The sequence below is a fragment of the Verrucomicrobiia bacterium genome, assembly GCA_035765895.1.
Taxonomy (GTDB): Bacteria; Verrucomicrobiota; Verrucomicrobiia; order Limisphaerales; family DSYF01; genus DSYF01.
The window spans coordinates 1-57,671 of sequence record DASTWL010000028.1; the positions used below are offsets into that span (position 1 = coordinate 1).

General features: G+C 61.0%; 43 protein-coding genes, 1 tRNA gene and 1 pseudogene (1 of these 45 running past the window's edge). 14 read left to right on the forward strand and 31 right to left on the reverse strand.

The features are described 5' to 3' along the window. Positions 1–533 precede the first annotated feature (533 nt). The 5 genes from VFV96_05800 to VFV96_05820 form a co-directional block, all read right to left on the reverse strand. Positions 534–743 (reverse strand): hypothetical protein, encoded by a 210-nt coding sequence (locus VFV96_05800; protein ID HEU5069909.1) that lies wholly within the window; start codon positions 741–743, stop codon positions 534–536. 839 nt (positions 744–1,582) lie between these two features. Beyond that, positions 1,583–2,356: an outer membrane lipoprotein-sorting protein gene (locus VFV96_05805; GenBank protein HEU5069910.1), complete on the reverse strand. Its 774-nt coding sequence runs from the start codon at positions 2,354–2,356 to the stop codon at positions 1,583–1,585. Then, a complete protein-coding gene (gene lon, locus VFV96_05810) occupies positions 2,353–4,740 on the reverse strand; it encodes an endopeptidase La (protein ID HEU5069911.1) in 2,388 nt (795 codons plus the stop codon). Before lon ends, VFV96_05805 begins: the two co-directional genes overlap by 4 nt. Positions 4,741–4,794: 54 nt before the next feature. Continuing rightward, complete coding sequence (locus VFV96_05815; protein ID HEU5069912.1) at positions 4,795–5,214, reverse strand: Hsp20/alpha crystallin family protein; 420 nt, start codon at positions 5,212–5,214, stop codon at positions 4,795–4,797. A gap of 46 nt (positions 5,215–5,260) precedes the next feature. Then, positions 5,261–5,470 carry a hypothetical protein gene (locus VFV96_05820; protein HEU5069913.1) on the reverse strand — a complete coding sequence of 70 codons (210 nt, stop codon included), beginning with the start codon at positions 5,468–5,470 and terminating at the stop codon, positions 5,261–5,263. 87 nt (positions 5,471–5,557) lie between these two features. Between VFV96_05820 and VFV96_05825 the strand changes: the two genes are divergently transcribed. Then, on the forward strand, positions 5,558–5,971 hold the full coding sequence (locus tag VFV96_05825) for a thioesterase family protein (GenBank protein ID HEU5069914.1): 414 nt from the start codon (positions 5,558–5,560) through the stop codon (positions 5,969–5,971). Positions 5,972–5,974: 3 nt separating this feature from the next. Here VFV96_05825 and VFV96_05830 read toward each other — a convergent pair whose 3' ends face one another. Beyond that, positions 5,975–6,592: a TIGR02466 family protein gene (locus tag VFV96_05830; protein ID HEU5069915.1), complete on the reverse strand. Its 618-nt coding sequence runs from the start codon at positions 6,590–6,592 to the stop codon at positions 5,975–5,977. A gap of 78 nt (positions 6,593–6,670) precedes the next feature. On the opposite strand from VFV96_05830, the gene VFV96_05835 reads away from it, so the two are divergent. Together VFV96_05835 and VFV96_05840 are read left to right on the forward strand one after the other, a co-directional pair. Further along, positions 6,671–7,402 (forward strand): uracil-DNA glycosylase family protein, encoded by a 732-nt coding sequence (locus tag VFV96_05835; GenBank protein ID HEU5069916.1) that lies wholly within the window; start codon positions 6,671–6,673, stop codon positions 7,400–7,402. 101 nt (positions 7,403–7,503) lie between these two features. Continuing rightward, positions 7,504–7,577: transfer RNA gene (locus tag VFV96_05840), tRNA-Gly, on the forward strand. Positions 7,578–7,849: 272 nt separating this feature from the next. On the opposite strand, the gene rnk is transcribed toward VFV96_05840, so the two are convergent. The 9 genes and pseudogenes from rnk to VFV96_05885 all read right to left on the reverse strand — a co-directional run bounded on the left by rnk (position 7,850) and on the right by VFV96_05885 (position 16,773). After that, a complete protein-coding gene (gene rnk, locus VFV96_05845; protein HEU5069917.1) occupies positions 7,850–8,266 on the reverse strand; it encodes a nucleoside diphosphate kinase regulator in 417 nt (138 codons plus the stop codon). Between the two features lie 50 nt (positions 8,267–8,316). Continuing rightward, positions 8,317–10,611 (reverse strand): cation:proton antiporter, encoded by a 2,295-nt coding sequence (locus VFV96_05850; protein ID HEU5069918.1) that lies wholly within the window; start codon positions 10,609–10,611, stop codon positions 8,317–8,319. A gap of 6 nt (positions 10,612–10,617) precedes the next feature. Beyond that, on the reverse strand, positions 10,618–11,655 hold the full coding sequence (locus VFV96_05855; GenBank protein ID HEU5069919.1) for a universal stress protein: 1,038 nt from the start codon (positions 11,653–11,655) through the stop codon (positions 10,618–10,620). A gap of 404 nt (positions 11,656–12,059) precedes the next feature. Continuing rightward, positions 12,060–13,679, reverse strand: coding sequence for a Na/Pi symporter (locus tag VFV96_05860; GenBank protein HEU5069920.1), 1,620 nt, complete (start codon positions 13,677–13,679; stop codon positions 12,060–12,062). A 19-nt stretch (positions 13,680–13,698) separates the two neighbouring features. Beyond that, the gene (locus VFV96_05865) at positions 13,699–14,427 is read right to left on the reverse strand and encodes a nucleoside monophosphate kinase (protein HEU5069921.1); all 729 of its coding nucleotides are present in this window, start codon (positions 14,425–14,427) and stop codon (positions 13,699–13,701) included. A gap of 32 nt (positions 14,428–14,459) precedes the next feature. After that, positions 14,460–14,624, reverse strand: a pseudogene (locus VFV96_05870) (magnesium transporter). Positions 14,625–14,711: 87 nt separating this feature from the next. Continuing rightward, the gene (dps, locus tag VFV96_05875) at positions 14,712–15,362 is read right to left on the reverse strand and encodes a DNA starvation/stationary phase protection protein Dps (GenBank protein ID HEU5069922.1); all 651 of its coding nucleotides are present in this window, start codon (positions 15,360–15,362) and stop codon (positions 14,712–14,714) included. Then, a complete protein-coding gene (locus tag VFV96_05880) occupies positions 15,359–16,195 on the reverse strand; it encodes a DUF2238 domain-containing protein (protein ID HEU5069923.1) in 837 nt (278 codons plus the stop codon). The genes dps and VFV96_05880 overlap by 4 nt, the downstream gene beginning before the upstream one ends. Next, positions 16,192–16,773, reverse strand: coding sequence for a universal stress protein (locus tag VFV96_05885; GenBank protein HEU5069924.1), 582 nt, complete (start codon positions 16,771–16,773; stop codon positions 16,192–16,194). The genes VFV96_05880 and VFV96_05885 overlap by 4 nt, the downstream gene beginning before the upstream one ends. A 43-nt stretch (positions 16,774–16,816) precedes the next feature. Between VFV96_05885 and VFV96_05890 the strand changes: the two genes are divergently transcribed. Beyond that, on the forward strand, positions 16,817–17,203 hold the full coding sequence (locus VFV96_05890; GenBank protein ID HEU5069925.1) for a hypothetical protein: 387 nt from the start codon (positions 16,817–16,819) through the stop codon (positions 17,201–17,203). On the opposite strand, the gene VFV96_05895 is transcribed toward VFV96_05890, so the two are convergent. The 10 genes from VFV96_05895 to raiA form a co-directional block, all read right to left on the reverse strand. Further along, positions 17,144–18,484: a universal stress protein gene (locus tag VFV96_05895; protein ID HEU5069926.1), complete on the reverse strand. Its 1,341-nt coding sequence runs from the start codon at positions 18,482–18,484 to the stop codon at positions 17,144–17,146. The two genes, VFV96_05890 and VFV96_05895, sit on opposite strands and share 60 nt — an antisense overlap. A 1-nt stretch (position 18,485) precedes the next feature. Next, positions 18,486–19,871: a universal stress protein gene (locus tag VFV96_05900; GenBank protein HEU5069927.1), complete on the reverse strand. Its 1,386-nt coding sequence runs from the start codon at positions 19,869–19,871 to the stop codon at positions 18,486–18,488. A 336-nt stretch (positions 19,872–20,207) separates the two neighbouring features. Next, the gene (locus VFV96_05905; GenBank protein HEU5069928.1) at positions 20,208–20,867 is read right to left on the reverse strand and encodes a response regulator; all 660 of its coding nucleotides are present in this window, start codon (positions 20,865–20,867) and stop codon (positions 20,208–20,210) included. Then, positions 20,842–21,918 carry a universal stress protein gene (locus tag VFV96_05910; GenBank protein ID HEU5069929.1) on the reverse strand — a complete coding sequence of 359 codons (1,077 nt, stop codon included), beginning with the start codon at positions 21,916–21,918 and terminating at the stop codon, positions 20,842–20,844. Before VFV96_05910 ends, VFV96_05905 begins: the two co-directional genes overlap by 26 nt. A 24-nt stretch (positions 21,919–21,942) precedes the next feature. Next, the gene (locus VFV96_05915; GenBank protein HEU5069930.1) at positions 21,943–22,383 is read right to left on the reverse strand and encodes a response regulator; all 441 of its coding nucleotides are present in this window, start codon (positions 22,381–22,383) and stop codon (positions 21,943–21,945) included. Positions 22,384–22,957: 574 nt separating this feature from the next. After that, complete coding sequence (gene gdhA / locus VFV96_05920) at positions 22,958–24,301, reverse strand: NADP-specific glutamate dehydrogenase (protein HEU5069931.1); 1,344 nt, start codon at positions 24,299–24,301, stop codon at positions 22,958–22,960. A 19-nt stretch (positions 24,302–24,320) separates the two neighbouring features. Next, positions 24,321–25,724: a hypothetical protein gene (locus VFV96_05925; protein HEU5069932.1), complete on the reverse strand. Its 1,404-nt coding sequence runs from the start codon at positions 25,722–25,724 to the stop codon at positions 24,321–24,323. 31 nt (positions 25,725–25,755) lie between these two features. Then, positions 25,756–26,337 (reverse strand): nucleotide exchange factor GrpE, encoded by a 582-nt coding sequence (locus VFV96_05930; protein ID HEU5069933.1) that lies wholly within the window; start codon positions 26,335–26,337, stop codon positions 25,756–25,758. Next, positions 26,330–27,499 (reverse strand): saccharopine dehydrogenase NADP-binding domain-containing protein, encoded by a 1,170-nt coding sequence (locus VFV96_05935; GenBank protein HEU5069934.1) that lies wholly within the window; start codon positions 27,497–27,499, stop codon positions 26,330–26,332. Before VFV96_05935 ends, VFV96_05930 begins: the two co-directional genes overlap by 8 nt. Before the next feature lie 26 nt (positions 27,500–27,525). Further along, positions 27,526–27,966 carry a ribosome-associated translation inhibitor RaiA gene (gene raiA / locus VFV96_05940; GenBank protein HEU5069935.1) on the reverse strand — a complete coding sequence of 147 codons (441 nt, stop codon included), beginning with the start codon at positions 27,964–27,966 and terminating at the stop codon, positions 27,526–27,528. A gap of 359 nt (positions 27,967–28,325) precedes the next feature. On the opposite strand from raiA, the gene VFV96_05945 reads away from it, so the two are divergent. From VFV96_05945 to VFV96_05980, 8 genes are all read left to right on the forward strand, one after another. Beyond that, positions 28,326–28,835, forward strand: a complete 510-nt coding sequence (locus tag VFV96_05945; protein ID HEU5069936.1) for a hypothetical protein — start codon at positions 28,326–28,328, stop codon at positions 28,833–28,835. A gap of 35 nt (positions 28,836–28,870) precedes the next feature. Continuing rightward, a complete protein-coding gene (locus VFV96_05950; GenBank protein HEU5069937.1) occupies positions 28,871–29,914 on the forward strand; it encodes an ATP-binding protein in 1,044 nt (347 codons plus the stop codon). Beyond that, positions 29,898–31,328: a sigma-54 dependent transcriptional regulator gene (locus VFV96_05955; GenBank protein ID HEU5069938.1), complete on the forward strand. Its 1,431-nt coding sequence runs from the start codon at positions 29,898–29,900 to the stop codon at positions 31,326–31,328. The genes VFV96_05950 and VFV96_05955 overlap by 17 nt, the downstream gene beginning before the upstream one ends. A 562-nt stretch (positions 31,329–31,890) precedes the next feature. Beyond that, a complete protein-coding gene (locus tag VFV96_05960) occupies positions 31,891–35,061 on the forward strand; it encodes an ATP-binding protein (GenBank protein HEU5069939.1) in 3,171 nt (1,056 codons plus the stop codon). An 87-nt stretch (positions 35,062–35,148) separates the two neighbouring features. Then, positions 35,149–35,850, forward strand: a complete 702-nt coding sequence (locus VFV96_05965; GenBank protein ID HEU5069940.1) for a response regulator transcription factor — start codon at positions 35,149–35,151, stop codon at positions 35,848–35,850. Between the two features lie 147 nt (positions 35,851–35,997). Further along, the gene (locus VFV96_05970; GenBank protein HEU5069941.1) at positions 35,998–37,359 is read left to right on the forward strand and encodes a glycoside hydrolase family 43 protein; all 1,362 of its coding nucleotides are present in this window, start codon (positions 35,998–36,000) and stop codon (positions 37,357–37,359) included. A gap of 40 nt (positions 37,360–37,399) precedes the next feature. After that, positions 37,400–38,626 carry an SGNH/GDSL hydrolase family protein gene (locus VFV96_05975; GenBank protein ID HEU5069942.1) on the forward strand — a complete coding sequence of 409 codons (1,227 nt, stop codon included), beginning with the start codon at positions 37,400–37,402 and terminating at the stop codon, positions 38,624–38,626. A gap of 118 nt (positions 38,627–38,744) precedes the next feature. Next, the gene (locus VFV96_05980; protein HEU5069943.1) at positions 38,745–39,176 is read left to right on the forward strand and encodes a hypothetical protein; all 432 of its coding nucleotides are present in this window, start codon (positions 38,745–38,747) and stop codon (positions 39,174–39,176) included. On the opposite strand, the gene VFV96_05985 is transcribed toward VFV96_05980, so the two are convergent. Beyond that, positions 39,119–39,919 (reverse strand): prepilin-type N-terminal cleavage/methylation domain-containing protein, encoded by an 801-nt coding sequence (locus VFV96_05985; protein HEU5069944.1) that lies wholly within the window; start codon positions 39,917–39,919, stop codon positions 39,119–39,121. The genes VFV96_05980 and VFV96_05985 overlap by 58 nt on opposite strands. A gap of 76 nt (positions 39,920–39,995) precedes the next feature. Continuing rightward, positions 39,996–45,731 carry an autotransporter-associated beta strand repeat-containing protein gene (locus VFV96_05990; protein HEU5069945.1) on the reverse strand — a complete coding sequence of 1,912 codons (5,736 nt, stop codon included), beginning with the start codon at positions 45,729–45,731 and terminating at the stop codon, positions 39,996–39,998. 557 nt (positions 45,732–46,288) lie between these two features. On the opposite strand from VFV96_05990, the gene VFV96_05995 reads away from it, so the two are divergent. Then, positions 46,289–49,258: a glycosyl hydrolase 115 family protein gene (locus tag VFV96_05995; protein ID HEU5069946.1), complete on the forward strand. Its 2,970-nt coding sequence runs from the start codon at positions 46,289–46,291 to the stop codon at positions 49,256–49,258. Between the two features lie 34 nt (positions 49,259–49,292). On the opposite strand, the gene VFV96_06000 is transcribed toward VFV96_05995, so the two are convergent. From VFV96_06000 to VFV96_06015, 4 genes are all read right to left on the reverse strand, one after another. After that, complete coding sequence (locus VFV96_06000) at positions 49,293–50,147, reverse strand: sialate O-acetylesterase (GenBank protein HEU5069947.1); 855 nt, start codon at positions 50,145–50,147, stop codon at positions 49,293–49,295. Between the two features lie 16 nt (positions 50,148–50,163). After that, the gene (locus tag VFV96_06005) at positions 50,164–51,444 is read right to left on the reverse strand and encodes an endo-1,4-beta-xylanase (GenBank protein ID HEU5069948.1); all 1,281 of its coding nucleotides are present in this window, start codon (positions 51,442–51,444) and stop codon (positions 50,164–50,166) included. A 43-nt stretch (positions 51,445–51,487) separates the two neighbouring features. Then, positions 51,488–52,522: a glycoside hydrolase family 43 protein gene (locus VFV96_06010; protein HEU5069949.1), complete on the reverse strand. Its 1,035-nt coding sequence runs from the start codon at positions 52,520–52,522 to the stop codon at positions 51,488–51,490. 81 nt (positions 52,523–52,603) lie between these two features. Beyond that, positions 52,604–55,168: an alpha/beta hydrolase-fold protein gene (locus VFV96_06015; protein HEU5069950.1), complete on the reverse strand. Its 2,565-nt coding sequence runs from the start codon at positions 55,166–55,168 to the stop codon at positions 52,604–52,606. Between the two features lie 226 nt (positions 55,169–55,394). Here VFV96_06015 and VFV96_06020 point away from each other — a divergent pair, with 226 nt between their 5' ends. Beyond that, a protein-coding gene (locus VFV96_06020) for a glycoside hydrolase family 95 protein (protein ID HEU5069951.1) crosses the window boundary here: on the forward strand, positions 55,395–57,671 show its 5' portion. Its footprint extends 75 nt past the window's final position; only the first 2,277 of its 2,352 coding nucleotides appear in the window; its start codon is at positions 55,395–55,397; the stop codon falls past the right edge of the window.

A 57,671-nucleotide genomic window follows, 5' to 3' on the forward strand; every position in this document is an offset into this window, starting at 1 on the left:
AAAGGGCACCAGTGGCAGGCCGGTTTACTTGCCGCCGCCCGCCGGACTATTTTGAAGCTATCGAATGCAACGGAGCCCAAGCCAGTTTCTTGAGTCATTGCCCCAACCGAAGGGTGGTTGGTGTGCTAACCATGCGCTGCACCGCGACGCCGCCCCGCCCCTTCGTTCGTGAGATTTAGATTTCATTTTGGCCTTCCTTTCGTTGTTGCGGCGCCGCCGGCGTCGCGGGTGAGCTTGATTCGTTAGGCCGTGCGGCCACACCACTGATGAAACGAGGACCGATATTGAGCGGAGTTTGTGTGGTGGTGATGTTTCTCGCCATCGTGCTACCGTTCGGTCTTGGCCCTGAGCGCGGCGGTTCACTCGACGTTCAGCTTCGGTATTGGCTACCGTTTGTCGGAGCAGCTTTGGTCGTAGCTGCTTTCGTTCGGCGAGAGCGAGTGCTCTGGCCGATTCTCGGACTGTTACTCACTAGCATTTATGTTGGACTGCATCTCATCGCAACGGCCTCGTAAGAAACTAGGCGTGTAAGTTCAGGTGGTGGTGATGAGTTTAAAGCCGAGGGCGGTGGCGGATTGGTGGAGGCGTTGAATCTTCTTGAGCTTCAGTTTTTCTTCCGCGTGTTGCCACACGGTCGGGTCGTAAGGGGTGCGGTGTTTGATCAGGTGCCAGAGGATGCGGGCGAGGTGGACTCGCTCGCCGTCGCTCGCTCGGCCCGGCGGGCCTGCTCCCTCCGGTCGCATTCCTTTCGCGGGTCGTCCGCTCAAGTGTGCGCCATCGCTGTGATGGCTTTGGGACTGCCCAGCCGGGCGCGCCAGCGGTAGGATCAGGGCGGGATTGGCGGCTGGACGGGCGGGGCTTGACGGAGTAGATAGGTCTTCATGGTGGCTGCTTTTCGTTCCTGCGTTGTTTGGGGCGTGAGTCCCACAACGGGTGGCTCGGCGCCGCGCGCGCGGCGTAACCACGTTTGCACCGGAGAGCAGACACCCCTTCCACCTGCAGCGAAAGCCATACTGTCTAGGTGTCATTCCACGCCACATGACAAAACGACGAGCATTTAGGTTTGCGTTGGTGTTCCTGCTTCTCGTTGCTGGTTACTTTGGCTCAGCGGCTCTTATTCTCGATTTTTCGCAGACCGCCTACCCGAACGATGAGGAATATTTTGAGGGCAGGCAGGTAGCGTTCGGCCCGCAGCCTCGCATCCGCCTTTGCAGTCCAGCCTACTATGACATTCCAAGTGGCGCGTCATACGATGGCAGCGAGTGGGCGCTTGTTGTTTATCGCCCCGTTTGCCAGTTTTGGGCTGCTCGCAGAGGCTTTGCGCCTCCACACAGATGGAGATGACGACGATGACACCTCGTAAGAAACAAGGATGAGACCCGAAGCCTGTTCTCATTGGAGATTCCGCAACCGCATTTTGAGGGCGTCAACTTCGCCAGCCCAAAAAAGCCGAAGATAAGTTCACGGAAAAATCCCAAGCGGCCAAGACGGCAGACCAAGTTGTGGAACCGGAGCGGTCCTGAGGCCGGGTCGAGGATTGTCGATCCACGGTTGAAAGGAATGCCGCCGGCGTTGTTCCGGCTCAGGGAGGGGCGAATTGAAAATGCAGCGTCGTGCGCGAGCCGGTGCGGAAATTGGACATCTCCATCTCCTGCACCTGCCACTGGCCGTTGACCTTTTTGAAATCGTTCGGCTTGAATTCCTTCACGTTCCGTCCCGCGGCATCGTAGGCCTCCACCAGCACCGGCCCGCCCGTGTCGATGTCAAACCACGCCACCACGCGCACGTAGCCGTTGGTCCAGCCCGCGGGCGCAACACTCTCCAGCTTGTCACAGGACTGGCCGCGGCAAAGCTCCTTCTGCAACAGGCGTTGGGTGGGCCAGTGCAGGAATTCCAACCCCAGGTCGGCCAGCAGATAATCGGAGTCCGCAAACGGAACAAACGCCTGCGCACCGGTGACGATTTGGAATTCGTTCGTGTCGCCCGGCGGACGGGAGAAAACCGCCACGCGATATTCGTTCGGCCGATTCGGGAAATGCGTGACCGTGAGAGCGGCAGCATGTTCCTTGTTCGTCCCTTCGGTGCGGTAAGTCGTGCTCCAGGAGTTATCGCCGGCTTGAACTTCGATCCGCACCGGAATCTCAAAGCGCAGGTTGCGTCCGGTATAAACCCGCAGCACCGCCTGGTTCGTGGCACTGGCCTCCGGCCGGATGGCCAGCAGCCGCGCCACCAATTCGCGGCCGGCGGCCGCCGGATCGGCCGGCACCACGGGCGGGGTTGACAGTTGCGGCCCGGCGGCCAAGCCGGTCAGCGTCACCAACAGGAGCGCGGTGAGGATGCGGAAACCGTTCTTCATTTCTGGCGCAAGGCAAGCGGCAGCGCGTCGGCAATGTGGCGCACGAAGTGAACCTTGAGTTTGTGGCGAACTTCAGCGGGCACTTCGGTCCAGTCATTCCGGTTGCCGTCGGGCAGAATGACCTCCTTGATGCCAAAGCGGGCCGCGGCGAGCACCTTTTCCTTGATGCCGCCCACGCGCATCACCCGGCCGCGCAGGCTGATTTCGCCCGTCATGGCCACCTCGGACCGGACGCGCCGCCGCGTGAGCAGTGACGCCAGGGCCACGGCAATGGTGACTCCCGCACTGGGACCGTCCTTCGGCGTCGCTCCGGCCGGCACGTGGATGTGCAAATCGTGCTTCGCGTAATCGTCCAGATCAATGTGCAGCGCCGCCGACTGGCTGCGCAGGTAGCTGAGCGCGGTCTGGGCGCTTTCCTTCATCACGTCACCGAGCGAGCCCGTGAGCATGAGCCCGCCGCGGCCTTTCATGCGGGTGGCTTCAATCATCAACACCTCGCCGCCCACCGGTGTCCACGCGAGGCCGGTCGCCACGCCCACTTCCTTGATGGTTTCGGCGGAGTCGGAAATGAATTTGGGCAGCCCGAGATAGTTCTTCAGGTCCTCGGGCCGGACCTGGAGCGGCTTGGGCGCGTGTCCGTTGGCCATAATCCGTCGCGTGGCCTTGCGCGCGAGGGCGGCCACTTCGCGCTCGAGCTGGCGCACGCCCGCTTCCCGTGTGTAGTCATGAATCACGCGACGCAGCGTGGTGTCCGGCAGCTTCAGTTCCCTGGCGGTCAGGCCGTGCTCGGACAACTGCCGCGGCACCAGGTAACGGCGCGCGATTTGCAGCTTCTCCGAGTCGGTGTAACTCGGCAGTTCGATGACTTCGAGGCGGTCGCGCAACGCCGCGTGCACGGGCTCGAGCCAGTTGGCGGTCGTCAGGAACAGCACGCGCGACAAATCAAACGGCAGATCAAGGTAATGATCGGTGAACGTGGCGTTCTGCGCCGGGTCAAGCACTTCGAGCAGCGCGGCCGCCGGGTCGCCGCGGAAGTCCGCGCCCACCTTGTCCAGTTCATCGAGCAGGATGACGGGATTGCGGCTCTCCACGCGCCGCAGCGTCTGGATGATGCGGCCGGGCAGCGCGCCCACGTAGGTCCGGCGATGGCCGCGAATCTCGGCCTCGTCCCGCATGCCGCCCAGGGCGATGCGGGCAAACTTCCGCCCCATGGCGTCGGCGACGCTGCGGCCCAGCGACGTCTTGCCCACGCCGGGCGGACCGACGAGGCAGAGGATGGGCCCCTTCAGATTTTTGCGGCGTTTGATGACCGCCAGGAACTCCAGCAGCCGGTCCTTCACCTTTTCGAGGCCGTAATGCTGTTCGTTCAAAATCCGCTCCGCCGCCGCGAGGTCGATCTTGTCCTCGGTTTCCTTCTGCCACGGCAGCCCGAGGATCCAGTCGAGGTAATTGCGGGCCACGGAATACTCCGCCGCCGCGGGGGGAATTTGCACGAGACGCTCCACCTCCTGCAGGGCGATTTTTTTGGGCTCGGACGGAAGCGAGGCGCTTTCGATGCGTTCGCGGAGCGCCTTGATTTCGCCGGCATTCGGATCGGCTTCGCCCAGTTCCCGTTGAATGGCCCGCATCTGCTCGCGCAGGAAAAAGTCCCGTTGCGACTTGGAAATGGAGGTGGCCACGTCGCTCTGGATTTTGGAGCTGAGCGAGAGGACTTCGATTTCGCGATTGAGCAGCGGGAGGAGCTTGCGCAGGCGTTCGCGAATGGAGGACGTTTCCAGCAGCTTCTGCCGCTCGGCCAGTTCCAGGTTGAGGTTGGCCGCGATCAAGTCGCTGAAGTGGCTGGGGTCCTCCGTGTTGAGGGCGGCCACCTTCACCTGTTCGGAAAGCGCCGGCGACAGGCGGAGGATTTCCTGGAATTGCGTTTGCGCGTTCCGCAGCAGCGCGCTGACTTCAACGGTGCTTTCGGTCTCGTCCGGCATCACTTCACACCGGGCGCACAAATACGGCGTGGTCGTGGTGAATTCCGCGATGCGAATGCGCCAGAGCCCCTCGACGAGAACCCGCACGGTATTGTCCGGGAACTTGAGCATCTTCAACACACGTGCTGCGCAGCCGACGGAGAACAATTCATCGGGCTTGGGGTTGTCGGCATCCGGATTGCGCTGAAGCACCACGCCGATGAGGCGGTCGCCGCCCACCACATCGTCGATGAGCTTGGTGCTGGGGCCGTTATCCACGAGCAGTGGCGCGACCATGGCGGGAAAGATGACGAGATCGGAAAGGCCAAGGATGGGCAGCACCTTGGGCAAAGCGGGCGTTTCGCCCCGTGGCTTGGCCTCGGCGCCTCCGAGAATGTTTACAAATTCCGTTTCCGGCGAAGTCATGGTGCGTCAGTCATCCTGTTTGACGCGGCCACCGGGAAGAAAGTTCAGGCGAAATCAATTCCCCTCTTTGATCGCCACCTTGGTGATCTTGGTTTGTGGCTGCGTGGCCAGCGGCACATCAATGCGGAGGAACCCGTTCAGGTAGGCGGCGCGCGCCTGGCTGAGATCGTAACCGGCAGGCAACTCCAGCACCGTTTCAAACGGTCCGTAGTTGATTTCCATGACGAGGAAGCTGCACTTGGCGGCGCGGCATCCGTCCGGCCGGTTTCCACTGATGCGCAGCCGGTTGTCCTCCACCGTGATCTCGAGGTTCTCACTGCGCATCCCGGCCAACTCCACCTTGATGACGAGGCCGGCATCGGTCGCATAGACGTCAGTGTTCGGCACCCAATGCGCTTTGGACGCAACCTCCCTTCCACCCGCGGGCGATCGCATGACAAAATGCACGGACGAACTGACTTTGCTAATGGCCATTTTCAGCGACGGAAACTATCTCACCCACCGCACGGACGCAAGCGACCTAGCGCATCTTTACGATGATTTCTGGCCGCCCGCCTTTGCGGGCGTGGTAAATGATGGATTGTCCGGCCGCCTGCCCCGGCGACCGGTTCGCAAACGTGCAATACGTGCCGCAGGGCAGCTTCGCCTTGCGCCGCCGCCAACGGGCGCGCACAAACAACGCGGCCGTGAGCCCCACGATGCTCAGAGTCACGATCTGCTGCCAATCCATGACCCCAACATAACCGCATTCCGGGGTGCCGCCAAATGGGATTTGAACCGCGCTTGAACACGTCCGCGCCCGGCCTAGTATGGGCGCGTGCCCGCATTTCGTCACCACCATCGCGTCACTTACGCCAGCTGCACCGTCGGCAATCACGTCTATCACAGCCGCTTTCTGGATTTGCTGGAGGCGGCGCGCGGCGAATTTTTCCGCTCCTTGGGAACAACCTTCCTCGACTGGCAAAACCAGGGATTCATCTTTCCGGTGATCGCGTGCCAGTTGTCCTTCAAGGCGCCCGCGCGTTACGACAAGGTTCTGCACATCGATCTCTGGGTCACCCACGCGGAAGGCGTCCGGCTGAATTTTGCCTACCGCATCACCACGGCGGAGGGCGTCTTGGTGCTGGAAGGGACGACCGATCACGTTTGCACCCATCTGAACGACAAGCCCCGCCGGCTGCCGCCCGAACTCGTCACGTCGCTTCAAGCCGTCGTTGCAACGCCGCCCTGACCCTCAAAACCAGCTGTAGTTGAAACTGATGCTGACCCGCTCGGCTACGAGCGGATTCGCCGCCACTTCGTGACGCAGCCAGCTTTCAAACAACACCACCTTGCCAGCCTCTGCGGGAAGGGTCTGCCAGAGCCGATGGCTGGAATCACAGCCAGCCCGACGTGGAGGCGCAGCCATGAAGCGGTCCAGCCGCGGATCCTCAAACTTGATGCCGGCACAGCCCTTGGGGGTTTTGACGTAGTAGGTGCCGCTGATGGTGGACAGCGGGTGGATGTGCAGTCCATGCGCCACCTGGTGCGGCATGATGTTGACCCAGCAATCCGTCATGGCGAGCGCACGCCCCTCCAAATCCAGTTCCAGCGCCTTCGCAAACGCCCGCACATGCCGGTTCAACACCCGCTCCAGTTGCATGAACGTGGACGACAGCTTGTGCAGCCGGCACAGCGAACCGTAGGAGGTGTATCCGCCCGCGTAATTCCTGGCCGACCATTTCCGCCCCTCCGCATCGTGGTCGCGAATCTGATGACATTCGCGCAACAATTCGTTGTTGAAAGCCCGCCAACGTTTGTGCTGCAACTGCGCCTGATAAATTTCCGTGGCAAAGAAGGAATGAATCGCCATGCGCCCAACCTACCGGCCGACGGCCGGCGTTGAAAGAACACAAGTGCATCCGTCCCGGTTCTCCGCTAAACCTCGCCTGTGCCTGACGTCTCTCAGCAACTGATCCGCGTCGCGCAAAAGCTGGCGCGGGATCTGGACACTTTGCGGTTTCCCGCCCCGGTGGCCTACGTTTACAACCCGCTGCGGTATGCCTGGCGCCCGCATGCCGAATACCTGAAGCGTTACGGTGCCCGGCCGCGGCGCGTGCTGTTCCTCGGGATGAATCCCGGGCCGTTCGGCATGGCTCAAACCGGCATTCCCTTTGGCGAAGTTACAGCCGTGCGGGACTGGTTGGGCATCACCGGGCCCGTTGGCCGACCGCCGCGCGAGCACCCGCGCAAACCCGTGCACGGCTTCCACTGCCCGCGCTCGGAAGTCAGCGGCCGCCGCCTCTGGGGATTGTTCGCGGCGCGCTTCAAAACACCCGCCGACTTTTTTGCGGAGCACTTCGTTTACAACTATTGCCCGCTCCTGTTTCTTGAAGCCGGCGCCGGCGGGAAGAATCTGACGCCGGACCGGCTCCCCGGCCGTTCCGCGGAACGTCTGTTCATGCAGTGCGACGAACACTTGCGTCGCGTGGTGGACATTCTGAACATTGAAGTGGCCATCGGCGTCGGCGGCTTCGCCGAGCAGCGCCTTCGCGCAACCTTCCCGGAGGCGCGCCTCAAGATCGGGCGCATCCTGCATCCCAGTCCGGCCAGCCCCGCCGCCAACCGTGACTGGGCGGGCACGGCAACCCGCGAATTGCGGACTCTGGGCGTCTGGCGCTGACGGCGGGCAGGAACCGGCCCCCCGGCCGGCCAAATCAGCTTTGGCCACGGCGCAGTTGCCACCGGAAAAGAAGTCTGATACAACCCGCAGCGACATCGGTTGCGGGTGTGGTTCAATGGTAGAATGCGGGCTTCCCAAGCCTGAGACGAGGGTTCGATTCCCTTCACCCGCTCCATCTTCACTTAAGCACAATAGAATCAAGGCGATGCCGCTTCTTCGCTTTTTCAAAAAGTCCAAAGTGAGAATAAAAGTGAGAATAAGGTGTTGCGCACTTGCGCTTACTCCCCAGTAAAACCACTCGTTTGCGGCACGATTTGCACAACCGAAGAGTCGCCATAGTGAGAATGCGTCCTTCGGCTGCACGCAATATCCAAATAATCTGATCCCCGCTGAATTTGATCTTTCGATGCGCTCCGCCACTGGCCGCAAACGATGGTTTCGCCCGGTTCATAAATGGTAATGACCGGCGGCTTCCGGCTGGTAGAGCACCTCTTCGACGCGTAAGCGCACTGGGCCAGCCGGCACTTCCCACTCAAATTCATCTCCAACCCGATGGCCCAGCATGGCGGTGCCGACCGGAGCGACGACAGAGATCCTGCCTTGCTCGATGTTCGCCTGGTCGGGAAACACGAGCGTGTAGGTGACATCCTCACCGCTTTCCAAATCCCGCAGGCGGGCTTTGGAGTTCATGGTAACGACATCGGGAGGCACTTCCTTCGGTGCAACCACGCGCGCCTGCAACAATTCCGACTGCAACCCCCGCAAATCGTCGCGTGAGGTTTTCATGGATTCGATCAATGGTTTGAGCCGCCGCATGTCGGCCTCGGTGATGTAGATGACTCGTGGATTCATAATGGTGTTCATGTAATTTACCTTTCTTGGGTTGATGCTTGTGGTCGTGGTTCCGGCCTCGGTCAGGTCGAGAGCCAGAAGGCCATTTCGTTGACTTGCTCAGGGGTGCCGAGCACCAGTAGTCGGTCGCCAGACCGCAAAGACTCCGTGCGCCCCGGACCGAGCACTGGACGATGGTCGCGTTCAATGCCAACGACCTGGATGCCGAACAACGAGTTCAGCGCGAGTTCGCCCAGCGCTTTCCCGACGTGACGCGAAGTGGCCGGCACGCTCAGGTGTTCGAGCCTCACCTCTGCAAGCTTGGGGACTTCGCTCTGTTCCGCCGCGGACTCGGCCTCTGCATGAAGCCAGCGCCCCGCGCGCCGCAAATTCTCGTCCTCTCCCAACAGCAGGATTCTGTCGTTCGGAAATAGCACGGTATCGGCCGCCGGATTGGGGATGGTCACGCCCTGACGGTCGATGCTTACAATCGTGCAAGAGAACAATTCGCGCAGCGGCAATGCAGCAATCGGTTGCGCCACCGCTCGTGAGTTCTCGGCAATGGTGTATTCCGCCAGGTTGAATTCCCAGCGGCGATTGGATTGCCTCAAGCCGGCTAACGCTGGTCTTCCCTCCGTAAACGGGGAATCGGCCAGGTGCGTTCGCAGTTCGAGCTCGAACCGGCTGTGCCACCGGACCAGCTTGCGCCAAAAGACCAGCGCCAGCGTAACGCAAGCGGCCACCAACCCGAGCACGCCCCACCACGGAAAGGCGGCAAATGGCACCAAGACGGCCAACCACAGAATAATGCCAATCGAAGCCACGCCCTTGAGCAACTTCTCAAAAAGCGGTTGCAGCACCGCCTGCTTCGCACGGCCTTGCGCAGCAGACTCGGCGCAAATCATGGCAAGAGCTTCAACGTTGCGCCACAGCGCGATCAAGGGCGCCAGTAGCAACACACCAAACCCGAACCAGAACACCAGTGGCAATCCACTGGCCACCGGCCAGTCCGCGCCCAGCCATTTCTCCGCCAACGCGTAGAGCGGTCGCGCGAAGAACAGCAGACCGGAAATGAAGAACCCGAGCGACGCGATCTGGACCATCCGTGGCGCGGTGAACTTCCACAACAAACTGCCGGTCCGACGATGCTTCAGTCGTTCAATCCACTCGTGATAGAACCCGATCCATTGCGCCAGGAAACCCGGTTGCTTGCGCTCCATCCAACCACCAAATCCACTGGACTTGCGAATCAGCAGCGGCGTCGTCAGCGAGGTCAGCAGGCAAACGCCGATGCCCACCGCGTAAAACGATTCCGGCACCAGCCCGCCTTGCACGCCGGTCAGCGCGATGATCAGCGAGAATTCACCGATCGGCGTCAGGCACAACGCCGCCCGCGCGGCGTCGCGCATGGGATGGCCCACCAGCAGCAGCGCGCTCGTGGCGGCGAAGGTGCGCCACACGATCGCAATCAAGAAGACGCCCAGCACCAGTGGCCACACGTCCGCCACCAGCCGGAAGTCGAACAGCATGCCAATCGCGACAAAGAACACCGGCGCGAACACGTCACACAATCCGCCCAGCACACGATCCATCTGTTTGCCGCGTCCCGTTGTGGAAACAATCGCGCCCAACAGAAACGCGCCCAGCGCCGCCGAGAATCCCGCCTTGGCCGACAGCAGCGCCATGGCAAGCAGCAATCCAACGATCACCAACGAACGCACCTCTGACGTGACACTGCTCCCCAAACGGTTGAGCAACGGTGGCACCAGCAACAGCGCGCCAATGACCAGCGTAACGATGACCGCTTTCAAGCGAATCACGGTGCCGAACACAACCAGCGAATCCGTCTGGCCCAATTGAATGAGCGAGGTCAACACCGTGAGCGTGACCACAGCCACCATGTCGTCCAACGCCGTCACCGTAAGCGCTGTCTGCCCAAACCGGCTGTGCGTGGCGTTGGCTTCGCGCAAACTCTTCCCGAGCACGGCTGTGCTCGAGACCATGAGCATTCCTGCGAGGACCAGACTGTAGGTGCCCGGCCAACCCAGCGCGGTTCCCAACAAGCGGCAGCCTACGAGCACCAGCGCGGCAATGCCCAACGTGGCCAATACCAGCGGCAATCCCACCTGGCGCAGTCGCTGCAACTTGATGCCTTGCCCGATGCTGAAGATCAAGAACACCAGCCCAATTTGCGCCAACGACTGGATTCGCTCCGGGCTGGAGATCAACGCGAACGAATGCGTATGCGGTCCGATCAGGATGCCGGCAGTGATGTAGCCAATGACCACGGGCAGGCCGAGGCGCTGGCAAAGCCACGCCGCTGCGGCGGCGACCAGCATCACCAAACCCAAATCTTGGATGAAATCAATGCCCGACATGACGCCTTAATCGTTGCTGGATGGTTTCTCACCCCCAGCAGTTGCCGTGACGGTCCCTTGGTTGACGCTCAGGACCGGACAGGGTGCATGGCGCAGAATTCCGTCGGTGATACTCCACAGGCGATGCCGCCGGAACCGGTCGCAATCGCGCGCGGGCAGAACAATCAGGTCAATTTCGGAACGCTCGATCTCGTGCAAAATCGCGTTGAGCAACGGCACGTTGTTCCAAAGCACGGCTTCATATTGCACCGGCCAGCGAAGTTCCGCCTCAAGCCAGTCCGCCAGCCGCGCCTCTACGCTGAGATGGGTTTCGCCCGAGCCCACGGTGTCTCCATTGATGCCGTGGAGGATGTGCAGTCGGGCGCCGTTTTCCCGGGCAATCGCCGCCGCATACGCCAACGCTTCGCCAACGCCGCTGGAAAAATCCACCGGCAACAAGATGCGTTTCCACGTCCGCAGTGGAAACGCGTCTGGTTCGTTCAGGAATTCCGGAACGAGATCGCGCGCCACGACCAGAACCGGGCACGGAGACTGGCGCACCACCCGTTCGGTCGTCGTGCGCAACAAAATGTTCTTCCTGCCGCTGCCCGAATGGGCGCTCATGACAATCAGGTCGGCGGACAGCGCGTGGGCTTGCGCTACAATTTCGTCCGCCGCCCGCCCCACGCGCACCGTGGTGGTGATGGCGACCGGGGTGGAAAAGGCTTGTGCGACCCATTGCTTGATCTGCGTGCGGGCGGCTGCGGCCCGCGCTCCGGGATAGATTGGGGTTCCCTCGTTGGCAACCGATCCACCCGACGGTTCGACGACGTGAAGCACATGCACCGTCGCATTGGACTTCTCGGCCAGCGGGATCAAACGGCGCAGCAGCTCGGCGGAAACGTCCGAGAAATCAAATGGCGCCAGAATCGTGCGCAGGCGCAGACTCGACAATTCGGGCAAACCCGCCGCTGCATCCGTTGCGCCGATCTTGTCCGTAGATGATAAACGGATCGGAAGCGTCTCCGATTCCAAACGGTCTGCTGCCAAACTCAATATATTCATGATATTTCGACTGGTGAATGGTTCATCGCACTTGCCGGTTAATTCCGGAGGCAACAGATCATCATCCTGCTGGACTCTGACTGTTAGTGCGCAAGCGGACCAACCATTGCCGCCCGGAAATTGAAGCTGAAGTTCCAATACTGGCCGGCTCAGCTCTCCTTAAGCTGGCGCCATGCCATCGGTGAAAAGGTGCGGGAAAACGCGCTTTTGCTGGGATTTTCTGAGTTGCGGATGAAAGCCTCAGCGCATTGCCGAAACGATTTGTTCCGCTACCGGTTCGGAATACGCCGATTCTCAGCGTATTGAATCAGGCGACGGCGGTTTACCGATCAATGAATCTCGCAAAGGCCTTTGGGAAATCGTTATCGCGGTTGTTGCATCGACCGGCCGAAGCGCGCACGTTTTCAATCACTGCTGAACTCTGCTGCCGGGCGCGGGTCGCCAAAACTGTCTTCGGCATCGCGGGCTTCCGCACTCAGGTGATGCGCCGCACGCCATGTGTGATAGCCAACCGCATCCAGCCAACGAAGTCCGTTGAGCGTATGCAGTGCCTGCTCTGCTTCCACCGTTCCATGCGCACTGTCTTTCAGCAAGGCGGCGCGGCCAGTGCGTCGGTGCTCTGCCAAGGCGAGGGACATCCGCTGCAATTGCTCGCGCGCCAAGGTCGGAGTTTTCCGGCGCATGGCTGCCGTGACGGTTTCAAGCATCTCCATCATCATCCGCTTAGGCATCTCCAATCGCGATTCATCGGCGAGTAGTCCCGGCTCGAAATCGTCCTGCACCACGACTGCCAACTGGTGCAGATGGTCCAGCGCGTGAATGATCGACACGCGCGCGTAATATTGGTCAGGGCGTGACGCCGGAAACGCCACAGTGCCAAGAAAGCGTTGGGTCTCCCGCAAGGCTGCGAGCACTGTGTCCAACCGCTCCGGCTTTGCGAGAATGCCGCCGCGAATGTCCCTTTCAATCGCCTGGAGGGTTTCTCCATATACCTCCAGCAAGGTGCGGCGCACCGCCTCAATCGCGATTTCTGGCACCTCAATCAGCGAAGCATCAAGATGCTGTGTCAGTCTGGGACCGCGTTCCGGGATCAGGCGTTCCACGAATCCACTGAAAACCTTCACGCTCGGAAAGAGCATCAGCGCGGCAAGCAATGTAAACCCCGAGTGAAACGCCGCGAGGATTACCGCGCCGAATGGCTGCGCCAGCCATTGTTCGCTCTCCCGCACGGCGAAAACAAACAACGGGACCAGCAGAAACGCCAGCACGCCGGCGGCGAGGCTAAACAAAATGTGAGCCAGCGCCGTGCGTTTCGCCGGGGTCGTTGCCCCGATGGCAGCCATTGCCGACGTAGAGGTGGTCCCGATGCTCGCGCCGATGATCAGCGAAGTGCCCTGTTCCAAATCAACCATCCCCGAGTGGAATGCTGTTAAAGTCATCGCCACCGCCGCCGCAGAGGATTGGGTCAAGACGGTCAGCAGAATGCCAATGCCGACCAGAAGCGCACGACCGAGGACTGTCCCGTGAGGAAAACTTTCCGGGGAAAACGATGTCGAAAAGTCCACCAAGCCTGTCTGTAAGATGTCAATGCCCACGAACATTAGTCCAAAACCTGCCACGGCCAACGCCACAGCCGCGTTGCGACCGTGCGAGATCAACCGAGCCAGTGCTCCCAATCCGACCAGTGGGAAAGCCAGTTTGCCGATTCCGAACTTCAAACCTACCAGTGATACGAGCCAGCTGGTGCTTGTTGTCCCCAGGCTCGCGCCCATGACGATCCCAATCGCTTGCGAAAAAGTGAGAATGCCGGCACTCACGAAGCCAATCGTGGCCAGAGTGGTCGCACTCGATGACTGCGCCAGCGCGGTGATACCCGCTCCAGATACAAAGGCGGCGATCGGCCGGCCCGTGAACCGGACCAGAATGCGCCGCAACGCATCGCCTGCTGCCGTTTTCAGCCCGTCGGTCAGGAGAAAAACACCGAGGAGAAACAGACCCATGCCGCCGAGTAATTGAGTGACCATGACCAACTATGCGTTGAACTCACGGTTTCTGCCTGGAAGATTCAACCGCATGTGGTTCGCGTTGCCCTTGAATAGCTTTGCGTTCAACGCATCTCTCCAGCTGCTTGCTCAAGCGGCTACCAACCTCGCTGATGGGGGCCGCAGCCGATGCTTCCCAATAAAGACCCGCGTGCTTGCGCTTGAAGAACTCGATTACCGGAACGGTTTCCCGCCGATACGTGCCAAACCGACGGCGGACGATTTCCGGCCGGTCATCCGGTCGCCGGAGGAGTTGTCGTTTGCATGAATCACACTTCCTGGCGACCTTTGGGGGATTCGTGTGCAGATTGTAAAGAGCGCCGCACCCCGAACAAAAACGACGCCCCGCAATCCGCTGCGCGGCTGTCTTGAGGTCCAAAGTCAAAACCAGCACGGAGCAGAGTTTCAGGCGGTGCCTTTTCAATAATTGAAAGAAGACTTCCACTTGCTCCAGATGGCGGGGAAACCCGTCGAACAGGACAACCTCACCCTGAACTTCCTTTAATTCCGCCACAACAATGTCAATGACCACGTCCGTTGACACCAAGTTTCCGGCGGCTTTGTCCAGCTTGATCTGCTGGCCAGCCGAAGTTCCAAGTCGAACCTCCCGCTCCAACAGATTTCCCGTTTCGATGATGGAAACGCGGCGATTGATGGTGAGTGACCTCACCACGGAGGTCTTCCCGCTGCCGGGTGGTCCAAACAGTATGACGGCGTTTTTCTTTTTCATTTCTGCTCCCAAGAGTTCAATTCTCCGCGTGTTCACAAGGCAAACGTCCCGATTGCGAGCGTCGCCAATCCGAGAAAGAGGAAGAAGCCGATGACATCGGTGATTGTCGTCACGAAGATGCTGGAGGCCAACGCCGGATCAACTCCCAGGCGGCGCAAGCCGAAGGGAATCGCCGCGCCCGATAACGCCCCAACGATCTTTGCATGCATCAGGTGGTTTGCATTGTTCTTGCATAGAGCGATTGCCGCACGTAGTAACCACGCCGGCTGTCTCGGGTGGAATTATCACTGGTGGGCGTGTGCTTCGACGAACCAAAGCAATTTGTCGATGCCCCGCGAAACTTCGGTGAATAGATCGGCGGTATCGGCGTCGCCTGCATTGGTCGCCGTTTCAATGGCTTTACGAACGGACTTGCCAAACCCGGCCAATGGGCTGGATAGGGCTTCAACGTGTGCACGGCCCGCGCTGATATCGAGCGGATACTCACTCAACAATGAGTTGCTCGCCGCGACTCGCACGGTCCCGAACGCGACTCCGCCAAGCGCTACCGCGCGCTCCGCGATTTCGTCAGCGACCCCATCCAGTTCCTCGGCCACCTTGTCGAAGAGCTCGTGAAGCGAGAAGAAAATTGGTCCCTTCACGTTCCAATGCGCCTGCTTGGCCTGAGAATGGAGATCAAGCGCGGCGGCCAGATGTTGATTCAAGACTTCGATCATCTTACAGCGCGTTTGCTCCGCGAGATCGTTTTTGGTTTGGTTGAGTTTGTTCTTCATAGTCATTTCCTTTAGTTGCTCGGCGTCAATGCCGAGTGTCCACGACGGCGGGTCGCTCGCCGGGAATGATTCCGCCAAAGTCTCGTCGATCTCCGTTTCGGTCATTCTTACTCCGCGCACGGCAGTCCGCGACGGCTGGGACGTGTCTGTTTTTTGACTCATTCAAAAACTCCTTCACCGCCGGCGCAGGCCCGCTCAGGTTGGACACGGATGCCGCGACAAAGGCTTTTCCGCCCAAATGCGGCATCATTCGCATCGTCCACCGGAGGACGACTGCCGAGCCCCCAGCCCCGCTTGAACAGTTGTGGGTTGCCTGCAATGAACCGTTGAATCCAGGGCACAATGAAAGATGTCATGCCCCGCTTCATGTATAGGTAGCCAGCCAGTGCGACCGCGAGCGCGCCGAGTGCATCCACGATCATGTCCCACATCGTATCGGTGAGGCCGGAAGGGTCGCCCAGAAACGGTTTTTGCATGTTCGTGCCCGCAAGCTTGTCCATCGTAAACTCAAACACTTCCCACAGCGCGCCGACCGTGAGCGCAAAGCAGAACGCGAAGAACGCAATAAACCCAGGCCGCATGTGCATGTCCAGTCGTGGAGTCTCGTTAAGAACATAAACAAGCAGGAATCCGAGTATGCCCAAAAGCACGCCGGAAGTCGTGTGCAGCGCGAGATCCCACCACCAAAACCGTCCGTAAAAGCCCTGTGTTTCACCGAGGAAGAGGGCTGCAAAGATAAAACTGATCGTGAGGAGTTCAAATTCCAGTGGGATATAGATCTCCAGCCGACGCAAAATCACCATTGGCAGCGCGGTCAACAACAGAATCCCACTGATCGCCGCTGAGTTCAACCACTGCTGTTCATAGATTGAGACTCCCAGCCCGGCGAGCATGACCAACTGGAGTGCAAGTGTGAGACTGCGATGAATTCGGCGCCCGGCCGCTTTGACGGGAGAGAGGTTGGCATTGTCTGGCGTTGTGGCGACGGCATTCATGGCCTGCTCTCCGGCTCACGGTGAAACCTGTCTCGCACGACAAGGACAGGACAGTGCGCGTCGCGAATGACTCTTTCAGCCATACTCCCAATCAAGAATCGTTTCACCCCGATGCGACCTTCGCTGCCCATCACGATCAGGTCAGCGCCGGTTTTCAGGGACATTTCGACAATTTTCGCGCCGGGCAATCCGCTGAGCAACCGGTGTTGGACCGGAACATGTGGTCGGACACGGCACTTGGCCAATGCCGCCAGGAGGCGTTTGGATTCTTCATGCGCTTCCGCGCGAAGTGAGCGCAAGCGCCGCGAACCGAAGCGTCCTGAAACATAAATTGAGTCCATCACATGCACGAGCATGATGGATGAGCCCAGGCGTCGGGCCAACGATACCGCAAAGTCAAGCGCATGGAGCGCGCCCGGCGAAAAATCCACCGGCACGAGGATTGTTTTCAGTTCCACGCTGCCGTTGATTGCTGGCTCTCCTGGCCGGTGGGGTGAACGGGGTTCGTTTTTTGTGGCCTGAGCTTCGGTCCACGATGGCGCAGACAAGCGATTGGAAAGTTTCAAATGCTTTTTCATGATTCTAACGGTTGTCTCACCGTGCGTCGGTAACAGGACATTTTTGTTCATCATGTTGAAACGGTTTGCATCGCAGGATTCATTGTGGCGGCACGAACGATGGAGTCTTGCCGATGCGCTCAAGCGTTTCCTCGATCCTCCGTTCACCCGCCCAGTCACTCCACCGCCCGTCGCGAAAGCCCGGTTTGACAGCCACGGCTGCATTGGCAGTTCCGTGGCACTCGATGTCGGTGTCCTCTGCGAACCAGCTCCGAATGCAAATCGCGCCCTGCTTTTTGAGTGGCGGCAATCGGGCTGTGCGTTCGGTTTGCAAATCCTGACTTTATTTCGCGACGTTCCGTTCATGATTGATTACCCATTTCACCTGATTTCATTCGCGGATGACCAGAACCGGGCGGCTGCTACGCCTCATCAACTTTTCCGTGACTGAACCCAGCAGTTTCCTCTTGAGGCCGGAACGGCCCCGAGATCCGATGCAGATGAGGTCCGCCGCGAATCGCTCGGCCGCCTGACTGATCGCCGCATCCAGATGTTGATGCTCCACGATCTCGACCCGGCTCCGAATTCCCCGAAGCCGCGCCTCCTCCGGAACCAAAGCCTCCAACCGGGCCATCAACTCCTGCATGCGCTTCGCCTTGGGCCCCTCCTTGTCTTCGGCTTCCGGCCTGAACCCGCCAGTGGGCGGAATGACGTGAACCAGGCACACCTCTCCGCCGCGTGGTGCGGCGCCATAGGCGAAAGTGATGGCCCGATTGCCTTGTTTCGAGAAATCCGTCGGCACCAACACCCTCCGGTAAGCAGGAATACCTTCTTCGGCGGATTTCGGTTCATCCGCAGCGGGGACGCACACCACATTCGTCGGCGCGTGGTGAAGGACGCCGCGCGAAACGGAGCCGAGCCAGAATCGGCTCAAGCCGCGCCGTTGATTGGTGCCGAGCACGATCAAGTCTGCCGCTTCGGCTTTCGCCAGTTCGATGAGCTTTTCATCCACCGGCCCCCAATTGGCAATGACGCGAAGCTTTGGCCTTCTTTTGCCGAAGACCTGCACGCAGCGTTCCTTGAGATCGCGCTCCAGTAATGTCCGGACTGCCAGGTCATTCTCAGTCAAAGGGGCGTAACCACCGACGCCAAACCGCCAGGTTTCCTTCGGCGGCCAGGAAACGTAGGTGACGGTTATGCGACAGTTTCCGATTTGCCCCAATGACGCCACCCAACGAAGCGCCGCGTCCGAACTCGCCGAGAAATCATAGCCAACAAACACCTTGAGCGTCCGTCCGCCTTTGGCCCAGGCCAGCAACGACTCATGGTCGCGCACCACCAGGGTCGGAACTTGCGAGAGTTGGGCGGTCTTTTCCGCGACACTGCCGACCAGCCATCGGCTGGGCGACACCGGCCCGATGGTGGAGACAACCACCAAGTCAGCCTTCGACGATTGCGCGGCATTGGCCAGCATCTCATGCGGGCGACCGAGCGCCACGCTTTCCATCACGTCAACTCCAGTCGAACGCAGGCGATTTCCTTCGGTCACGATTTTTTGGCGCAGTCGCTCGCGCAAATGATCGATGGCGGTTTGGGGAAGAAACTCCACCGCAGCCGGCTCCACGCCGTGCATTAACCGAAGCGTGGTCTTACTGCGACCCGCAAGTGCGGCGGCCACGTCGGCAGCCTGCCTCGCATGAATCGAAAAGTCCGTTCCACATACAATTTTCATCTCAGCCTCCATTTTTGGTCAAGGTTTCGACCAGCGTCTGGCCGCCAGGCTCACGTCCAGGATAGCGCGTCATCAATACGGGGCGTCCGCTGCGAACCACCACGCGCTGCGAAACCGAGCCAAACAGCGTTTCGTGGAACCACGGGCGCTTGCGGGCCGCCATGCAGATCAGGTCGGCATCGAATTGATCGGCAATCCGGCAAATGGCCAAGGCCGGCTCATTGTGCTCCACAACTTCTGCGCGCGTCCTGATTCCTCCTCCCCGTGCCGCTTTCGGAACGAGCGCTTCCATGCGGGCCGAAAAGTCTTGTGACGATTCGACACGGCACTCCGGTCTGCGAGTTGTGTGTCCGTTACGTCGCCCCCGGGGAATGACATGGACCAAATGCACTTCTCCACCCGGACGCACCGAGGCAAAAGCCAACGCCACTGCCTTCTCGTCGGATTCGGAGAAATCGAGCGGCACAAGCACCCGTTCAAATTGAGGCCAGCTGACCGGAGGTGTGCCAGCCAGCGGAACTGGGATGCAGGCAACGTTCATGTGCGCATAATGCACCAGGGCCCTTGAAACGGAGCCGAGGCGCTCCACCCCCCGACGCCGGCTCGTGCCGATGACGATCAGGTCCATCCGGGCGTCACCAGCCAGCTCGATCAAATGCGAGTCCGGGCGACCCCAGTCAGCCACCACGGAGACTCCGGCCATGCCCTCGCCGAATACGGCGTCACACTTTTGCCTCAGTTCCTGCTCCAGAAACTTCTTGAGTCCCGACGGGTAATATAGTGGAGACATCGGTGGTGCCACACCCAGGCAGCCCCGTTCACTGGCTGCTGATGCGACGTATGCAACCGAAATTTCGCAGGGTCCAATCTCACGCAGCGAAGCTGCCCAACGCAGCGCCGCTTCCGCGCTGCCAGAGAAATCATACGCGATCAGGATGTTGAGCGGACGCTTTCCGTAAGCCCACGCCTCGATGGTGGCTGCGTCACGAACCACAAGGGTCGGAATATCTGCGGCCTGCACTACTTGATCAGTCACACTCCCCACAAACCACTTCGCCGGTGCAATCTGCCCGTTGGCAGACACGACCAGCAATTGGGCCGCGGCCTTGCTCGCGAACTCCGTGAGCTTCAGGGCGGGTGACCCTTCGAGTAGATGCGTTGCGACTTTTGCCGCTCTCCGACGGGCGCGGTCGGCCAAAGCATCCAGCTTTTTTTTGCGACTGTCCCGCAGGTGCTTCATCAGTTCGGTCGAGGGATTTGCGTAGTGCCGTGCATCAAGCACATGCACCAGGGACAGCGTGCCGCCCTGTCGTGCGGCCAACACCGCCGATGCCAGGACTGCCTTGTTGCCGTGAACGGAAAAGTCAGTTCCACAAACGATATTCATTTCGATCTCCGTATTGGATTGGTTTGCTTTACACCGTGCTGCCGGAGCTTCATTCGCATCAACTCAGCGGCATGGTTTTGTCCTTCAGCCGAACCGGCGTGAAGGTTCAACACTCCTTTAGCTGGCCTCGTGCCAGCGATGGCCAAGGGTGAATTCCCGATGAATTGTTATAGTTTCAGCGAAGTAAGATTGAAGCGGGCTGAAGCATCGGAATGATTTGTCCCGGCGGCGGTTCTAATTGGGCCGATCGAAAAGGAATTTGAACCACATTCCAACGGCGGCAGGATAGATCAGTGTGAGACGCAACTCCGGATCCGATGAGTTTTCATTGCAGAGTTATTCGTCCCGGGCAATTGGATCATCTTCATAGAAGCCGTGTGGTTGTTGAGGTGGAACTGATGAGGTTCGGACGCGGTCAGACTCTGCGTGCCATCCATTTATGTCCGCAGACGCAGGAATCACCGTCGGCCATTCCATGTCAACGTCCGGCTTCTCGTCGGTCAGAACGTCGCAGCGTGATGCCATCCTCAATGGAGCCGCATAGCGCTTCTGCAGCATGCGCAGGTAGGGTTCGTAGTGACGGCCGATGTAGCGGCAATACGCATCGTTCCCGCAAATCCGCTTCAACTTCGCTTCGGTGGTTTCGGCGAGGAGCTCGCGAATCATTGTGAGGAAAGCCGGCACATCAATCGGCTTTTCAATCAGTCCCTCCACCCCGAGCGTTACCGCCCGTTCACGTTGTCCCCATTCGGCGGTAATCATGATCGTCGGCACAAAAGGATTCTTGACCGTCATCGCCTCGAAGACTTGCCAGCCGTTATCCACGCCGAGATTGATGTCGAGGACAACCAGATCAATCGGTTTGGAGTTGAAGAAATCCATCGCTTCGGTGGCATCTCGCGCCGGATAGACTTCGTATTGTTCTGTCTCCAACAGCCTCGTTAGTGATTCAAGAACTGAACGATCATCATCAACTATTAGTAATTTGGGTTTCATAAGCATCAAAACGTTTGGGATTGGTGGTGAGAGCAGCTGACCAGTGCCGCATGGCTCTGTTTCGCTCTGGCAAGGCCCTGATCGCGTCTCTCGATGAGAGGTGCGGCCGAGCGTGCCGGTCCTTACGCCGATGGCGTCGTCGAACTTGACTCCGAACGGGGCGCCCACTCCTGGTGAGTTTGCGGTGCTCAGGAATGCAGATTACCGGGCATCCGGCTCCGTGCAGAATCCTCTCGGTGCTTACGTCAATTCGCCCTTGATTGATCCACAGTCGTGACGGCACGGCGAGCACGACCAGCCCGGAATTGAGCTCCCGAGCCCTGGAGGTGGTCGCATAAAAGAGTGGAAAACCCACGTTGGCCAGGATGCGGCCGCGCATGCGGTTCGGAATCACTTCATCCGCCAGGTTCGACAGTTCTTTTTTGACAGCTTGGATTTGCAACCGCTTCTTTTCACGCTGACCGACGGTCCGCAAAAAGTCAGGGTTCCGCATATGTTCCTGAACACCCAGCAGATCAAGCCTGGCTCCGAAGCGCTCCGCCACCGCAACCGCGTTCTCCACCTGACGCCGACCTGACGACGAGAGATTTATCGGAGCCAGAACGCGACGAATCGGCATCGCATCCCGGTTCGCTGACGGGCTCGCACCAGTTGGCGGGTATGATTCCGGAATGCAGAATATTGGGCACGGCGCCGCCCGCAGATTTCTCTCAACATCACCCCGCAGGAACAGCGACATCCGCGCCTTTCCACGTCGCGTAACCATACAGAGCCAGTCCACATCAAGCGCGATCGCCAGGCGGCGCACCTCATTTGCGGAATGCAGACCCAAAGGTTTTACCCAATGAATCTCAGTTTCACCTTTGGCGAATTGCCGGGCAAAGCTGAGGCAGTGCGATTTTGTGTCTTCCGAACCCACAACCGCCAGCCAGCGCTCCCCGTTTTTCGGAGACTCGGCAGTTGGCTCCGCCGACGAGGCCCTGATGCCGTTCGGCAATGTTCCAAACGCAGTCGCTCGATGGTCGGGTTCTATGTTGGTTGGCGAGATCATGTCAATTTTCCGGTTTCAAGCGACTCAACGCAGAGTCGCGATGTAATCCGATTTCCGATAAACGCGCTCCCTCAACGATTCCCCGAGCAGCGTTTCGATCCCATCAAACAGTGCTGAAGATTCCACCGGATGTTTCAACACCAAGTCCGCCATCAACGCCGTCTCGTGGTCCAATTCGACGCCGACATCGCTGGTAAGAATCACCGGAAGGAATGGATCGACATCCGTCAAAGCCGACAGCGTCTTTGATTTTTTCAACCTGGAATCCTCCGCGTCGAAGCGGGTTCGGAAATCCAGGACAATGACGCTGACCGGATTTGCCATGAGCGTTCTTACGGCGCTCCGTCCGTTTTCAGCGAGCAGGACGTTGAAATCGGCCGCTCGCAGCATTTCTCCCAATGCCTCGCGGGCGGAGGGATCATCACTTACCACAAGTATTCGCTTATTTGCGTGTTGGTATTTCATTGGTTTGGTGCTGTTAAATGTGTGTCAACGATTCAAAAAACTGCCTGCTCCTGCCCGCTGCCCGTCGCGGCCCGCGACCGATGAATCTTGGTGCACGCCCGGGACGTGCGCTGATCCTGAAACCGAACGGAACGAATCGCGCGGTTTTACAACCGGGTTGATCAGTTGCTCCGAGGTTGTGCTTCGTGCGGTTTTCCACATCCACGGCCGCATCTGGTCCTGGGTGATTGCATGCTGTTTTCATGAGAGTTCTCCGGTGACACGGGCTCTTCCTGTCGGCCTTGTCCCGGGTCGTTTTTCTCTTTAGCTAGGTTCGTGCCAGCGAAGTTGCGCGCCGGTCTGCGCGCGTTTTGAGGAAGAAACCAGCGTGCGCAATCATCAAGTGCGCACGCACCGGTCGAATTGAATCCGCAACCGGGTGGAATTGTTTCGGCGCGCTCCGCGCGAGGCAGTGAGGATGCCCCGGAGTGTGCCGATCATGGCTGGAGTCATGTGTCTGACGCACGCCCCCACAGCAGGATGTTGATTATTGTGATCGAACAGCCAGACATCCAGATCGCACGGATCGGCGGAATCAAATTACGCCCTGTTCGAGCATGGCCTCGGCCACCTTGCGGAATCCGGCGATGTTGGCGCCAACTACATAGTTGACGAAGCCTTTCTGCTCGCCGAACCGCACGCATTGAGTGTGGATGGCCCGCATGATTTCCCGAAGCCGACGGTCCACCTCATCGCGTGTCCATTGCAGCCGCAGGCTGTTCTGCGTCATCTCCAGCCCGCTCACCGACACGCCGCCGGCATTGGCCGCTTTGCCCGGACCGAACAGGGTTTTCCCATCAACGAAGGCGGCAATGGCGTCATGAGTGCAGGGCATGTTCGCGCCTTCCGCGACGCAGATGCAACCGTGCTTCAGCAAGTCAGCGGCATCATGTCCGTCCAATTCGTTCTGCGTCGCGCAAGGCAGGGCGATCTGGCATTTCGCGCCCCAGGGCCGCTTGCCCGGATAATAATGACACTTGAATTTCTGAGCGTAATCCCGGATCCGGCCGCGCCGGACGTTTTTCAGATCTTTCACAAACGCCAGCTTTTCTTCATTCAATCCTTCCGGGTCATGAATGAACCCGTCGGAGTCGGAAAGGGTGATAACCTTCGCGCCCACGGCGATCGCGCGCTCTGCGGCGTATTGAGCCACGTTGCCCGAACCGGAGATGGCGATGACCTTCTTGTTGATCGAATTGCCGCGTGTCCGAAGCATTTCTTCGACGAAGTAAATCAAGCCATAGCCGGTGGCCTCCTCACGAATCCGGCTGCCGCCCCAATAAAGCCCCTTGCCGGTAAATGAGCCGCTGAATTCCGCGGTCAAACGTCGGTATTGCCCGAAGAGATAACCGATCTCACGGGCGCCCACACCGATGTCGCCACCCGGCACATCCACGTCATCGCCCAAGTGCCGATACAACTCGCTCATGAACGCCTGGCAAAAGCGCATGACTTCTTCGTCCGATTTGCCCTTGGGATCGAAATCCGAGCCGCCCTTGGCCCCGCCCAGCGGCAGGGTGGTAAGGGCATTCTTGAGAACCTGCTCGAAAGCGAGAAACTTGAGCGTGCCCAATGTCACCGTGGGATGAAACCGAAGGCCGCCCTTGTAGGGACCGATTGCACTGTTCATCTGGACCCGGTAGCCACGATTCACCTGCACCGCTCCGTGGCGATCCATCCATGAAACCCGGAACAAAATCGCCCGTTCCGGTTCGATGAGTCGCTCGACAATCCCGGCGGCTTGATACTTCGGACAACTTTGGACAAAGGGCCAGATCGTGGTGAGCACCTCGGCCACTGCCTGATGAAACTCCGGCTCGGCAGGATACCGCGCCTTGAGGAGGTCCAGAGTCTTTGTCAGTTCTTTTGAGCTTTTCATTGGGTGACAGCTCCATTTGTTAGGCCGCGAGGGTGTCGCCGATCAGCGCGAGCGTTGGACGCAATTGCGGAATGTGCAGGCGCTGCACCAATGAGCCGTTCAGCTTTTCGAAAACGAAATGCTCCACGCGCAGGGCCCCGAACACGACATCCGAATACACTGTGTCATACAAGTCGCTGGCAAAGTAGATGCGCGGTGCCAGTCTTTCTGAGAACAAAGCGTGCAATGCTGCATCCGCTCCTACGGCCACTTGGGCACAGGTGGCATTTGTGCCGGTCACTTCGCTGTTGGCCAGGCTGTTGAGGTAGTAAACGCGTCTGTCCGCGTATCGCAGGCACACACCGATTGTATCCGAGCCGGCGAGCGGGATGGAGGTGTTGTCCCCGAGTTCGAGATCGCCAATCTCGACCCGGCCACGCTGCCGGAGCAGTTGCTCCATATAGGCCATGGTTCGGGGGTGGATCGCGTAAACATACCTTGAGGACGCTCCCAGTCTTGACCCGAGCTTGACGTTCTCCTCGTGCAGCACGAGCATGCCGCGCGGATACTCCTGCAACTCAATCAACGGCTGCATGATGGATCGCAGATCTTCCCGGTGTTGAACCGCGTTCCCTGAGCACATACGAAGCGCTCCATTCACGACCTGCCCGGCCGGTTCCCAAACTGTTTCCGTCAGGAACTCCTTACGGGACCACGTGATCATGGGACGCCAGCCGGTTGCCGGCACTGAGGTATCGTATTCAAAATGCACAATCTCCAAAGGCGTCCCGTGCTGCTGGAATCCGTGCCATACCCAAAGGTTCACCACCCCGGGATTCATGCCCGAGCTGAGAATGTGCGGCGCCTGGCGTTGATCGGTGCGCGTTGGATGCAGGTCTGAAACCACTTCGGCAATGCCTCGCCCCGACTCGTTCAACGCGGTGTTGACATAAGAAACACCCGCGGCATCTGTCGCGTTCAAGACGGGTTGCGTATCCAAATCCGTCACATCCAGCACGACATTGATCCCGTGCTGACGTAACAGCCGGTGATAATCCATCGTCTCATCGGGAAATCGAAGCCGACGCTGGACGAATTCGTAGTTCAGCGATTCATGGTCGAGATATGGATTGCGGCGCACGCCGTCATCCAAGTCAAGAAGCACGACCCGACCAAAATCTCGCCAGCGGGCTGCCAGCCGCTGCAAAAACGCCTGCGCAACGTGGCCCGATGCACCCAGGATCAGGAGGTTGGGAGGACGAGGCGCCGGTTCCGTAAGAACAATGGGCCAATCGAAGGAGCGCCCCCGGTTCCTGGTTCCGTTTTGCCTCCTGCTTTTGGCCGCTTTGCCGGCCGGACAAACCCGACGTCTCGTCTCCAAGTTTGGTTGCAGCGGTTTGATCCCACGGACAATTGTGTTCGCAAAGGGTGCTACTTTAGCCATGATTTGCTCCTTTCTCATTCTGGGTTTTTTGTTACTGCTCTGTCGGGTTGCTGTGTTTCAGGTCATTCACGACCACTTTGGCCGGGCGAAACAGCGATTCTCCTTGCAACCAGCCGCGCTGCCACACTTCAAGAATGACATGATCCGGTCGCATCGGTTCGGAGCGGACGCAAACCGCCTCATGATAGCGTGGGTCGAATGCCTGCCCGAGATCATCGCGTCCCGTGAAGCCATGTTCCTTCAGCGCCTGTATCAACTGGCGCAGCGTCAACTGAACGCCCTCGCGCAGTTGTTCCGTCGAATGCGCCGGGCCATTGGTCAACGCACGCTCCAAATTGTCCACGACCGGCAGCACTGCACGAACAAACGTGTTTCTCAATTCCAAGGCACGAAGTTCGCTCTCGCGCGCCGCCCGCCTTTTGAAATTGTCGAAGTCCGCGACGAGCCGGAGACAACGCTCCTTCCATTCCATCAGTTCCTTCTGAAGCAGCGCATCTTCCTTCCCAGAGGCCGGCAACCCCTGAATTGCGGGAGACTCTTTCGCCCCGTTTACCGCCGTCCGCAATCGCGTTTCGCGGGCAACGACATTTGCTGGTATCATCTCTTTATACATGATTCTTGTTGGTTTGCTTGAGGCTGTCGCCGATTTCGATGGTCCTTCTCCGAATTTGAAAACCTCGCCGGCGCATCCCGCGCAGAATAGATGCGCGCACCTTTGCTGAGAGGCCCTCCGGCGGATAAACCCCGGCCAGATGTGTGGGGAAATGCTCGACAAACACCGCCGCACTTTGCGCGGACGCGAAGGCAATCGGTGTGCCGGCCATTCCGTTTCGACGCAGTTGCCAGAGGCTTGGAAACACGCAACACCGGTGGCGCTCCACACGCTTGCGATTTCGCCTGCCGACAACCGAAACACAGGCCGCGAACCGCGCGTTCCGCAACTGGCCACGGCGCATCAATTCAGCAACTTCCGCCGGCGAAGCCGTGTCGGGAAAGCGCCGAATCACCCGCCTGTCCGAGGGGCGCAGTTTTCCCTGGCGATACCAACGCCGCAAGCGGTCCATCTCATTGCCGCCGATCTTGACATCCAGCGCATTCATCTCGATGAAGCGTGGCAGAGTCACGGCTTCATCTTGGGCCGCCAGCATGACGCGCGCTTCACCAATCGGCTTCGGAAACCGGAACCATTCCGCTTCGCCAAATCGTTGGGCAAAACGAAATCGTCCCTGCCGGTAAACTCGGGGTTTGGAGATCGCCTCATCATGAGCGACCTCGCCTGACCACGTTGAAACGGGAGTGTCGCTTTCCGTGTCTTCAAAGAGCCGGATGCGCACTTGATCCACCTCGTCCAGCGTATCCGCGCACGCTGCCACCAGGAGATTGGTCAGCCCGGGTGATGCACCCGCGTTGATCAGTGCCAGCCGTCCTCGCCGCGCAAAATCCTCATCAAATCGAAACTGTTCGGCCTTGAACGGGTTTCGAGCCAGATGCGAAGCCAGATCAAGATAATGCACACCCAATCGCAATGCGGCGCGAACCACCGTCTCGTTAAACACGGCCGGCGTGGCGTTGACCAGCAGATGGCATCCTCGGGCCGCATGCACAACGGAGCGGATGCTGCGCGCGTTGACCGGACGGCACTCAATGGCGCGTCCGACAAATGGGCACGCCCGCTCGGGGTCACGATCCCCGCACCACACGGTGTGGCGTCGCCGTCTCAGCAGTTGGGCCAGCAATCCGCCGGTCGCACCGGCTCCGAGAATGAACACCTTCATCTCTGCAATCTCCTCTCATGCCCAGGTCAGGCACGCACGCCCGCCTGCAAACGGTGCGCCCGGGCCCGGTGTTCACGCACTCGACGAACCAGCCGCGCCGTCTTCCGACGTCGGAGCCGGCCTTCGATTTTCTCCGCCACCAGGTCTATCGCGGCGACAGGTTCGTGGGCGCAGTGTTCGGCGAACAGATCATTGCCGGGAATTTCACAATGAACTCGCGCGCGGAACTGACGCGCCGAACGATGGGGGCAAACCTTGTGCAACTGCACCCGTGCCCGTAACGCACGCGGAGCATACTGCCGCACGCGGCCAATTTTCCGGGTTACTGCGTCGCGCAGCTTGTCGGTCAGTTCAACGCCTTCGGCGCGGATCAAAATATCCATTGCTTCCTGTTTCCATGCGGCGACCTTCAGTTTTCTGGCTGCGCGGCTCGCGTGCGTTGTAGCGGGGGTGATGTTTGCTTTCATAGGCATTGGTTTCGGTGCTTAACACGGCGTTCCTTCACCGTGCGTGATCGTTTCTCTTCTTAGCTGGCTTCGTGCCAGCGGAATTTTGACTCGAAGCTCACGCTTTTCTCGCAAAGTGGTGTCGAGCACTTGAAGACGTCGGGATTTTTCGTTCCGGCTCCGGTCCTTTTTGTTTCGCCCACTGCCAATTCGCCGGAGATGCGAGACTGACAGAAGTTGGCTGCCACAACCCAAAGCCGCAGGCGCGCAGGCCGAAACGCGCCTTACGGAAGTTAAATCACCCATTTACGCGGATGAAACGCCGTTTGCTCGAAACGCTTTAAGGCTGTGGCACACGGCTGGCTAAGAACGGAAGCATCATGAACGACATCGGAATCATTCTGGGGATCATTGCCATCGTTGCGGTGGTCATGCTGGACATCATCGTCAGACTGGTGGTGGCACCGCGCCGCCGGGACAAATACGTGGAGAGCCTCCTGGACAGCATGACTGAAATGGAGCCGGCGGGCCAGACGGCACGCGCGCCCCACGCGTCAGCCGCCGTGGACGATTCGTTGGCGGAAAGTCTGCTCCGTCATTTTGAACAATCGGCCACGTCGCGCCACGTGTTGGCGGCGCTGACGGCGGCAACGGGCGGCCTGCCTGAATCTGAAGTGGTGACGGCGGTGAATCGTGAACTGGCGCACCTGCGCAAACGGGAATTGCCCGCCGCAGTGGTGCGGAAAGTCGTGATGATTTTGATGGGAGCGGATCTGGCGGCGCTCCGGCAAGGACGATTCGAACTCACGACCGCCGGCAAACGTCTTCATGCCTTGCTTCAGACACGTGCAACTGAGACGGCGCCAGCATCGGCTTTTGTTTCGCCCTGAGCGCCGGTCCCGATTAGACTCCTGTGTTTACGTCCATGAGCGCAAAGATTCCCTTTCGGCTGACCGAACTGTTGATCGCCGCTGCGATCATCGGGGCCGCACTGTTCTGGGCGGAACGTGCGGCCTGGCGACAGATCAGCACGCTGCGGGCTGAAATGAACGTGGCCCAGATTGAGAGACTGGCCGCTGCCGACCGGGCCGACGCCGAGCAGTTCGTCACTGACACCAATGCTGCCCTGACCCGCGTGCAACGATTCCTGTTCCTGTCGCTGCTGGGATTGTTCGTCAGCGGGACGGTCGTGCTGGTGTGGGTTTACCGCCGCATGATTGCACCGCTGCGGACTAACCTGACCGAGAGCCGGGCCATCATCGAACGACAGGAAAAGCTGGCGTCCCTGGGGGTTTTTGCCACGGGCATTGCGCACGAGATTCGCAATCCCCTCACCGCCATCAAGGTCCGGCTGTTCAGCCTCAAGGCTAGTCATCGGCCCGGCACCTCCGACCATGAAGACCTGGAGGTGATCGAGAATGAAATTGATCGCCTGGAGCGGATCGTGCGTGATTTTTTGCAATTCGCGCGCCCCAGCGAACCGGATTTGCAAAGAGTTTCCGCCGCCAAACTCCTTCGGGACACCGCAGGTCTGCTGGCTTCTGATCTGGCGAAACGGTCCATCACCCTCAAACTGGATATCGACGCCGAGGAGGTCGTCAGGGCGGACACCGACAAGATGAAGCAGGTGTTGATAAACTTTGTTCAGAATGCAGCGGACAGCATGGAAACCGGCGGGACGATCACTTTGCAGACTCGCTTGGACAAACAAACCCTGCACGGTTGCAGCATCCCGGTAGTGGTGTTGGAAATCGCCGACACGGGGAGCGGAATCCCGCCAGAAATTCAAAAGCGATTGTTTGACCCGTTTTTTACGACCAAGGAAAACGGCACCGGGCTGGGCCTGTGCATCGCCGCGCGGATTGTGGAGAAACACGGAGGCGTCATCGACTATCATTCCCAATTGAATCGCGGCACCACCTTCAGCATCGTGCTGCCACTCGCATCGAAAGATGAAAACGAATCCTAGAATCCTGCTCGTCGAAGACGACACCAACATCGCCACGGGCCTGCAAAAAGTGATGCGGGCGAACGGTTATGACGTCACAGCTCTGAGCCGCGGCGACACTGGGCTGGAACGAGCCCTTGCGGAGTCGTTTGATGTCGTGGTCACCGATCTCAAATTGCCCGGCCTCGACGGGCTCGAACTCGTGCGTCAGTTGCACCAGACGAAACCCAAGTTGCCCATTATCCTGATTACCGCACATGGCACCACCGAAATCGCGATTGAAGCGACCAAGTGGGGTGCGTTCGATTACGTTCCCAAGCCGTTTGAAGTGGACGAATTGCTCGATCTCACCGCCAAAGCATTGGAAAGCAGCCGGCTGATGTCGGAGCCGGTGGAAATGGGAGAGGCGGCATCGAGTCGCACCGCCATTGTTGGCAAGAGCCGCGCAATGCAGAGCATTTACAAGGAGATTGGCCGCATCGCGGCGACTTCCGTCACCGTGTTGATTCGTGGTGACACCGGCACCGGTAAGGAACTCATCGCCCGCGCCATTTATCAGCACAGTGACCGGGCCAACGCCCCGTTCATTGCCATCAATTGCGCCGCCATACCGGAGGCGCTCTTGGAAAGCGAACTCTTCGGGCACGAACGCGGCTCCTTTACCGGGGCCGATGCGCGACGGATCGGTCGCTTTGAACAGGCCAACGGAGGCACCATCTTTCTGGACGAGATCGGCGACATGAACGCCAACTTGCAGGCGAAACTTTTGCGAGTGCTTCAGGAAAAATCCATTCAACGCGTGGGCGGGCGGGAGAATGTGCCCGTGGACGTGCGGGTCATTGCCGCCACCCACCGCGACCTGGAGGCGGCCATCCGCGAGCGCCTGTTCCGAGAAGACCTGTTCTACCGGTTGAGCGTTGTCACCATCAAGCTGCCGCCGCTAAATCAACGGACTGACGACATTCCCGACATGGTCAGATACTTCCTGCGACGTTACGGGCCAGAAGCCGGCGTCGCCGCACCGGCCATCACTCCGGAGGCAATTGACCTTCTTAAAAGTCAAACCTGGCCCGGCAATGTGCGGGAATTGGAAAACACCGTGCGCAAAACCCTGTTGATCGCCCGTGACTACACGATCAGCCAGGATCACGTGAAAGAAGTCCTCGCCAAATCGCGCGAACCAGCGGCTGTTGCCACGCAATCCCACGGGGCCTACATCACGGCGTTGATGGATCAAGTGGAACGCGGCGAAATCCAAAACGCGTTCGCCAAAATGCTGGCTGACCTCGAACCGGAATTATATTCCCAGGCGATCGCCCGGGCCCAGGGCAACATTACCAAAGCCGCGCAATGGCTCGGTGTGACCCGCTTGAAGATGCGCGAGAAACTCAAGGAATTCAGCCTTCATCCTGCCCAAGACGATCAGTCCGAATAGCCTGGCAAATCGGCCGGCCCGGCATGATGTCCGCCAACCGAAGTCAACCTCCTGCCCAGCATCAAACGGTTTCACCCAGTGCAATGATGGCAATGGGCCGACAGCTTTTGACATCGATCAGCAGCGTCGCCATGGCCTAAGTTGGAGCAATCGCGCATATGACCAAAGGTTGCCGATTTGCACGACCGCGCACGACAGCGAAGCTTCGGAAAGAGGGGGTGGGTTTTCGCATAGGCGGAAAATGGAAGCTGTGGTAATACTTTTCCCGTGAGTTAATTACGCTGGTTTCGCAAGTTTCCGGCGAAGCGCCAGGGTGGATTCGATTCCCTTCACGTGTTCCATCTTCATTTTTTCCAACAACGGCTCCTGATTTTCGGAACTGCACCGCGCATTCCGGCGGGATTTGGAGCGCTCGAAACCAGCGGTAAACGATGCTGGCCAAGCTCGTATTCATCGAGCCTCAGCGGGCACAAAACGGCGAGAAGCGAACTTGATCCCGGCGACTCCGCAGGGTCCGATTGCGTGATTGCCGGGGGGAAACGGGTTCGCGTAAAATGGAATCATGTCAGCCCATCGTCCGCCGCACCACCGGCCGCCGCTCCTGATCGGGTGGCTGGGAATGGCCGTAATGGCGGCGATTTTTCCTCCGTCCCTGCACGGGCAGACCATCACGAACCTGCATCAGTTAACCGCGGCATTGAGTTCGGATTCGCGCATTGAGCGGGACGTTGACCTGGAGACAACCGTTTGTGCCGCCAGCCGGCCGGCCTTGGGGGTGCTGATTGTGCAGGATGAAACGGGCGTGGAACTGCTGCAACTCGGCAAGCTGGAACGGGAGTTTGCACCCGGCGAGCGGATCCGCATCCGTCACCAGTTCAGCCTGCTCCGCAAGCGCGAGATGGGCGTTCAGATTTCGGCCGCACCTGCGGTCAGCAACGACGGACTGCACTCCCGCGCCGCTGCCGCCGCCGACGTTTTTCTGCACGCCGGCAAAATTCCGATCCGGCTGGAGTGGTTCAATTATTGGCGGAGCTTTGCGTTGGACGTCGCCTTTGGGCCGACGAATGAGCGCCCCCGGCTCGTGGAAGCCTCGAACCTCTGGCACGCGGCGGCTGAACCCGGGCAGACCGGTTTCCAGCCCGGTCTGCAGGCCGACTATTACGAGGGCGCCTGGGAAAGCGTGCCGGATTTCAATCTGCTCGAACCGGCCAGGCGCGCGGTGGTTTCTAATTTCGATCTGAGCATCAAATCGCGCGACGAACGGGTCGGCATCCGTTACTCCGGCTACCTTGATGTTCCCCGCGACGGGCAATACCGCTTTGTTTTGTGGTCGGACGACGGCGCGTTGTTGTTCCTGGGCAACCCCGACGTGCCCGTCGCCAGCCTCGGGTCAGGCGGGGCGCCGGTGGCGAGGCCGAGCGAACTTCTGGGCACCAGCATCACCAATCTGGATGAGCGCTGCTGGACCACGGTCGAAGGGCGCGTGAGCTTCGTCTCCCCCGTCGGCGAGGGCGTGCGATTTGACCTGGGCGCCGACCGGCGGGTCATATCAGTCCGGCTGGCCGATGCGAAGGGGCTCGACTTGTCCTCACTGTTGGATTCACGCGTCCGCATCACCGGCATCGGGCGTGGGGTGATGACCCAGGACAAAACACTGGTGCTCGGGAAACTGTTCGCGGCCGGCACGCGGAACCTCATCTTCCTCGAACAGGCTCCCACGCGGGGCACTGCACCCCGCCCCATCACGTCCGTCGCCGAAGTGCAAGGTCTGCCCATCGAACAGGCGCGGCGAAGTCTGCCCGTGCGCATCCGCGGCATTGTCACCGACGCGATGAAAACGTCGCAGGAACACTGGATGTCGTTCCAGGATGACACGCGCGGCATTTTTGTGCAGCTGGCCGCCGTCTCCAATGCGGCTCCCGCGTTCGGCGAGCTGTGGGAAGTGGAAGGCCACAGCGCCGCCGGTGACTTTGCGCCTGTAATCGTGGCCGACCAGGTAAGGCGCCTGGGCGAAGGACTGCTGCCGCCGCCCGTCACACCTTCGTGGACGGAACTGCTCAACGGCAGCCGGGACGTGCAGTGGGCTGAACTGAAAGGTCTGGTGACCGACGTTCACACGAATACGATCAGCCTGCACCTCCCCGAAGGCCGGCTGGACGTGGTGCTGGACGGGCTCTCGGAATCCGAACTCCGGCCGTGGTTGAAGGCCGTCATTCGCATCCGTGGCGTGCTCTACGCCTTGTGGGAGCCCGCCACGCGCGAAGTGCGCGTGGGCCGCGTCATGATGCGCAACGCGCGCATCAGCGTGGACGTTCCCGCGTCGGCGGACCCCTTCGACGCCGTGCTCAAAACACCCCGCGAGCTGCTGTTGTTTGACGCGCAGGCTTCGGCCTTTCGGCCGGTGAAGGTCCGCGGGCAAATCATCTATGCGGACGCGACGCAGCTCTTTCTGGAGGAAAACGGAACCGGTTTGCGCCTGCTGCCGACCGGCAAGGCAGGCGTGTCCCCGGGCGACCTGGTGGAAGCGGTTGGCTACCCGGACATCGGCCGGGCGGAATTGGTTCTCCGTGAGGCGCAGGTGAGAAAAACCGGCTGGCAGCCCCTGCCCCCGCCGAAATCGCCGGATGCATCGAACGCGCCTCCCGAAAACCTCAACTCGTCCCGCGTGCGCGTGGAAGGCAGGCTGCTGGGCTGGCACACGGAACGCGGCAGTCCGGTTCTGGAAATGCAATCGGGTGCCCGCCTCTTCCTCGCCCGGCTCGCGCGGGGACCGGCCGGACCGTTATCGCTCAGAGTCGGAAGCCGCCTCGGCTTGGTTGGTGTTTATGTCGGCCGCGGTCACGCGCAGAATTCCAGCGCCGACAACGAATCGTTCGAGCTGCTGCTCAATTCGCCGGCCGACATCATCGTGCGGTCGCAGCCCTCGTGGTGGACGTTGCCGCGGCTCCTCGCCCTGGTGGGTGTGCTGTTCGTGATCCTGATCTTCACGGTCATCTGGAACACCCAGTTGCGCCGGCTCGTGGAACAACGGACCACCCAGCTCAAACACGAAATCTCGGAGCGCGAACGCGTGGAGCACCGGCACGCGCTGGAAGCCGAACGTTCCCGCATTGCCCGGGATTTGCACGATGACCTGGGTTTCAACCTCACCGAAATCAGCGTGCTGGCCAAGACGGGCGAACACGTCGAGGCGGGCGGCCCGCATCAACCGGGCTTGTTCCAGGCCATCGGCAGCCGGGCGCGCAGTCTCATCTCGGCGCTCGATGTCATCGTCTGGGCCGTGGACCCCGAGGATAATTCACTGCAATCGCTGGCGGACTATTTGAGCGGCTACACGGGGGAATTCTTCTCGCACACGCCCATTGCCTGCCGCTTCAAGGTGCCCGTCTCGTTTCCCCCCATCACCTTGGAGGGCCGGGTGCGTCATGACCTGCTGATGGCCGTCAAAGAGGCCCTGAACAACGTGGTGCGACACGCCGACGCCACCGAAGTCGAATTCCGCATGGCCATGGTTGACGGCGGCCTGGAAATTGACATTGCCGACAACGGCAAGGGCATAGACGATGAAGTGCAGGGCAACGGCCATGGGTTGAAAAACCTGCCCGCCCGGCTGCAGAAACTCGGCGGCGATTGTGTTGTGGAGCCGCGCGCCGACGGCGGCACCATTGTGAGCATCCGCCTGCCACTCGGCACGGCGGCGGGCGGCCAGCCGGTCGATGCGCACAAATCATGAATACGACGTTCGTCGGATTTCGCGCGAAAACCAACCGGGTAAAGTGGGCGCAGCCGGATCGGACAAACCATCCGACCACCCAACAACATGGCCGCGCCATTGGAACCCTGCACCGCACTTGATGTAATGACAACCGTCGGCATCGTTGAAGACAGCGCCACACTGCGGCGATTTCTCGTGGAACTCATCGAGCACACGCCAGGACACAAGTGTGTCTGCGCCTGCGAATCGGCGGAGGAGGCGTTCAAGGAGATTCCGAAACACAAGCCGAACGTGGTGCTGATGGACATCCATCTGCCCGGCGAATCCGGCATCGCCTGCACGGCGCGGCTGCGGGAAAAGCTGCCCCACCTGCAGATCATCATGCTGACCGTTTACAAGGACATTAAAATGATCTTTCAGGCCCTCAAGGCCGGCGCCTGCGGCTACGTGTTGAAACGCGCCAACGAGGGCGAAATCTTGCAGGCCATCGCCGAAGTGCGGGCGGGCGGCGCGCCCATGACGAGCGAAATCGCCCGCATGGTGGTCCGCGCGTTTGCGGACGCCCCCTCCCTTCCGCTCACGGAAGGCACGGACCAGCTTTCCAACCGCGAACTGGAAATCCTCGCCCTGATCGCAGAGGGCTGTCCGAACAAGGAAATTGCCACCCGGCTGTTCATCAGCACCGGCACCGTGCGGACGCACCTGATGCACATCTACGAGAAACTGCACGTCCACTGCCGCACCGAAGCGGCGGCCAAATACCTGCGCATCAATCCGGCCAGCGCGCCCAATCCTGCCACGGTGTGAACCCGCATGGCGGTCGGGAGGATACGACATACGTCGTATGGCCGGCCGGGGTCCGAGCGCATACCCTTGAACCATTTCATGGCGCCACTTCAACGCGGATCACGGCCGGTCCGGGTTCCGGCGCGCGCCCCATCAAACAGCGACTCTATGATCAACCGACCCACCGTTCTCCCCGCACTCGTCATGCTGACGTTGGCGGCTGCCGCACCGCATTTGCGGGCGGATTACCCCATCGCCTCGCACCGTTACCTGGCCGACCCGGCTTCGCTCGTGACCAAGGACCGGGTCTATCTCTACTGCTCGGACGACGACGAAAGCCCCGTGCAGGGCAGTTATGTGATTCCGGACGTCGTCTGTGTGTCGAGCAGCGACCTGAAGAACTGGACGGATCACGGGGTCGTGTTTCGCGCCAGCACACAAACCAAGTGGGCGAAAAAAACCTGGGCGCCGGCCGCGGTTGAACGCGACGGCAAATGCTTCCTCTACTTCGGCAACGGCGGGGCGGACATCGGCGTCGTGACCGCCCCCACGCCCATCGGCCCATTCACCGATCCATTGGGCCGGAATCTCATCAACCACAACACGCCCGGCGTCCAACCTGCCCGCAACATGTGGTTGTTCGACCCCGGCGTCTTCATCGACGACGACGGACAGGCTTACATTTACTTCGGCGGCAACGGCGACAACAATGCCCGCGTTGCCCGGCTGAACCGCGACATGATCAGCCTCGATGGCGAGGTCATAAAGCTGAACGTGACGAATTTTTTTGAAGCCGCGTGGGTCTTCAAACGCCGGGGTGTTTACTACTTTTCCTACTCAACAACGCCGCAGGCGCAGATGCGCATCGATTATCTGACCAGCAACAGCCCGACGAACGGATTCACCTACCGCGGCGTTGTCGCCGCCCAGCCGCCGATCAACAACAACAACAACCACGCCGCGCAGTTTGAGTTCAAGGGCCACTGGTATCATGCCTACCACAACCGCATCGTCGCAAAGCAGGCTGGCATTCCCACCGGCTTCCGCCGCAATCTCGCGATTGAGGAATTTCACTTCAACGAGGACGGCTCCATCCAGCCGGTCACCTACACCACCAACGGCGTCGCGCAACTGGGCCATCTCAATCCGTTCGTCCGCGTCGAGGGTGAAACCTTCCACGCGCAAAACGGCGTTGAAACCGAGCCCTGCCGCGAAGGCGGCATGAATCTGACCGACCTGAACAATGGCGACTGGGTGAGCCTCGCGGGTGTCGATTTCGGCAGCCAAGGCGCCAGGAAATTCAACGCCCGCGTCGCCAGCGCCGGACCAGGCGGCAACATCGAGCTGCACCTCGACAGCCCGGACGGCAAGCTGATCGGCACCTGCCGGGTGGAGCCAACCGGCGGCGCGCAGGAATGGAAAAGCGCGGCCTGCGACGTCACGGATGCCCGTGGCGTTCACGACTTGTATCTGAAATTCACCGGCGGTGACGGCCCCCTGTTCAACCTGGATTACTGGACGTGCGAGTGAGCCAGCACGGCCATCTTCATCTCCCCCCGACTGCAACACCATGAACCGAAAGGCTCCCCTTGCGTTGCGCGGCCGGCTGGTCGGGCTATTGCTGACATTCATCACGGCCGTGGTTGTCCTTGCCCAACCCGACCGCGGTCCGCACTGGGTCGGCACGTGGGACGCGTCGGTGCAGGAAGTGGAGCCCAAACTGGTGCCGGCCGGCTTTGAAAAACTGGACGACACGACGATCCGCCAGCTCGTGCATGTGTCACTCGGCGGAACCCAACTGCGCGTCCGGCTCTCCAACGCCTTCGCCGACTGGAACGATGATCTCAAGATCAGCGCGGTCAACGTCGCCCTCGGCAAGGGCAACGACCAGATCGAAGTCGGAACATTGAAGCCGGTGACCTTCAACGGCCAGTCCGCCGTGACGATTCCGTATGGCGTCTTGATGGTTTCCGACCCCGTCAGCTTCGATTTGGCGGCGGGGACCGATCTTGTCGTAACCCTGCACGTGCAGGACGCGACCCGACGCATCTCCGGCCATCGCAGCGCCCGCGGCGAATATGCCTTCCTCCAAAGAGGCGACCACGCGAATGCCGCCGAATGGCCCTCCGCGACCAGGAGCACCTGCTGGTATTACCTGGGCGGCGTGGACGTGCTCGCACCGGAATCGGGCGCGGCAGTGGTCTGCCTCGGGGATTCCATCACTGACGGCAAGGGCTCCACCGAAGGCAAGAACCGGCGCTGGCCCGATCTGCTCGCGCGGCGCCTGCGGGAGAACCAAAAGACCGCCGGTCTCGGGGTGTTGAATCAAGGCATTGGCGGCAACTGCCTATGGCGCGGCGGCATTGGCCAGACGGCGCTGCAGCGGCTCGAACGCGACGTGCTGGCGCAGCCCGGCATCCGGTGGTTGATCGTGTTTGAAGGCATCAACGATCTGGGCGGCGGCAAAACCACGGCCGAGGAGATCATCGCTTCCTACCAGCAGATCATCATCCGCGCTCACGAACGCGGGCTGCGCGCTTATGGTGCGACCATCACGCCCTGCGGAAAGTCGTTCTATTTCAAACCCGAACTGGAAGCCCGGCGTCAGAAAGTCAACGCATGGGTCCGGACCAGTGGCGCGTTTGATGCCGTGCTCGACTGGGATGCCGTGGTGCGCGATCCCAACGCGCCGGAGAATCTGCGCCCCGCCGCCGATTGCGGGGACCATTTGCACCTGAGCGATCAAGGGTATGAAATGCTCGTGAACGCGGTGAATCTTGACCTGTTCGCCAACTAACCCACGTTGCGAACGGACGCGGTCAGGCATTGTTCCCGCCGCATTCGCGATTCGGGTGAAGTGGGTTCGATTGCGCGGGCCATCCTGCCCTCCCTGGAATGCGCCCGAAAACCCATCCATGAATGCCCGGAAATTCTGCCACGGTGGATGCGGCCTGCGCGCGGCCGGCTTCTGCTGCCTCATGACGCTGAACGGTCTGGCCGCGCCCGAAATTTCTTCCCGCCAGTGGGTGAGTCTCGACAACGACTGGCGCTTTACGAAAGGTGATCCAACCAACAGCGACGCCCCCGCCCTGCTCTACGATGTCCGGCCCGAATCGCGCGGCGAAGGTCAGCGGGAGCGACCGGCCGAGGCCATTGCGGACGCGGAAAAACTGGCGCCGGCCACGAACCGCGTGCTCAAGCGGTGGATTCTCCCCACCGGCAATCGGTTCATCCCGGATCCGGCCCAAAGGCACGTCCGGCCCGAAGGCAATCCCGCGGCGCGCCGCCCTCACTTCAAGCTCGGCAGGCGGGCCAGCAATGCCGGGTCGAAGTCCGACGTGTCCTGATACCAGTAGGTGTCCAGGCTGCCGATGGCACTGGCGTAATTGTTGAAGCGATACATCGTGCTGAACTTGCACCACTGCGCCGAGCCGTCCGCAAAGATCTCGTTGCCGCCAGCGGGTTCCCCGCCGGAGGCGGGATGCGGCGGCACTTTGCCATATTCAAATTCATACGGCTGGCCGGTCGAGACGGCGCCGGCCCACCGGTTGCCCACCTTCATGTTGGTGTCGGCACCGAGCGCCCAAAACGGTTTGGCGCTGGCCAGCTTGACGGGGCTGTAAGACACGCCGGTCGGCGAAGCCGTCCACGTGGTCATGCCGCCAAAATAGGCGTAGCCGATATACATCTGTGTGGTGCCGTAATAACTGGGCAGGCCCGGGCTCGGGGTGCCCAGCCGGTTCGGACAGACCCAGATGGAAGGGCTGTTCTCCTGAAGCTTCAGGTAGGCATTCACGGCATCCACGACGGTCCGATCCATGGCATTGACCACAAACGTGTTTCCGCCGCCCATGCCCACCTTGTTGACCGGCGGCACCTTGTCGTTGTAATCGCCGGCATACATGTTCGCGCCCAGGCCGATTTGCCGCAAATTGCTCAGGCATTGCACGCGTTTGGCCTTTTCCTTCGCCTTCGCCAGCGCGGGCAACAACATGGCGGCCAGAATCGCGATGATGGCGATGACGACCAACAACTCAATCAAGGTAAAACCCTGACCGTTCCTGTCTTTTGCCGGGACAGCTCTGTTCATAATTCGTTTTGACTTCATCAGCGTGACATTGTGGCCGCCGCCGCGGCGGCGGCCACACATTTCGTCGTTCCGGCGTTCACGGATTCACCAACCGATAGAACACCGTGGGCTGGGTGGGATCGATGGTGAGGTTGGTGCTGCTCAGGCTTCCGTCGCCGACATCAACCCAGTTCGTGCTCAAACCGGTGGCCAGACTGTTGGTCTGCTTCTGCAACCGCCAGCCCTGCCCCGCGGGCCACGACAGGCTCAGGGTCGAACCGCTCACGCTGTTCGTGAGCAGGACGGGTCCGCTCGGGCCGAGATGCTGCACCCGCAGCGAACCCGTTCCCGCGAGATAGCCGCCCGGCGTGGTGCTGCCATAAATTCCATCCGGCTGGCTCACCCCGCCCAACACCAGCTGCGCAACCTGGTTCGTGGTGCTGAAGTCGAGCCGCAGCGCCGCGTTGGTCGCCACCGCCACCGTGGAATTCGTGCGCAGGGTTGCCTGCGCGATTGCCAGCGTTCCGGCAGCCACCGTGGTGTTGCCGTAGTCATTGGCGCCGTTCAACACCAGCATCCCCGCGCCCGCCTTGGTCAGACCGTAACTGGAGCCGGTGACCGCACCGCCGACACTGAACGTTTTGTTGCTCACCGTGACCGTCGCGTTGGCGCCGAGCGTCACCGCGCCGCTGCCGAGGTTGAGGTTCTCTGATCCGGCGAAGTAGAAGCTGCCGTTCCACGCTTGCGGGTTGTTACCGGCGTTGACGAGGTCCGCCACCATGCTGTCCAGGCCGCCGCCGTTCAGGGTAAATGCGCCGGTGCCGAGGGCCGTCGCGCTGCCCAGGGCGAGCGTGCCTTCATTGACCGCCAGCATTTTGGCGAGCGTGGAATTATCGCCGCTCAGGATTAACTTGCCCGGACCGGCCTTGGTGTTCGCGGCGTTCTGGCTGGTGCCGCCGGCCAGCACACCGCTGAAGGTGGTCACCGCATTGCTGACCACCCACGTCTTCGGGAAACTCCCGCTGGCCAGCGGCCCGGTGAAGGTCAAATTCCCCGTCCCGGCATAAATGCCGCCGAAGCTGAGATTCATGCTGTTCGTCAATGTTCGGGCGGTCGAATCCGAAGACTTGATGGCCGCATCTCCGCTGGCGAATTCGATGGTCCCGCTCCCGAGCGCGGCATTGTCCCCAATGACCACCGGACCGCCGCTGATTCGGAATCCACCGGTCAGCGTGTCCCCGTTCGCCGCCAGCAGAACGAGGGCGCCGCTGCCCGCCTTGGTCAGGCGCGCGGTGCCATAAATGACGCCGCCCACCGTCAGGGAGTTGCTGTTCACCGTGACGGTTTTCTCCGTCGTGCCCGCCGTAACCGCACCGGCGCCGAGATTCAGATTTTGGGAGCCGAGGAACGTGAAGCTGCCGTTCCAATTTTGCGGATTGGCATTGGCGACGACCAGATTCGGCACCGAACTGTCGAGGCTGCCGCTCGCCAGCGTCAGGGCGCCCGAACCGATGGCCGTGCTGCTGCCGAGGATCAATGTGCCTCCGCTCAACGCGGTGTCACCGGTGTAGGTGTTCGCGCCGGAAAGACTGACGGTGCCGCTGCCGCCCAGGCTGATGCCGGAGAAGCCGTCCACGTTGCCGGAAATCGCGAGCGACGCGTTCGAGGCGGTGCTGATGGATGTTGCGTCTGCCAGCGATACTTTCGTCGCAATGACGTTGCCCGTGCCCGCCAGCACGCTGATCCCCGCGCCTACACCACCATTGTCGAAGGTCAGGGTGTTGACGGCGCTCGTGATGACGAATGAATGGTCGTTCGTGAAGCTCAGTCCCCCGATCGTCTCGCTCGCGTCCAGATTGATTGAGATCTGGCTTGAACCCACGCCGAGCAGGGCGAATTCGCCGGCGGTGTCGGGAAAGTTGGGATTGCTGCTCCAGTTGGCGCCGGTGCTCCAGTTGCCGTTGCCGTCAAAGGTCCACGTGGAGCTGTTCGCCACTACCAGCTTCACTTCGGTGGCGCTGCTGGAAACCGCGGCGATCGTTCCTGCCTGGAGCCCCGCGCCGGTGATGATCGGCATGGTTTGGAAGGAGCCGCTGATGGTGTAGATGGCCGTGTTGCCCTCCAACAGCAACGTGTATTGGCCCGGAGGCAACGGTGTGCCGCCGTCCACGTGAACCTCGATCAGATTGTTGTTCAGCGTGACGTTCCCGTAAACGGTGAGCGGCGTCGCGCCGCCCGCCGCGGCGGCAAACCGGCCCTTGGAATTCGCCTGCCACGTGATCGCGGAAGCGACGGACCCGGTGCCGCCGAACACGGTGTTGGCCGCGACGGTCACGGCGCCCGCGCCATAGTTGTTGCCGTTCACCAGAAGCGTGCCGGCGTTGACCGCCGTGGCGCCGCTGTAAGTGTTGTCGCCCGCCAGGATCCATGTTCCAGCATCCTCCTTGGTCACCGCCCCGGCGCCTCCGGCATCCACGATCGCGCCGGACACGAGCCCGGCGCCGGCGCCGCCCAGAATCAGCGTGCGCGGATTGACGGCGGAAACCGTGCCTGCCAGCGTCAGGAAACCGCTGTTCACGACGACCTTCGGGTTGCCATTGCCATAGATCATGTCCACGGGACCGGAAATGGTGTTGCTGCCGGCTTCATTGAAGAGCACGCCTGACGTGCCGCTCAAGGTGAAGTTGATGGAGCTGTCCACGTTGATGTCGCCGCTGATGCCGTTCAAATGCAGCGAGGCATTGGGCACGTTGCAGGTCACGACCTTCGGCCCGACCCCGAGGGCGTTGCCGTTGGTGAACCAGAGTGCTCCGGCGTTCCCGTAGGTGAGGTTGACCGGGCCGGTGAAGGTGTTGTTGCCGTAAAGTCTCAGCTTGAGCGCGGCGTTGGCCAGCGACACGCTGCCGGTGCCGGTGATTTGATCGGCAAAGATTACGTCCGCCGCCAGGTTGAATGACAGGTTGCCGTTGTCCACCAGCGTGCCGGAGCCCAGGCTGCCGGTGGTGCCGCCGCTGCCAATTTGCAGCGTGCCAGCGTTGATCACTGTGCCCCCGGTGTAGGTGTTGGTGCCGGACAGTGTCTGCACGCCCGTCCCCTCCTTCACCACCGTCAGACTGCCGGAGGTGTTCTGGATGCGGCCGGCAAACGTCGAAAACGCTCCATTGGCGCCCACCGTCAACGTGACGGCGCCGCCTGCCAGCGAATCGACCGCGGCGTCTGCGAACGTGGAGTTCAGACCGCCCAACACCGCGCTGTTGCCGTTCAAATCCAAACTGGCACCGGCGCCCAGGTTCACGTTGCCATGCCCCGGTCCGCCGGCAATGCCGCCCGCATTGAGCAGTTTCAGCGTGCCCGCGCCGATGCTGGTGTCGCCGCTGTAACTGTTGGAGCTGCTCAAGCTGAGCGTGCCCGTGCCGTTCTTGCCCAAGGCACCGCCGCCGCTGATCACGCCGGCCAGGGTCACGTTGTTGGCGTTGTCATCGACCGTGGCGGTGCCGGCGCCGGCGATGATGTTGTTGGCCAGCGTCAGGGCCGCGCCCACGCGCACCGTGGCGCTGCTCGCCACGCTCAAATCCCCCGCGCCGATGGCATTGGCGTTGTCCAATTGCAACACGCCGCCACCGCTCAGGATGGTGCCCACGCTGCCGGCGGACGCCGGGCCGTAGGTGTTGTTCCCGGACAACGTCACCGTGCCCGGACCGTTCACCGACACCGTCCGGGCGCCGCTGCTGTTGCCCATGGCGCCGGCGATTTTCAGGGACGTTCCCGCCGTGGTCAGGATTCCCAAGTTGTCGTTGAGGGCGACGGCAGGCGCAATGGTGTTGGACATGCCGCCGTTCACGCTGATGGCCGCACCCACGTCCTTGTTGTCCAATGTCAGCGGGTTGCCGGCATCGGCGATGAGGAAGGAATTGTCGTTGGTGAATTGAATCAGGCCGAGGGAAACGGGCGTGTCGAGCGTGACGGTGGTGTAGGCCGCACCTACGCCCAGAATCGCGCCGTCACCGGCGACGTGGGGCGTATTGGGGTTGCTGCTCCAGTTCGCCGCGGTGGACCAGTTGCCGCTCGTGCCGCTGGTCCAGACGGCGTTCACGCCGGTCAGGGCCACGGTCAGCGTCACCGTCCCGCCGCTGGTCGTAACGGTCGAAGCCGTGCCCGCCTGGACGCCCGCTCCGGTGAAGGTCGGCGCGCCCGTGGCGAAGGAACCGGTGCTGCCGCCGGCATTGTAAGTCATCAGCCGGTAGGTGCCGGGTGGCAAGGGCGTGGCCCCGGCCACGTTGATCGTCAAATTGTTGTCGTTCAGGGTGACGCTGCCCGCGATTTGCAACGGCGTCGCATTGGAACCGCTGATCGCCGTCGTGGGCGTCACCGTGAACAAAGCGGCCGAACCGGATTGCCAGTCCACTGTCCCGCCGATGGAGTTCGTCCCGCCGAGCGTCGCGCCGTTCGCAACTGTCACCGCCCCGCCCCCGAGGCTGCCGTTGACCAGCAGCGTGCCCGCGTTGACCGCCGTCGCTCCGCTGTAGGTGTTGGCACCGCCCAGCGTCAACGTCCCGCTGCCATCCTTGGTCAGCGACACCGTGCCGGTGGTGTTCTTGATGGACCCGTTGAACACGCTGTTGCCGCTGCTGCTGACCGTCAGCGTGTCAAAGCCCGCGGCGGCCGCATCGTCAATCACGCCCGCGGCATTGCCGCTCAGATTGCCGACCACGGGAGAGCTGCCATTCAGGTCGAGCGTTCCGTGCACCGTCAGATTGGCGCCGCCGGCCCCCAGCGCGCCCGCGTTGCCCAGCTTCAGGACGCCGTTGCTGACCACGGTGCCGCCCGAGTAGGTGTTCACACCACCGAGCACCAACGTGCCCGCACCGGCCTTGGTGAGGCTGTAACCGCTGCCGGAAATGACCCCATCCACCTCCAGCGTTTTGGCGTTCACGGTCACAACGCGGCTGGCGTTCAGGGTCACGTTGCCATAACCAAGGTTGAGGTTTTGCGTGCCGAGGAATCCGAAGTTGCCATTCCAATTCTGCACGTTGTTCCCGTAGCTGACGAGATCGGCGACGGTGCTGTCGAGGTTGCCGCCGTTGATGGTCAGCGTGCTCGTGCCGAGGGCGCCGGGGTCCGCCAGCCGGAGGGTGCCGCCGTTGAGGACCGTGGCTGCGTAGCTGCCCGCAAACGAAATCCCCGGCGTGGGCGTGCCCACCAGGGTCACCGTGCCGCTGCCGTTGACCGTCAGGTTCAGGTTGCCGCCGCTGTTCTGGGCCTGAATTGTGGTGTTCAGGATGAAATCTCCCGCGCCGGCCAGGCTCAACGTGTGCGAACCGCCGCCGCCCATGAGGAAGAAGCAGTTGGTGTTGATCGTCACCGGATTGGCCGAATTGTTGGTCCAGGCATGAACCGACCCGTTGCCAGTCGCGCCCAACGCGAGGGGCAGCGCGGGGGTGTCGCTGCTGCCAAAGGTCACCGGCCCCGCGCCGTTTTCCACCACGAAACTGGTGTTGAGCCGGATACGCCCGCTGTTTCCGACGTTCTCCACGATGGTCAATGGACTGGTCTGACCCGCAAGCACGTTGACGTTCAGGCCGGGATTGGAATCGGCCAGCGCGCCGCCGTTGGTCAGGGTCAGGCTGCCGGACGCCGTGCCGTTCCACTGAATCGTGTCGCCAGGGGCTGGAGCGGCCGCGGGACTCCAGTTCGCGGCAGTGCCCAGCAGCTTGTCGCCCGCCGAATTCGTCCACGTGAGCGTGGCGGCGAATGACGAACCGGCCAGCAGCGGGGTCAGACAGACCAGCAGCCTGGCCGCGGCATTTCCAATTTGCACTTTGGCTGATTTCATGATGATGCGATGAGTTGGAGGATTTGGGGATTGGTTGTTTAGCTGGATGACTTGGGGATTAAACTGCCGACGGGAACGGGGAACAAAACGCGGAGCACGCACGAAGCGGAGCGGCTGAGATCTGATTCATGGATTTAAATGCGGTTGCCTGCCAAAAATTTCGACGGTTTGTGCGTCCTGATGTGGGCTGACCACGAACCTAGGTGGCGCCGACAACGGTAGCCATACGACGTATGTCGTATTTTGCGCGGGCACGGGCGGGAACCACCACCCCGATGGTTCCCGCCCCCAACCCGCCAACCGATGCGAAACCCTACGCCGGCCCGCTCGATCCAGCCGCGATTCGGCAGGCGGCTCACAACTGAGGCTTTGCATGGGCCAATACTGCCATTCACAGTGTTTCCGGGTTCAATCCAGTTGTAACGAACGGGCGATTGGGAAAGCCATACGACGTATGTCGTATTCTTTTTTCCGGCGACACACGGGTCCCGACGAGCATACGATAAACGTCGCATGGACGCCCCGGTAACAACGGCTAAGATGGCGGGTCAAATCCGATGACGTTCAATATTCGCCCGCTCATATCCCTGCGCGCCGTGCTCGCGCTGTTCGCCGGTCTGCTGGCCGCTACTACACAATCGGCGCTCGCCCTCGGGGAACCTGGATTTGTTCTGACCAACGCCGCCTCCGGCTGCTTCCCGTTGTTCGACCGCACGACCGCGCCGCTTCTGATTGCGGCGGATGACTGGCCGGGAGTCAGGCGTGCCGCCAACGATCTCGCCCACGACATCGAACGCGTCACCGGCACGCTGCCCGCCATCAGTGAGAACGCGGACCTGAAGCCGCGTCATGCCGTGATCATCGGCACCCTCGGCCACAACACCGTCATTGACCGGCTGGTGCGCGAGCAGAAGCTCGCGGTGACGGAAATCGCCGGCCAATGGGAATCGTTCGTCCTCCAAGTCGTCACCAATCCCCTGCCCGGCATCGAAAGCGCGCTGGTCATTGCTGGCAGCGACAAGCGCGGGACCATCTACGGCATCTACGAACTGTCCGAACAAATCGGCGTTTCGCCGTGGCATTTTTGGTGCGACGTCCCGGCAAAGCATCACGACCGGCTCTATCTCAAACCGGGCAGGTTCGTCACCGGTCCGCCGTCGGTGAAATATCGCGGCATCTTTTTGAATGACGAGGCGCCGGCGTTGAGCGGCTGGGTGGCCGGCCGATACGGAACCGTGCCGGGCCTGCACGGCGTGGCCAACTTCGGCCGCGGCTTTTACACGAACATCTTCGAACTGATGCTCCGCCTCCGCGCGAATTACCTCTGGCCCGCGATGTGGGGCAACGCCTTCAACGAGGATGATCCTGAAAACCCACGCCTGGCCGACGAGTATGGCATCGTCATGGGCACCTCGCACCAGGAGCCCATGCTGCGCGCGCAAAAGGAATGGGACCGCGGCTACGGCCGCACCTACGGCGCGTGGGACTACAACCAGACGAACCAGCGGCCCGTGCTGCGGCAATTCTGGCGCGCGGGCATCCGGCGCAACCAAAATTACGAAAGCATCATCACCATGGGCCTGCGCGCCGAGAACGACAGCGGCGCGCCGGTGGGCAGGGCGCTGACCGAGGAAATTGTCGGCGTGCAGCGGCACATCCTCGCCGACGAGGTCAATCCCGATCTCGCGCAAATCCCGCAGGTGTGGTGCCTCTACAAGGAGGTGATGAACTACTACGCCGACGGACTGCGCGTGCCGGATGACGTCACGCTCCTGTGGGCCGAGGACAATTGGGGCAACGTCCGGCGCCTGCCGACCGCCGCGGAACGCCGGCGCCGCGGTGGCGCGGGCATCTACTATCACCTCGATTACCACGGCAGCCCGCGCAGCTATCAATGGATCAACACCAGCCCGATCGCCAAAATCTGGGATCAGATGTCCCTCGCGAAGGAATACGGCGCGGACCGCATCTGGATTGTCAACGTCGGCCATTTCAACAAGAGCGGTGAATTTCCGCTGGAGTTTTTCATGCGCTACGCCTGGGACACGAAACGCTGGACCAGCACGAACCTCGATGAATTCACCCGGCTCTGGGCGGAACGCGAATTTGGCGCCCTGCACGCTGCCGAGATTGCGGACCTCCTCACCCAATCCGCGCGGTTCAATGCCCGGCGGAAACCCGAGTTGCTCGACGCGCACACCTACAGCCTGTTGAACTATCGCGAATTCGCCACCGTGGTGGCAGGCTACCGGTCGCTCGCCGACCGCGCGCAGACGATTTGCGACCAGCTGCCGCCCGAATATCACGACGCGTTCTACGGCATGGTTCAATATCCCATCAAGGCGGCCGCGGGTTTGAACACCATGTATCTCGCGGCGGCGAAGAACGCGCTTTACGCGCAGCAGGGCCGCGCCAGCGCAAACGATTTTGCCGCCGAAACGCGCGCCTTGTTTGCGGCGCAAACGAATCTGGCCGATCACTTCAATCACGTGTTCGCCGGCGGCAAATGGAACCACTTCATGGATCAGGCCTACATCGGCTATCGCAGCTGGGATCCGCCGCACGCGAACAACCTGGGCGCCGTCCGGCTCCGGGAAATCCCGGTGCCGGCAGCCGCCGCCATGGGGGTCGCCGTCGAAGGCGAAAGCGGCACCGCGGGTGGAACCGTGCACTTGGACCGGTTCGGCCAGCGCTCCCGTTCTGTGGAGGTGTTCAACAAAGGGCGGACGCCGTTTGCATTCACCGCCACGGCCGGCGCGCCGTGGATCACGCTGAGCCAGTCCCACGGCACAATTGACCATGATTCGCGCCTCGACGTGAGCGTGGACTGGGCGAAGGCGCCTTCGGACAATGGCCATGCACGAATTGAATTCTCCGGGACGGAGACCAATTTCACGGTCCACGTGACCACGTTCAATCCCGCCACGCCCCCATCCGCATCAAGCCGGTGCTTTGTCGAAGCGGACGGCTATGTTTCCATCGAGGCGGCGCACTACGCCCGGAAGACCGACGCCGGCGCGAACCGCTGGATCGAGATTGAAGACTACGGCCACACGCTGTCCGGCCTGCGCGCCGACGGCCCGCCGGAAACCCTGACCACGCCGGGCAAGGATGCCCCGTGCCTCGAATACGAAATGCATCTCTTCCACACGGGCCAGGTCGCAGTTGAAACCATCGTCGGACCGACGTTGAATTTTCTGCCCGGCCGGCCCTTGCGTTACGCAGTCGCCTTCGACGACGAGGTGCCGCAAACCGTCACCATCGTGCCGGCCGGCTTCGACGCCCACAACGGCAATCGGAACTGGGAGGAGTCCGTGATGAACAACTGCCGGCGGATCACCTCCACACACATCATCCAACAGACGGGCAATCACACCTTGAAAATTTGGATGGTGGACCCCGCCGTCGTATTGCAGAAGGTCATCGTGAACACCGGCGGCGTGAAGCCAAGCTACCTGGGCCCGCCCGAAAGCCGGCATTTCAGCGAGGCCGGAATTGAGGCAGAGGCAGCGCCGTCCGGCAACTGATTTCAAGAACCGTCGGGGAGGAGAACACCGCGCTTCATTTGGCGCCGGGAAGCGGGCGACTGAGCAACGGCAGCATCGTTTCGGCATAGCGCCTGCCCAGTTCCCGGTAACCGGCCGCGGTGAAATGCAAATGATCCGGCCGGCAGGCACAGCCCGCTGACGAAACGACGTGCGCGGTGGGAATGGTCTTTGGCAGATCGTCAATGATGCGGTTCATGCTGCCACACGCGCCCTGCTGATCCGCATTGACGACTTCGCCGGCAATCAGCGGCACCTCCTCCGCTTTGAGGTTCAGGTCGTGCAACAGATTATCGTAAACGCCCTTCACCTTGCCCGGCCATTCCTTGTCGTTCGTGTTGGATTCGCCCTGGTGCAGCAGGATGCCCTTGATGACGCCGTCCCGTTGCGCCCGCCTGGCCAGATCCACCAGCCGTTGATACGGGTTGCTGCCGTAGCTGCGGATGATGTTGGTCATCCAACTGGGCGCGGTGGCCGCGTAGGCCTGATAGCGGTCCTTCTCGAACAACTCGATCTTGCAGCCGCCGACCGAGACATTGACGACGCCCACCTTGATGTTCGGCGGGAGATTCGAGACCAGCGTCCGGCCAAAATAATCCGCCGGGCACAATCCCGTTGAGGGCCGGCACAGCGGCGGGACGGCCGGATACCAATTGCCTTCCACCCTGCCCTGCTTGGGAAAATCCACCGCCGCCAGAACCTTGAAGCGATCATTCACCGGTCCCTGGTCGGATGCTTCGATGCCGGGAAAGCCCTCCATGTTCGACTGGCCGAAACAGAGGAACACGAAGAAGTTTGTGTCCTGGGAAAACCCTCTCGCTGCGCATAAGAGCAGCCCGGCCACCAGCAGCATGTTCCATTTTCGTTTCATGGTCTTTGGCTGCGGCTCAGTTTTGACGGGCGGCCGGCTCCGGCAGGCTCAACTTTTCTCCGCTGAGCACGCGCAGCACGGCGTCGTAGGCCGGCTTGGGCCGGTCATGACCATCGAACAGCAACGGCCGGCCACCGGCCCGCCACGAAACGGCGTCGTTGACGCCCCAAAAGGTCACCATCTGCACCGACCGCTCGTGCTTGAGGAACGCCTTGAAGAGGCTCGCATACTGGTCGGCAAGACGTTGGTTGGCCTGCTCAACCAGTCCGCCCTGCGTGGTTGTGGCGTTCTCGGAGATGTCCGCGCCGAAATTCCGCTGGCCCCCTTCGGCGCTGTTGACGTCGAGTTCGGTGATGTGAATCGGCAGCCCCAGCGATTCAAGGTCCGTCAAAGTCCGGTCCATCTCCTCGAAGCTCGGACCGGAAACGCTGACGTGGGTTTGCGAACCGATGGCCATGACCGGCACGCCCTGCTCCTGGAGTGACTTGATCAACGTGATGAGCTTGCGGCGCTTGACCGGATTCTCCAGCCCGTAGTCGTTGTAGCGAAGAATCGCCTCCGGGTCCGCCTCGTGCGCGTAGGCAAACGCCTTGGCAATGAAGTCAGGACCGATGAGTTCCGACCACGGCGAATTACGCAGGACGTTCGTGCCATTGTCCGAGATGGCCTCGTTCACGACGTCCCAAACCTTGATCTTCCCCTTGTAGCGCCCCACGACCGTGTGAATGTGCTCGCGCATCCGTTCCAAAAGTTCTTCGCGCGAGGCGTGCGGCCGGTTCAACCAGCTCCAGCCAGAACCGCGTCCAAACCGGCGGCCCTCCCGCGAATTCGCCTCGCCGTTCATCGCATTCGTCGTTGCCGGCGGCAGGTTGGTTCCCGCGAAAACCCAGCCAGGGGTTTGTCCGTGCCAGACCAGCGTGTGACCGACCAAATACAGGTTGTGGCTCAGCCCGAAGTTCACGTAAGCGTCGGCCGGCGCCCAATCATAACCTTCCGGGCCGGCCTGCGGGTGAATCAGCGCCCATTTCAGGTCGTTCTCCGGCGCGATCTGGTTGAATTGCTCCAGCACCAGCGCCGTGTCGGCGCGCACCTCGTCAAGCGTGCGGCTGACGTTGTCCGCCCCGACCGCCGTGCCCGTGGCGATCGGGCGATTGATGGCGACACCAATGTAAAAGTGCCCCCGACAGGCTTCCTTCAGGGTGGGCTTTTCCGCCGACCAGACGCTGGCGCCGAAGGCCAGCAACACGGCCACGGAGAGGCGGTGGCGAAGACCGGATTTGGAAAAGTGCAGTTTCATTTGCCTGGGTTTCTGTTTGCTTGCGATGCGTCGAAGTTGTCCGTCAATTCGTCGAAGGCCCGCTTGGGCCGCCGACTTCCATTTTTTCTGGGGGAACACTGACTCCCGCTTCGGTTTGAGTGATGGGCTTGATGGTGCCATCGGGATTGTAATCGAGGTATTCGACGCACACGGCCCGCCGGCCGAGCGCGCCCTTTTGGCCATGCAACGTCAGTCCCGCAAAATGATAGAAGAAATACCACCGGCCTTTGAACTCGATGATGCCCGGATGAATCGTAAAACTGTTCCGGGCCGAACCGGTCAGCTTGCCGCGCGGCGTCCACGGTCCGGTGATCTTCTCCGCCGTGGCATAACCGATTTGTTCGGCGCCGTTGCCGGGAAACATCGCAGCATAGACAAGGTAATACAATTTGCCGCGTCGGTAGAGCCACGGACCTTCGACGTAGTTCGGCACATCCACCTTCTGAATCTCGCCGGCCAGCTCGATCATGTTCGGTTTGAGCTTCACCAGGTAGCAGTCGCCGTTGCCCCAGCACAGCCATGGGGTTCCGTCGTCCTCGATCCAAACGGTCGGATCAATGTCCTCCCAGGGACGTTTGGCTTTGGGCGTCATGCTGTCGCGGATGAGTGGTTTCCCAATGGCATCCTTGAATGGGCCGGTCGGCGCATCGGCCACGGCCACGCCGATGTTGTTGCCCGGCGCGGTGCGGTCGCCCTTCACGGTTACGAAATAGTAGAACTTGCCGTCCTTCGGCACGACCTGCGCCGCCCAGGCTGAATTGGGCAAGCCCCAGGAGAAATTGGTGGGACTCAGCACCACGCCGTGCGCCGTCCAATGCTTCATGTCCCGGCTCGAAAAGCAGAGCCAGTCCGGCATGGTAAACATCTCGCCGTCCGCGGCATTGTCGTGGCCAACGTAAAGATAGACGGTGTCCCCGATGACCACCGGCGCAGGGTCGGCAGTGAACACATCGCGGATGATGGGATTGGAACCCGGCGCTGGAACGGATGGCCCCTCTGCGGCCCGAAGCCAGCCTGATGCGCCAGCGAGGAGAAAGATCGCAAGGGCGGAACTCAAAATCAGGAATTCAATTCGTCTTGTCATGCTTCGTCCTTCAGGCCGGTCGTTCAGGGCGGAATTGGGCGGCTCATTCCGGTTTCAACGGAAGATCAACTGCGCGAAGTGATACAGGCTGTGCTGCCAATGCGTCGGGTCATGCCCGTTGCCATCCACGTGCCAGATGTGCGGGACATTGTATTCCTTGAGATAAGTGTGAACCCCCTGGCTGATGCCGAGCAGCCCGTCCTGATTGCCGGCGGAAAGCATCAGCAGCTTCAACTGGCTTTTTGCCGCGGCCGGATCCGGCACCAACTCGGCCGGCGGCTTCGTGTTTGGCGCGGATGAAAATGCGCCCAGCCAGGCAAACGTATCGAGGTGTGCCAAACCGAAGTTCAGCGTCTGTCCGCCGCCCATCGACAAGCCGGCCAGCGCCCGGCTCTCGCGATTCGTGGAGGTGCTGTAACGCGACTGAATCGCCGGAATCACATCGTTCAACAGGTCTTCCTCGAACCGCACAAACGCGGGCGCCGTCGCCATCGGGTTGGGTCCGGGACGATCATCCTTCTGCGCACGGCCATTGGGCATCACGATGATCATCGGCACGGCTTTGCCCTCCGCGATCAAATTATCGAGCAGCACGTCCGGATGCGCGAAGCGTTCCCATTCCGTTTCGTCGCCGCCAATGCCGTGCAGGAGATACAACACCGGATATTTCTTGTCTGCCGTGTAGCCGGGCGGCGTGTAGACCTGCATCTTGCGCGTGGTGCCGACGGTTTTCGATTCATATTCGATCATTTCCAACTGGCCATGCGGGATGCCCTCGCGCCGGTCCGCAAATCCCGCCGGCGGCTCAGCGAAGGCCGGCTGGTCATCCGGGCCGAGCTTGATTTCACGTCCGCGGCGAATTCGCGGTTCCCGGGATGCGGCCGGCGCGGACGCTTTGTCATTTCCCGAGGCTTCGGCTGGCAAAATCTCAACGGCGTTGATCTGCGGGTTCTCGATGTTGGGCGTGAACTTGATGTCGAGCTGGCCGTCGGCAACTTCGACCGGCACTGACTCGACATAGGCACGGGCAAACCCGCCGGCTTTTTTCCACACATCAAAGTCCTTAAACGCCGTGCCCTCGACCTCGAACGAAAACACCCGCTCGCCCGGCCCGGTGATGCCTTCGTAGGTTTCACAAAAGTGCAGCTTCACCACATACTTTCCGTTCGGAACCTTGCGACTGAACGAATCCATTGCGTAATGCTCCGAACGATAAATCTCCGGCTGCTTGGTGTCCTCGATCGGCAAATCCGGACGTTCAATGACGTCGCCTCCCTCAAATCCCTGGTCGGGCTGCCAGACCACGCCGCCGGCATCGGTCAGTGAACTGGAGGCTCCGGCGTTGACGCGGATCGTTCGCGCGGATGGGGCGTTCACTGTCGGCGCGGGCGTGGCAGCACGGCTTTCAGCAGTCGTCTGGGCGAGGGCGGCTGGCAGCGGCTGATCTTCGAACAGCAGCGGCGCAAATGCGTGCAGGCTGCGCCGCCAGGATTGCCATTCGTGCGCGGTATTGGGTGATTCGTAATACACGCTCTTGATGCCGGCTTGTTGCAGCGCCTCGACGTTCGCCCTGCCCGCGGCGCCGTTCTCGCGACTGCCATAACTGACGAACACGACTTTGACCTTTTGCTTGAAGGCATCCAGATCGGGGATTTCCGACGGCGCAATGCTGCCGCCGCTGAAGATGCCAATATGCGAGAATGTATCGAGATTGGCCGGCGCGATGGCACGTGTTTGCATGCCGCCCATCGAGAGCCCGGCCATCGCGCGATGGGGCTGATCCGCCAGCGTGCGGTAATGGCCGTCAATGTAGGGAATCAAGTCCTGAATCAGCACTTTGGCAAACGCGCCGGGATTGTAGGAACGTCCACCCGGCCCGGAAATGCTGCGCGAAAGCGGCCGGCCCGCCGCATCCACCGCCGCCGGCCCGCCGCCGAACATGCTGGCGCCGGGCACGTAGCTGTTCGCCATCACGATGAGGAACGGCCGCGCTTTGCCCGCGGCGATCAGGTTGTCCAGGATCAGACCGGCGTGCCCCTGATTGCCCCAGCCGGTTTCATCCTCGCCGCCACCGTGCTGCAGATACAGGACCGGATAACGCCTGGACGAATCCTGCTCGTAATCCGGCGGCGTATAAACGAAACAGCGCAGCACCGCGTCGGCGCCCTTGGAGTAATAGCGCACCTCCCGCAGGTCGCCGTGCGGCACGTTCTTGAGCGCGTAGAAATCCTGATCCTGCGCCGGAACTTCAACCCCGCTGCCCCAGCGGCTGGCGCCGTAGAAATAGAGACTGCCCGGATCCGGCACCGACGCGCCATCAATCACGAGCTGGTAGTAGTGGAACCCCTCATCCTGTGGACGCGATTCGCCGGTCCACGCACCGCCCTCGCCCTTGGTGAGCGGATATTTCACACCGCCGATGTCGAGGGCGACGCTCTGGGCTTCCGGAGCGATGACCCGAGCCCGAACGCGCCGCTCGGAATCGACCTGCGGATATTGTTTGCCGGGCTGATTCAACGAGGACGGCTTGAAATCCTCGACCGCAGGGTTGGTTTGCGCCCGGCCCGGCGGACAGAGCACGAGGGATGTTAGCGCCAGCAATGCAATTTTCGTCTTCATCGGCAGTTTTGGTCCTCGGAATGAATTGGCAGGAACGAGATTAACCGGGATTGTCGCCTGTCGAACATACGACAAGTGTCGTATTTGGTTGTGCGCAGGGGCCCTGATATATGAGGCTGTCCCTCAGCCATCGTGCCCACCGCCGGAACAGTCATCGTTTTGAAACGGCCGGGCAATGGGCCACCAAACACGGGTCATCACATCGCGCACCTTGCATCAAATCGTCATGAATCCTCTCCTCTGTCGCCTTGCTTTTGGTTTGTTTGTCCTCGGGTTCGGCACCGGACTGCGCGCCGCCGACCCCGCCCTGACCGGTCAGTCATCGGCGCCAACCGAACCCCTGAGCCTGTGGTATCGTCAGCCCGCCGCCAACTGGACCGAAGCCCTTGCTGTCGGCAACGGCCGGCTGGGCGCGATGGTTTTCGGCGGCGTCAACCGCGAGCAACTGCAATTGAATGAGGACACGCTCTGGGCCGGCGGCCCGTATAACCCGGTCAATCCAGAGGCGCGCGCCGCCCTGCCAGAGGTGCGGCAACTGGTTTTCGACGGCAAATATCGTGAGGCCGCGCATTTGATCAGTCAGAAGGTGATTTCCCGTCCCGTCGGCCAGATGCCTTACGAACCGGCCGGGGATTTGCTCCTCACGTTCCCTGAAACAGCCGCGGTGGATAATTATCGTCGCGACCTCAACCTGGACACAGCCGTGGCGGCAGTTGAATACACGGCGGAAGGCGTCCACTTCAAACGGCAGGTTTTCTCGAGCCCCGTGGATCAGGTCATTGTCGTCCGGCTCACGGCGGACAAAAAGGGCGCGATCAATTTCTCCGCCGGCCTGCAAACCCCGCAGAACGCCACCCTCACAACCGAGTCCGGCAACACTCTGGTCCTGCGCGGCGTGAATGGCAGCGCTGACGGAATCAAGGGCGCGCTCCAATTCCAGGTCCGTGCCCGCGTGTTGACCGACGGCGGAACGCTTTCCACCACGTCCAATTCGGTCGAGGTCGCTCACGCGAACGCGGCCACAATTTTTATTGCAGCCGCGACCAGCTACATAAACTACGCGGACGTGAGCGGCGACCCGGAACGCATCGTCAAAAAGCAAATCGCCGCCGCGGCCAGGAAGAAATTTGCAAAGCTGCTCGCGGCGCACATCCAGGAACACCAGCGTTTGTTCCACCGCGTCGCGCTCGATCTGGGCCACAACGACGCGATGCGATTGCCGACCGATGAGCGCATCAAGAACTTCGGCAGCGGCAACGACCCGCAGTTCGCCGCGCTTTACTTTCAATTCGGCCGCTATCTCCTGATCAGTTCCTCGCGTCCCGGCAGCCAGCCGGCCAACCTCCAGGGCATCTGGAACGACAGCATGAATCCGCCCTGGGGCGGCAAATACACCATCAACATCAACACCGAAATGAACTACTGGCCGGCCGAAGCATGCAACCTCGGCGAATGCGTCGAGCCGCTGATCGCGATGGTGAAGGACCTCTCCCATACCGGCGCGCGCACCGCTGAAGAAATGTATGGCGCCCGCGGCTGGGTCACCCATCACAACACCGATCTCTGGCGGGCGAGCGGGCCGATTGATGGTCCGGAATGGGGCATGTGGCCAACCGGCGGCGCCTGGTTGTGCGATCATTTGTGGGACCACTATGTGTTCAATCCCGACCAGAAGTATCTCAAGGATGTTTACCCCATCCTGCGCGGCGCGGCGCAGTTCTTCCTTGATACGCTGCAGGAGGATCCGACGAATCACTGGCTGGTCACGAATCCGTCCATCTCGCCCGAGAATCAGCATCCCTTCGGCTCCGCCGTTTGCGCGGGCCCGAGCATGGATGAGGAAATCCTGCGGGATCTGTTCACCCATTGCATCGAGGCCGCCACGATTCTGAACACCGATGCGGACTTCCGCCGGCAGGTCGAACAGGCCCGCGCCCGGCTGGCGCCGCTCCAGATTGGCAAGCAGGGCCAGTTGCAGGAATGGCTGGCCGACTGGGATGCCCGGGCCCCCGAGCAGCAGCACCGCCACATTTCCCATTTATACGCGCTCTTCCCCAGCGACCAAATTACACCGCGCGGAACGCCGGATCTCGCCAACGCCGCCAAGGTCACGCTGAACACGCGCGGCGACATCACGACTGGCTGGGCCATTGCGTGGCGCATCAATTGTTGGGCGCGCCTGCATGACGGCGACCGCGCCTTCAGCATCATCGAGCACCTGTTCGATCCGTCGCGCACCTACCCGAACATGTTCGATGCGCATCCGCCCTTCCAGATTGACGGCAACTTTGGCGGCACCTCCGCCATCGCCGAGATGCTGTTGCAAAGTCACAGCGGCGAAATCGAACTCCTTCCCGCCCTGCCTGCGGCCTGGCCGAACGGCAGGGTTATCGGGCTACGGGCGCGAGGCGGTTTTGAAGTGGAAGTCGCGTGGAACGAAGGAAAGCTCACGCACGTCAAAATCAAATCGGTCGGCGGCAGGGAAGCAACGGTCCGATATGGC

Coding starts and splice junctions, on each gene's coding strand:
- VFV96_05800 (HEU5069909.1), bottom strand. CDS start 743: ATGCGACCGGAGGGAGCAGGCCCGCCGGGCCGAGCGAGCGACGGCGAG.
- VFV96_05805 (HEU5069910.1), bottom strand. CDS start 2,356: ATGAAGAACGGTTTCCGCATCCTCACCGCGCTCCTGTTGGTGACGCTG.
- lon (HEU5069911.1), bottom strand. CDS start 4,740: ATGACTTCGCCGGAAACGGAATTTGTAAACATTCTCGGAGGCGCCGAG.
- VFV96_05815 (HEU5069912.1), bottom strand. CDS start 5,214: ATGGCCATTAGCAAAGTCAGTTCGTCCGTGCATTTTGTCATGCGATCG.
- VFV96_05820 (HEU5069913.1), bottom strand. CDS start 5,470: ATGGATTGGCAGCAGATCGTGACTCTGAGCATCGTGGGGCTCACGGCC.
- VFV96_05830 (HEU5069915.1), bottom strand. CDS start 6,592: ATGGCGATTCATTCCTTCTTTGCCACGGAAATTTATCAGGCGCAGTTG.
- rnk (HEU5069917.1), bottom strand. CDS start 8,266: ATGAACACCATTATGAATCCACGAGTCATCTACATCACCGAGGCCGAC.
- VFV96_05850 (HEU5069918.1), bottom strand. CDS start 10,611: ATGTCGGGCATTGATTTCATCCAAGATTTGGGTTTGGTGATGCTGGTC.
- VFV96_05855 (HEU5069919.1), bottom strand. CDS start 11,655: ATGAATATATTGAGTTTGGCAGCAGACCGTTTGGAATCGGAGACGCTT.
- VFV96_05860 (HEU5069920.1), bottom strand. CDS start 13,679: ATGGTCACTCAATTACTCGGCGGCATGGGTCTGTTTCTCCTCGGTGTT.
- VFV96_05865 (HEU5069921.1), bottom strand. CDS start 14,427: ATGAAAAAGAAAAACGCCGTCATACTGTTTGGACCACCCGGCAGCGGG.
- dps (HEU5069922.1), bottom strand. CDS start 15,362: ATGAGTCAAAAAACAGACACGTCCCAGCCGTCGCGGACTGCCGTGCGC.
- VFV96_05880 (HEU5069923.1), bottom strand. CDS start 16,195: ATGAATGCCGTCGCCACAACGCCAGACAATGCCAACCTCTCTCCCGTC.
- VFV96_05885 (HEU5069924.1), bottom strand. CDS start 16,773: ATGAAAAAGCATTTGAAACTTTCCAATCGCTTGTCTGCGCCATCGTGG.
- VFV96_05895 (HEU5069926.1), bottom strand. CDS start 18,484: ATGAAAATTGTATGTGGAACGGACTTTTCGATTCATGCGAGGCAGGCT.
- VFV96_05900 (HEU5069927.1), bottom strand. CDS start 19,871: ATGAATATCGTTTGTGGAACTGACTTTTCCGTTCACGGCAACAAGGCA.
- VFV96_05905 (HEU5069928.1), bottom strand. CDS start 20,867: ATGAAACCCAAATTACTAATAGTTGATGATGATCGTTCAGTTCTTGAA.
- VFV96_05910 (HEU5069929.1), bottom strand. CDS start 21,918: ATGATCTCGCCAACCAACATAGAACCCGACCATCGAGCGACTGCGTTT.
- VFV96_05915 (HEU5069930.1), bottom strand. CDS start 22,383: ATGAAATACCAACACGCAAATAAGCGAATACTTGTGGTAAGTGATGAT.
- gdhA (HEU5069931.1), bottom strand. CDS start 24,301: ATGAAAAGCTCAAAAGAACTGACAAAGACTCTGGACCTCCTCAAGGCG.
- VFV96_05925 (HEU5069932.1), bottom strand. CDS start 25,724: ATGGCTAAAGTAGCACCCTTTGCGAACACAATTGTCCGTGGGATCAAA.
- VFV96_05930 (HEU5069933.1), bottom strand. CDS start 26,337: ATGTATAAAGAGATGATACCAGCAAATGTCGTTGCCCGCGAAACGCGA.
- VFV96_05935 (HEU5069934.1), bottom strand. CDS start 27,499: ATGAAGGTGTTCATTCTCGGAGCCGGTGCGACCGGCGGATTGCTGGCC.
- raiA (HEU5069935.1), bottom strand. CDS start 27,966: ATGAAAGCAAACATCACCCCCGCTACAACGCACGCGAGCCGCGCAGCC.
- VFV96_05945 (HEU5069936.1), top strand. CDS start 28,326: ATGAACGACATCGGAATCATTCTGGGGATCATTGCCATCGTTGCGGTG.
- VFV96_05950 (HEU5069937.1), top strand. CDS start 28,871: ATGAGCGCAAAGATTCCCTTTCGGCTGACCGAACTGTTGATCGCCGCT.
- VFV96_05955 (HEU5069938.1), top strand. CDS start 29,898: ATGAAAACGAATCCTAGAATCCTGCTCGTCGAAGACGACACCAACATC.
- VFV96_05960 (HEU5069939.1), top strand. CDS start 31,891: ATGTCAGCCCATCGTCCGCCGCACCACCGGCCGCCGCTCCTGATCGGG.
- VFV96_05965 (HEU5069940.1), top strand. CDS start 35,149: ATGGCCGCGCCATTGGAACCCTGCACCGCACTTGATGTAATGACAACC.
- VFV96_05970 (HEU5069941.1), top strand. CDS start 35,998: ATGATCAACCGACCCACCGTTCTCCCCGCACTCGTCATGCTGACGTTG.
- VFV96_05975 (HEU5069942.1), top strand. CDS start 37,400: ATGAACCGAAAGGCTCCCCTTGCGTTGCGCGGCCGGCTGGTCGGGCTA.
- VFV96_05980 (HEU5069943.1), top strand. CDS start 38,745: ATGAATGCCCGGAAATTCTGCCACGGTGGATGCGGCCTGCGCGCGGCC.
- VFV96_05985 (HEU5069944.1), bottom strand. CDS start 39,919: ATGAACAGAGCTGTCCCGGCAAAAGACAGGAACGGTCAGGGTTTTACC.
- VFV96_05990 (HEU5069945.1), bottom strand. CDS start 45,731: ATGAAATCAGCCAAAGTGCAAATTGGAAATGCCGCGGCCAGGCTGCTG.
- VFV96_05995 (HEU5069946.1), top strand. CDS start 46,289: ATGACGTTCAATATTCGCCCGCTCATATCCCTGCGCGCCGTGCTCGCG.
- VFV96_06000 (HEU5069947.1), bottom strand. CDS start 50,147: ATGAAACGAAAATGGAACATGCTGCTGGTGGCCGGGCTGCTCTTATGC.
- VFV96_06005 (HEU5069948.1), bottom strand. CDS start 51,444: ATGAAACTGCACTTTTCCAAATCCGGTCTTCGCCACCGCCTCTCCGTG.
- VFV96_06015 (HEU5069950.1), bottom strand. CDS start 55,168: ATGAAGACGAAAATTGCATTGCTGGCGCTAACATCCCTCGTGCTCTGT.